General features: G+C 71.9%; 52 protein-coding genes and 1 tRNA gene. 27 read left to right on the forward strand and 26 right to left on the reverse strand.

The window, feature by feature from the left end:
* The 4 genes from G3I41_RS24645 to G3I41_RS24660 form a co-directional block, all read right to left on the reverse strand.
* On the reverse strand, positions 1–1,428 hold a 1,428-nt coding region (locus G3I41_RS24645), incomplete at its 3' end, for a GAF domain-containing protein (protein ID WP_164402561.1).
* Between the two features lie 21 nt (positions 1,429–1,449).
* A complete protein-coding gene (locus G3I41_RS24650; RefSeq protein ID WP_164402562.1) occupies positions 1,450–2,487 on the reverse strand; it encodes a rod shape-determining protein in 1,038 nt (345 codons plus the stop codon).
* Between the two features lie 332 nt (positions 2,488–2,819).
* Positions 2,820–3,395 (reverse strand): hypothetical protein, encoded by a 576-nt coding sequence (locus G3I41_RS24655; protein ID WP_164402563.1) that lies wholly within the window; start codon positions 3,393–3,395, stop codon positions 2,820–2,822.
* A gap of 25 nt (positions 3,396–3,420) precedes the next feature.
* The gene (locus G3I41_RS24660; protein WP_164402564.1) at positions 3,421–3,846 is read right to left on the reverse strand and encodes a MarR family transcriptional regulator; all 426 of its coding nucleotides are present in this window, start codon (positions 3,844–3,846) and stop codon (positions 3,421–3,423) included.
* A gap of 121 nt (positions 3,847–3,967) precedes the next feature.
* Here G3I41_RS24660 and G3I41_RS24665 point away from each other — a divergent pair, with 121 nt between their 5' ends.
* The 3 genes from G3I41_RS24665 to G3I41_RS24675 all read left to right on the forward strand — a co-directional run bounded on the left by G3I41_RS24665 (position 3,968) and on the right by G3I41_RS24675 (position 6,346).
* Positions 3,968–4,987 carry an NADP-dependent oxidoreductase gene (locus G3I41_RS24665; protein ID WP_164402565.1) on the forward strand — a complete coding sequence of 340 codons (1,020 nt, stop codon included), beginning with the start codon at positions 3,968–3,970 and terminating at the stop codon, positions 4,985–4,987.
* 89 nt (positions 4,988–5,076) lie between these two features.
* Positions 5,077–5,505, forward strand: coding sequence for an organic hydroperoxide resistance protein (locus tag G3I41_RS24670; RefSeq protein WP_164402566.1), 429 nt, complete (start codon positions 5,077–5,079; stop codon positions 5,503–5,505).
* 55 nt (positions 5,506–5,560) lie between these two features.
* On the forward strand, positions 5,561–6,346 hold the full coding sequence (locus tag G3I41_RS24675) for an EI24 domain-containing protein (RefSeq protein ID WP_164402567.1): 786 nt from the start codon (positions 5,561–5,563) through the stop codon (positions 6,344–6,346).
* A gap of 50 nt (positions 6,347–6,396) precedes the next feature.
* On the opposite strand, the gene G3I41_RS24680 is transcribed toward G3I41_RS24675, so the two are convergent.
* Both G3I41_RS24680 and G3I41_RS24685 read right to left on the reverse strand, forming a co-directional pair.
* On the reverse strand, positions 6,397–7,389 hold the full coding sequence (locus G3I41_RS24680) for an aldose epimerase family protein (RefSeq protein ID WP_164402568.1): 993 nt from the start codon (positions 7,387–7,389) through the stop codon (positions 6,397–6,399).
* A gap of 11 nt (positions 7,390–7,400) precedes the next feature.
* Complete coding sequence (locus G3I41_RS24685; RefSeq protein ID WP_164402569.1) at positions 7,401–8,315, reverse strand: SGNH/GDSL hydrolase family protein; 915 nt, start codon at positions 8,313–8,315, stop codon at positions 7,401–7,403.
* A gap of 278 nt (positions 8,316–8,593) precedes the next feature.
* Between G3I41_RS24685 and G3I41_RS24690 the strand changes: the two genes are divergently transcribed.
* Positions 8,594–9,088 (forward strand): DUF3145 domain-containing protein, encoded by a 495-nt coding sequence (locus tag G3I41_RS24690; RefSeq protein ID WP_164402570.1) that lies wholly within the window; start codon positions 8,594–8,596, stop codon positions 9,086–9,088.
* A gap of 95 nt (positions 9,089–9,183) precedes the next feature.
* Here G3I41_RS24690 and fabF read toward each other — a convergent pair whose 3' ends face one another.
* The 5 genes from fabF to G3I41_RS24715 all read right to left on the reverse strand — a co-directional run bounded on the left by fabF (position 9,184) and on the right by G3I41_RS24715 (position 14,083).
* Entirely contained in the window at positions 9,184–10,446 is a 1,263-nt protein-coding gene (gene fabF / locus G3I41_RS24695) for a beta-ketoacyl-ACP synthase II (protein ID WP_164402571.1), read from the reverse strand.
* A gap of 77 nt (positions 10,447–10,523) precedes the next feature.
* A complete protein-coding gene (locus G3I41_RS24700) occupies positions 10,524–10,772 on the reverse strand; it encodes an acyl carrier protein (protein WP_164402572.1) in 249 nt (82 codons plus the stop codon).
* Positions 10,773–10,834: 62 nt separating this feature from the next.
* On the reverse strand, positions 10,835–11,866 hold the full coding sequence (locus tag G3I41_RS24705; protein WP_164402573.1) for a ketoacyl-ACP synthase III: 1,032 nt from the start codon (positions 11,864–11,866) through the stop codon (positions 10,835–10,837).
* 13 nt (positions 11,867–11,879) lie between these two features.
* Positions 11,880–12,794: an ACP S-malonyltransferase gene (locus G3I41_RS24710; protein ID WP_164402608.1), complete on the reverse strand. Its 915-nt coding sequence runs from the start codon at positions 12,792–12,794 to the stop codon at positions 11,880–11,882.
* A gap of 89 nt (positions 12,795–12,883) precedes the next feature.
* A complete protein-coding gene (locus tag G3I41_RS24715; RefSeq protein WP_026171552.1) occupies positions 12,884–14,083 on the reverse strand; it encodes a helix-turn-helix domain-containing protein in 1,200 nt (399 codons plus the stop codon).
* Between the two features lie 89 nt (positions 14,084–14,172).
* Between G3I41_RS24715 and G3I41_RS24720 the strand changes: the two genes are divergently transcribed.
* Complete coding sequence (locus G3I41_RS24720; RefSeq protein ID WP_164402574.1) at positions 14,173–14,829, forward strand: pirin family protein; 657 nt, start codon at positions 14,173–14,175, stop codon at positions 14,827–14,829.
* Positions 14,830–14,854: 25 nt separating this feature from the next.
* On the opposite strand, the gene G3I41_RS24725 is transcribed toward G3I41_RS24720, so the two are convergent.
* Positions 14,855–15,043, reverse strand: coding sequence for a hypothetical protein (locus tag G3I41_RS24725; protein WP_164402575.1), 189 nt, complete (start codon positions 15,041–15,043; stop codon positions 14,855–14,857).
* A gap of 106 nt (positions 15,044–15,149) precedes the next feature.
* A complete protein-coding gene (locus G3I41_RS24730; protein WP_164402576.1) occupies positions 15,150–15,731 on the reverse strand; it encodes a GNAT family N-acetyltransferase in 582 nt (193 codons plus the stop codon).
* Between the two features lie 250 nt (positions 15,732–15,981).
* Here G3I41_RS24730 and G3I41_RS24735 point away from each other — a divergent pair, with 250 nt between their 5' ends.
* Positions 15,982–18,060 carry an alkaline phosphatase family protein gene (locus G3I41_RS24735; RefSeq protein ID WP_164402577.1) on the forward strand — a complete coding sequence of 693 codons (2,079 nt, stop codon included), beginning with the start codon at positions 15,982–15,984 and terminating at the stop codon, positions 18,058–18,060.
* Between the two features lie 27 nt (positions 18,061–18,087).
* Here the strand turns inward: G3I41_RS24735 and G3I41_RS24740 are convergent, their stop codons facing one another.
* On the reverse strand, positions 18,088–18,903 hold the full coding sequence (locus G3I41_RS24740) for a serine hydrolase domain-containing protein (RefSeq protein ID WP_164402578.1): 816 nt from the start codon (positions 18,901–18,903) through the stop codon (positions 18,088–18,090).
* A 91-nt stretch (positions 18,904–18,994) separates the two neighbouring features.
* Between G3I41_RS24740 and G3I41_RS24745 the strand changes: the two genes are divergently transcribed.
* Genes G3I41_RS24745 through G3I41_RS24755 form a run of 3 tightly spaced genes read left to right on the forward strand, consistent with a single transcriptional unit; the run spans position 18,995 to position 20,960 of the window.
* Positions 18,995–19,456 (forward strand): MerR family transcriptional regulator, encoded by a 462-nt coding sequence (locus G3I41_RS24745; protein WP_164402579.1) that lies wholly within the window; start codon positions 18,995–18,997, stop codon positions 19,454–19,456.
* On the forward strand, positions 19,456–20,472 hold the full coding sequence (locus G3I41_RS24750) for an aldo/keto reductase (RefSeq protein WP_164402580.1): 1,017 nt from the start codon (positions 19,456–19,458) through the stop codon (positions 20,470–20,472). The genes G3I41_RS24745 and G3I41_RS24750 overlap by 1 nt, the downstream gene beginning before the upstream one ends.
* Positions 20,473–20,519: 47 nt before the next feature.
* Positions 20,520–20,960 (forward strand): VOC family protein, encoded by a 441-nt coding sequence (locus G3I41_RS24755; RefSeq protein WP_164402581.1) that lies wholly within the window; start codon positions 20,520–20,522, stop codon positions 20,958–20,960.
* Here the strand turns inward: G3I41_RS24755 and G3I41_RS24760 are convergent.
* The 5 genes from G3I41_RS24760 to G3I41_RS24780 form a co-directional block, all read right to left on the reverse strand.
* Complete coding sequence (locus tag G3I41_RS24760) at positions 20,903–22,003, reverse strand: alpha/beta hydrolase (RefSeq protein ID WP_164402582.1); 1,101 nt, start codon at positions 22,001–22,003, stop codon at positions 20,903–20,905. The genes G3I41_RS24755 and G3I41_RS24760 overlap by 58 nt on opposite strands.
* Positions 22,004–22,153: 150 nt before the next feature.
* Positions 22,154–22,837, reverse strand: a complete 684-nt coding sequence (locus G3I41_RS24765) for a response regulator transcription factor (protein WP_164402583.1) — start codon at positions 22,835–22,837, stop codon at positions 22,154–22,156.
* Positions 22,838–22,850: 13 nt separating this feature from the next.
* Positions 22,851–24,080 carry a sensor histidine kinase gene (locus G3I41_RS24770; protein WP_164402584.1) on the reverse strand — a complete coding sequence of 410 codons (1,230 nt, stop codon included), beginning with the start codon at positions 24,078–24,080 and terminating at the stop codon, positions 22,851–22,853.
* 17 nt (positions 24,081–24,097) lie between these two features.
* Complete coding sequence (locus G3I41_RS24775; protein WP_164402585.1) at positions 24,098–25,036, reverse strand: DUF4429 domain-containing protein; 939 nt, start codon at positions 25,034–25,036, stop codon at positions 24,098–24,100.
* 87 nt (positions 25,037–25,123) lie between these two features.
* Positions 25,124–26,335 (reverse strand): alpha/beta hydrolase, encoded by a 1,212-nt coding sequence (locus G3I41_RS24780; RefSeq protein WP_164402586.1) that lies wholly within the window; start codon positions 26,333–26,335, stop codon positions 25,124–25,126.
* A 304-nt stretch (positions 26,336–26,639) separates the two neighbouring features.
* Here G3I41_RS24780 and G3I41_RS24785 point away from each other — a divergent pair, with 304 nt between their 5' ends.
* A complete protein-coding gene (locus G3I41_RS24785; protein WP_164402587.1) occupies positions 26,640–27,014 on the forward strand; it encodes a peptidase inhibitor family I36 protein in 375 nt (124 codons plus the stop codon).
* A gap of 80 nt (positions 27,015–27,094) precedes the next feature.
* On the opposite strand, the gene aceE is transcribed toward G3I41_RS24785, so the two are convergent.
* Positions 27,095–29,836: a pyruvate dehydrogenase (acetyl-transferring), homodimeric type gene (gene aceE, locus G3I41_RS24790; RefSeq protein ID WP_164402588.1), complete on the reverse strand. Its 2,742-nt coding sequence runs from the start codon at positions 29,834–29,836 to the stop codon at positions 27,095–27,097.
* A gap of 540 nt (positions 29,837–30,376) precedes the next feature.
* Here aceE and G3I41_RS24795 point away from each other — a divergent pair.
* The 6 genes from G3I41_RS24795 (at position 30,377) to G3I41_RS24820 (ending at position 35,033) form a co-directional block, all read left to right on the forward strand.
* Positions 30,377–30,814 (forward strand): DUF3052 domain-containing protein, encoded by a 438-nt coding sequence (locus G3I41_RS24795; RefSeq protein WP_018103344.1) that lies wholly within the window; start codon positions 30,377–30,379, stop codon positions 30,812–30,814.
* 214 nt (positions 30,815–31,028) lie between these two features.
* On the forward strand, positions 31,029–31,487 hold the full coding sequence (locus tag G3I41_RS24800; RefSeq protein ID WP_164402589.1) for a peroxiredoxin: 459 nt from the start codon (positions 31,029–31,031) through the stop codon (positions 31,485–31,487).
* A gap of 149 nt (positions 31,488–31,636) precedes the next feature.
* Complete coding sequence (locus G3I41_RS24805) at positions 31,637–32,212, forward strand: TerD family protein (RefSeq protein WP_164402590.1); 576 nt, start codon at positions 31,637–31,639, stop codon at positions 32,210–32,212.
* Positions 32,213–32,370: 158 nt separating this feature from the next.
* Positions 32,371–32,946 carry a TerD family protein gene (locus tag G3I41_RS24810; RefSeq protein WP_018103347.1) on the forward strand — a complete coding sequence of 192 codons (576 nt, stop codon included), beginning with the start codon at positions 32,371–32,373 and terminating at the stop codon, positions 32,944–32,946.
* Positions 32,947–33,016: 70 nt separating this feature from the next.
* Entirely contained in the window at positions 33,017–34,144 is a 1,128-nt protein-coding gene (locus G3I41_RS24815; RefSeq protein WP_164402591.1) for a DUF475 domain-containing protein, read from the forward strand.
* Positions 34,145–34,298: 154 nt separating this feature from the next.
* Positions 34,299–35,033, forward strand: coding sequence for a Tellurium resistance (locus G3I41_RS24820; RefSeq protein WP_164402592.1), 735 nt, complete (start codon positions 34,299–34,301; stop codon positions 35,031–35,033).
* A 52-nt stretch (positions 35,034–35,085) separates the two neighbouring features.
* Here the strand turns inward: G3I41_RS24820 and G3I41_RS24825 are convergent, their stop codons facing one another.
* Positions 35,086–35,904 carry a TerD family protein gene (locus tag G3I41_RS24825; RefSeq protein ID WP_164402593.1) on the reverse strand — a complete coding sequence of 273 codons (819 nt, stop codon included), beginning with the start codon at positions 35,902–35,904 and terminating at the stop codon, positions 35,086–35,088.
* 220 nt (positions 35,905–36,124) lie between these two features.
* Here G3I41_RS24825 and G3I41_RS24830 point away from each other — a divergent pair, with 220 nt between their 5' ends.
* The 4 genes from G3I41_RS24830 to G3I41_RS24845 all read left to right on the forward strand — a co-directional run bounded on the left by G3I41_RS24830 (position 36,125) and on the right by G3I41_RS24845 (position 41,343).
* Positions 36,125–37,288: an HpcH/HpaI aldolase/citrate lyase family protein gene (locus G3I41_RS24830; protein WP_164402594.1), complete on the forward strand. Its 1,164-nt coding sequence runs from the start codon at positions 36,125–36,127 to the stop codon at positions 37,286–37,288.
* Positions 37,289–37,395: 107 nt separating this feature from the next.
* Positions 37,396–39,831, forward strand: coding sequence for a phosphoribosyltransferase (locus G3I41_RS24835; RefSeq protein ID WP_164402595.1), 2,436 nt, complete (start codon positions 37,396–37,398; stop codon positions 39,829–39,831).
* Positions 39,828–40,646: an HAD family hydrolase gene (locus G3I41_RS24840; protein WP_164402596.1), complete on the forward strand. Its 819-nt coding sequence runs from the start codon at positions 39,828–39,830 to the stop codon at positions 40,644–40,646. The genes G3I41_RS24835 and G3I41_RS24840 overlap by 4 nt, the downstream gene beginning before the upstream one ends.
* Positions 40,647–40,683: 37 nt before the next feature.
* On the forward strand, positions 40,684–41,343 hold the full coding sequence (locus tag G3I41_RS24845) for an O-methyltransferase (protein ID WP_164402597.1): 660 nt from the start codon (positions 40,684–40,686) through the stop codon (positions 41,341–41,343).
* A gap of 131 nt (positions 41,344–41,474) precedes the next feature.
* On the opposite strand, the gene G3I41_RS24850 is transcribed toward G3I41_RS24845, so the two are convergent.
* The 3 genes from G3I41_RS24850 to G3I41_RS24860 all read right to left on the reverse strand — a co-directional run bounded on the left by G3I41_RS24850 (position 41,475) and on the right by G3I41_RS24860 (position 44,367).
* A complete protein-coding gene (locus G3I41_RS24850) occupies positions 41,475–41,696 on the reverse strand; it encodes a zinc ribbon domain-containing protein (RefSeq protein ID WP_164402598.1) in 222 nt (73 codons plus the stop codon).
* Between the two features lie 336 nt (positions 41,697–42,032).
* On the reverse strand, positions 42,033–43,493 hold the full coding sequence (locus G3I41_RS24855) for a hypothetical protein (protein ID WP_164402599.1): 1,461 nt from the start codon (positions 43,491–43,493) through the stop codon (positions 42,033–42,035).
* Between the two features lie 106 nt (positions 43,494–43,599).
* Complete coding sequence (locus G3I41_RS24860) at positions 43,600–44,367, reverse strand: DUF4097 family beta strand repeat-containing protein (protein ID WP_164402600.1); 768 nt, start codon at positions 44,365–44,367, stop codon at positions 43,600–43,602.
* 174 nt (positions 44,368–44,541) lie between these two features.
* Between G3I41_RS24860 and G3I41_RS24865 the strand changes: the two genes are divergently transcribed.
* A tRNA-Val gene (locus G3I41_RS24865) sits at positions 44,542–44,616 on the forward strand.
* A gap of 314 nt (positions 44,617–44,930) precedes the next feature.
* A complete protein-coding gene (locus G3I41_RS24870; RefSeq protein ID WP_164402601.1) occupies positions 44,931–45,803 on the forward strand; it encodes a DMT family transporter in 873 nt (290 codons plus the stop codon).
* A gap of 126 nt (positions 45,804–45,929) precedes the next feature.
* Here G3I41_RS24870 and G3I41_RS24875 read toward each other — a convergent pair whose 3' ends face one another.
* Together G3I41_RS24875 and G3I41_RS24880 are read right to left on the reverse strand one after the other, a co-directional pair.
* Positions 45,930–46,565: an HAD-IA family hydrolase gene (locus tag G3I41_RS24875; protein WP_164402602.1), complete on the reverse strand. Its 636-nt coding sequence runs from the start codon at positions 46,563–46,565 to the stop codon at positions 45,930–45,932.
* A 91-nt stretch (positions 46,566–46,656) separates the two neighbouring features.
* The gene (locus G3I41_RS24880) at positions 46,657–47,007 is read right to left on the reverse strand and encodes a MerR family transcriptional regulator (RefSeq protein ID WP_164402603.1); all 351 of its coding nucleotides are present in this window, start codon (positions 47,005–47,007) and stop codon (positions 46,657–46,659) included.
* Between the two features lie 73 nt (positions 47,008–47,080).
* Here G3I41_RS24880 and G3I41_RS24885 point away from each other — a divergent pair, with 73 nt between their 5' ends.
* From G3I41_RS24885 to G3I41_RS24905, 5 genes are all read left to right on the forward strand, one after another.
* Positions 47,081–47,440, forward strand: coding sequence for a putative quinol monooxygenase (locus G3I41_RS24885; protein WP_164402604.1), 360 nt, complete (start codon positions 47,081–47,083; stop codon positions 47,438–47,440).
* Complete coding sequence (locus G3I41_RS24890) at positions 47,437–47,625, forward strand: hypothetical protein (RefSeq protein ID WP_164402605.1); 189 nt, start codon at positions 47,437–47,439, stop codon at positions 47,623–47,625. The genes G3I41_RS24885 and G3I41_RS24890 overlap by 4 nt, the downstream gene beginning before the upstream one ends.
* Before the next feature lie 41 nt (positions 47,626–47,666).
* Complete coding sequence (locus G3I41_RS24895) at positions 47,667–48,563, forward strand: aminoglycoside 3'-phosphotransferase/choline kinase family protein (protein WP_164402606.1); 897 nt, start codon at positions 47,667–47,669, stop codon at positions 48,561–48,563.
* 109 nt (positions 48,564–48,672) lie between these two features.
* The gene (locus G3I41_RS24900; RefSeq protein ID WP_164402609.1) at positions 48,673–49,902 is read left to right on the forward strand and encodes an MFS transporter; all 1,230 of its coding nucleotides are present in this window, start codon (positions 48,673–48,675) and stop codon (positions 49,900–49,902) included.
* A gap of 83 nt (positions 49,903–49,985) precedes the next feature.
* Positions 49,986–50,759, forward strand: a complete 774-nt coding sequence (locus G3I41_RS24905; protein WP_164402607.1) for a class I SAM-dependent methyltransferase — start codon at positions 49,986–49,988, stop codon at positions 50,757–50,759.
* Positions 50,760–50,942: the final 183 nt, after the last annotated feature.

A 50,942-nucleotide genomic window follows, 5' to 3' on the forward strand; every position in this document is an offset into this window, starting at 1 on the left:
CGCCGCCGCCAGCGCGCCCCGCAGCGCCGCGAGCAGCCGCTTGCCGACCGGCTCCGCCACCAGCGCGTCCACCGCCCCGGCGAACCGCACCGACGGCTGGAAGCCCAGCACCGCCGCCGCGCCCCCGGTCTCCCGGAGCACCTGCCCCCGGAAGGTGGCGGGGGCCTCGGCGGGCGGCTGCTGGAGCGCGAAGATGGCCGTCCGCACCTCCTGGATCGTGGAGTCCAGCTCGTCCACGGCCGTCCCGAGCAGCTCGCCCGTCTCCCCGGTACCGGCCCTCCGGCGCGTCGACTCCAGCATCATCTCGGTGGCGAACAGCCGCTGGACGACCAGATCGTGCAGGTCCCGCGCGATCCGGTCGCGGTCCTCGTACACCGCCAGCCGTTCCCGGTCCTGCCGCGAGTCCGCCAGCACCAGGGCCAGCGCGGCCTGTGAGGCGAACTGGGCGGCCAGCAGCCGGTCCAGGGCGGTGTACGGACGGGCTCCGCGCCGCCGGGGCAGGGCGAGCGTCCCGATGAGCCGGCCCCCGCTCTGCAACGGCAGCATCATGCTCGGGCCGAACCGCGACCGTACCGGCGTCGTCATCCGGGGATCGGTCGCCGAGTCCTCGATGAACACGGGCTCGCCGCCGAGCAGCTGTTCCAGGACGGGGGAGCCGGGGGCGATCGCCGTGCCCACCAGACCGGCCGGATCCTCGTGCGTCGAGGCGGCCACGATCTCCATCCCGCCCGCGTCGGTGGGCTGGAGGATCACCCCGGCCGAGGCGTCACTCAGCAGCCGCGCCCGCTCCGCCACCGTCGTCAGCGCGTCGGACGGGATGGCGCCGGTGAGCAGGGTGTTGGTGACGGCCGCCGCGCCCTCGATCCAGCGGGCCCGCTGGCGGGCGCTCTCGTACAGCCGGGCGTTGCCGATCGCGATGCCCGCCTGCGCGGAGAGGACCTTCAGCAGCCCGGCGTCCGTCTCGGTGAAGCGCCCGGTGTGCTTCTCCGAGAGGTAGATGTTGCCGAAGACCTCGTGGTGCACCCGGATCGGGGCGCCGAGGAACGAGCGCATCGGGGGATGCCCGGGCGGAACGCCGGTGGCACGCGGATCGGCCGTCAGATCGTCGGAGCGCAGCGGACCCGGCGCGTCCACGAGCGCGCCGAGCATGCCGGTGTGCCCGTCCGGGAAGTCACCGATCGCCGCCTGCTCGTCCTCGCTCATCCCGCACACGTACAGCTCGCGGATCGTGCCGCGTACGGGGTCCAGTACGCCCAGCGCCCCGTACCGGGCGTCGGTCAGGGCGGTGGCGGTGTCGATGATCTGCTGGAGCGTGGCCCGGAGTTCGAGGTCCGAGCCGACACTCAGCACGGCTTCGAGCAGCCGGGGCAGCAGCGGCGACCTGGGCAGGCCCGGGTCCGGCAGCGCCCCGGACGGTCGGTCCGTCATCCGCCGCTCCCGCCGCCCGGGTCAGCTCGCCAGTGGGTCGAGGACCAGGGAACTGATCTCGCCCTCCATCATGGCGCCGAGACCGAGGATCGAGCAGGTGTCGGGCCGCTCCGCGATGTGCACCGGCACGCCGGTCGCGTCGCGCAGCATCCGGTCGAGGCCGGGCAGCAGGGCGCTCCCGCCGACCATCGTGATCCCGCAGTCCGCGAGGTCGGCGACGAGGTCGGGCGGGCAGTCCCGCAGCACCTTGCCCACACCGTCCAGGACGGCGGTGAGCGGGCGGTGGATCGCCTGCCGGATCGCGGCGGTGTCGACCTGGACGGACCGGGCCAGGCCGGTGGCGACGTCCCGGCCGTGGATCTCGGTGACCGAGGGGCCCTGCGCGGTCAGCCCGTTGCCGTGCAGGGCGAGCTGGAGGGGGCGCACGGACTGGCTGGGCAGCATCAGTTCGTGGTGCTGGCGCAGGTGCTGGATCACCGCGTGGTCGATCGCGTCGCCGCCGACCGGGAGGCGTACCGCCGTCACGATCGAGCCGAGCGAGAGCACCGCGATCTGCGTCGTCGCGGCCCCGCACACCATGATCATGGTCGCGGTCGGCTGCTCGACCGGAAGCCCGCAGCCGACGGCCGCCGCGATCAGGGTGTCGACCAGCTCCACCCGCCGGGCGCCGAGGCCGACCAGGGTCTCCACGGAGGCCCGCCGCGCGAGCGGGTCGCTGTCGTGCGGGGTGCAGGCGGCGGCGCGCAGCCAGGGCTTGCGGCGCAGCTGGCGCCGGAGCTTCTCGCCGAGGAGGTGGCGCAGCATGCGCTGGGCCATCTCGATGTCCACGACGGTCCCGCCGGACACGGGCCGGGCCACCCGGATGTAGTCCGGGGTGCGGCCCGTCATCTGCTCGGCGAGCGCGCCCACGGCGATGAGTGAGCCGGTACGGGTGTTGACGGCGGCGACACTCGGCTCGTCCACGACGAGCCCGGGCCCCTTGACGTACACCCGGGTGCGGGAGGCCCCCAGGTCGACGGCGACATGGCAACGGCGCAACTGCTCAAGGCTGACGGTCACGGCGGGTTCCTCCCGAGAGCGTTGAGGGCGACCGACGGACAGCCGGCTCTCCTGAAAGCCTGCGCCGTTCGGGGCTCCCACGCCCGCTGGACTGAGCCGGAGGGGGGACACTCTGACGGCGTGTCGAGCGCGTTGCGCGCCTGCGGAGCGTCCGCACGTACGAACGCCGCGCCGGCACCCGCCTCCAGCCGCTCCGGCGTTTGAGGGCCCCCGGCTACGCAGGCCCGACGACCACCCGGCGACGTCCGGCCCGTCCGGCGTTCGAGGACGCCCGGACCCGCGGGTCCGACGGCGCCCGGCGAAACCCGGCCCGTCCGGCGCTCGAGGCCCCCTCAACCCCCCGGCACCACCCGCTGCAGCAACCCCCACGTGAACTCCGCGACACACGTACGGGCCCCGGTCCCGATCCCCAGCGCCCACCGCGTCGGCGCGCTCCCCTCCATCGGCCGCGCCGGGGCGAAGGCCCGGGCGACCTCGTCCACCGTGCACGACCAGGGCACGAGGTCGTCCACCGTCCGGAGCGCCGGCACCGCCGCGCCCCGCGCCCGTACCAGCCACTCGTTCCACACCGCGCCGCCCGGCGCCACCATCACCTCGAACCGCAGCTCCGGCCAGAGCGGAACCGGCCACAGCAGCACGTCGAACTTCAGGTCACCCAGGACCCGGCGGCCCGTCGACTCCGGCTCGCCGAGCACCGACCGGTAACGCCGCAGCGTGCCCCGCCCGCGCGGTGCCCGGACCATCGCCTGCCACCGCCGGTTCGCCTCCCGCATCTCCGCGAGCGACGCGCCCAACTCGTGCCGGGCGTCCTCCACCAGACCCGGCTGGTGGTCCGCCATCCGGCGCAACAGGACGAGCTGGAACTCACGGGGCCCGAAGCGGGGCCCGGAAGGGGCGGCGGCGCTCATGGACCCCATCGTGCCCGCCCGCCGCTCAGACGCCCAGCATCCGCCGCAGCAGGTCCCGAAGCACCGTCCGGTCCGCCGCGGAAAGGCCCGCCAGCGGCTCCCGCGCGAAGTCCAGTGCGTCCCGAAGCTGCACGGCCGTCGCCGCGCCCCGCTCGGTCGGCGCGGCCAGCTTCACCCGCCGGTCGCCCGGATCCGGACGCCGCTCCACCAGGCCGCGCGCCTCCAGCCGGTCCACGATCCCGGTCACGTTGGACGGCTCGCACTTCAGCTTCTGGGCGATCCTGCGCATGGGAAGCGGCTCGACGGACAGCAGCCCCAGCACCCGGGCCTGCGCGCCCGTGAGGCTGTGCTCGGCGGCGGCCCGGTCGTACTCCTCGTAGTAACGCGCGACGACGCTGCCGATGAGCTCGATGACTTCGAGGGTCAGGGGGTCTGTGCGCGGGGTGGCCATGACACACAGGATAACCAGTTGCTTGACAACATGAAATATCCAGGAGCATGGTTGTTTCAGATGGTGAAGCTTTCCGGGCTTCCGTCGAACCGACACCCCACACCGAGGAGACCCCGAGCCCATGTCTGCAGCTCTTCCCGCGTCCGGCCGCGAATGGCACCTCACCGCCCGCCCGCACGGCTGGCCGAAGGCCGAGGACTTCGCGCTGCGTGAGGCCGAGGTCGCCGCCCCCGCCGAGGGCCGGGTCCTCGTCCGCAACCTGCACTTCTCCGTGGACCCCTACATGCGCGGTCGAATGAACGACGTGAAGTCGTACACCCCGCCGTTCAAGCTCGACCACCCCATGGACGGCGGCGCCGTCGGCGAGGTCGTCGCGTCGAACGCCGAGGGCTTCGAGGTGGGCGACCACGTCCTGCACGGCCTCGGCTGGCGCGAGTACGCGAGCGTCCCCGCCCAGCACGCGGTGAAGGTCGACGGCTCGATCGCCCCCCTCTCCGCCTACCTCGGCGTCCTCGGCATGACCGGGCTCACCGCCTACGCCGGCCTGTTCGACGTGGCGTCCTTCAAGGAGGGCGACGCGGTCTTCGTCTCCGGCGCCGCCGGCGCGGTCGGCAGCCAGGTCGGCCAGATGGCGAAGATCAGGGGCGCCTCCCGGGTCATCGGCTCCGCGGGCTCCGACGAGAAGGTCAAGCTCCTCACCGAGGAGTACGGCTTCGACGCCGCGTTCAACTACAAGAACGGCCCCGTCGCCGAGCAGCTGCGCGAGGCCGCCCCCGACGGCATCGACGTCTACTTCGACAACGTCGGCGGCGAGCACCTGGAGGCCGCGATCTCCTCGTTCAACGTGCACGGCCGCGCCACCATCTGCGGCATGATCGCCCAGTACAACGCCACCGAGCCCACCCCCGCCCCGCGCAACCTCGCGCTGGTCATCGGCAAGCGGCTGCGCCTCCAGGGCATGCTCGTCGCCGACCACCAGGACCTCCAGCAGCAGTTCGTCCAGGAGGTGGCCGGCTGGCTGAACTCCGGCGAGCTGAAGTACCGCGAGACGGTCGTCGAGGGCATCGAGAACGGCGTGGACGCCTTCCTCGGCCTGCTGCGCGGTGAGAACACCGGGAAGATGATCGTCTCCCTCGGCTGAACCGCCCTTCCCCGCACCCGTTAGGCTCAACTCACACCGTCGCGATCGTGGGCGCGAGTCGCGGCGCATCCGCAGGAGGAATCCTCAGCATGACCATTCAGGACATAACCGTCGCGTACACCGCCGTCGCCACCGCCGAGAACGGCCGTGACGGCCGCGTCGCCTCGGACGACGGCAAGCTCGACGTCGTCGTCAACCCGCCGAAGGAGATGGGCGGCAGCGGCGCCGGCACCAACCCGGAGCAGCTCTTCGCCGCTGGTTACAGCGCCTGCTTCCAGGGTGCGCTGGGCGTCGTCGCCCGCCAGGAGAAGGCCGACATCTCCGGGTCCACGGTGACCGCGGCGGTCTCCATCGGCAAGACCGAGGCCGGCGGCTTCGGTCTGGAGGTCGCCATCACCGCGACCATCCCGAACGTCGACAGGGCGACCGCGCAGGCGCTCATCGAGAAGGCCCACCAGGTCTGCCCGTACTCGAACGCCACGCGCGGCAACATCAAGGTGGAGCTCGCGGTCGCCTGACCGCTCCCCGCCCCACTGGACCGAGCCCCGTCCCGGGTCCCGCTAGGCTGACGCCATGCGTGATCTCGGGGCGGGGCTCGGTTTTCTGATCAAGGGCCAGCGCTGGGTGTTCGGCCACGGCAGATGGTTCGGCATAGGGCTGCTGCCCGGTCTGATCACCCTCGTGCTGTACGCCGGCGCCCTCGTCGGCCTCGGTTACGGCGCCGACGACCTGGTGGCGTGGGCGACGCCGTTCGCCGACGACTGGTCGTCGCCCTGGCTGGGCCTGCTGCGCAACACCCTGACCGTGCTGGTCTTCGTCCTCGGCCTGTTCCTGGCCGTGGTCACCTTCACCGCCGTGACCCTGCTGGTCGGGCAGCCCTTCTACGAGTCGCTGTCCGAGGAGGTCGAGCGCACCGAGGGCGGCACGGTCCCCGAATCCGGACTGCCGCTCTGGCGGGAGCTGTGGATCTCCGCCCGCGACAGCGTGCGCATCCTGGTGCGGGTCGGGCTGTACGCGATCCTGCTCTTCGCCCTCGGATTCGTGCCCGTCGCCGGGCAGACCGTCGTCCCCGTCCTCGGCTTCTGCGTCACCGGGTACTTCCTGGCCGAGGAGCTGACCGCCGTCGCGCTCCAGCGCCGGGGCATGGTGCTGAAGGACCGCCTCGCCCTGCTGCGCGGCAACCGCGTGCGCACCCTCGGTTTCGGCGTACCGCTGGGGCTGGCGTTCATGCTGCCGTTCGTCGCGGTGGTCCTGATGCCCGGGGCCGTCGCGGGGGCGACCCTGCTGGCGCGGGGCCTGGTCGGCGACGACGGGGCGGACGACGGGGGCAAGGGCGAGACGGCCACCGCCGAGGACTGAACGGCCGCCGCGCTCCCGCACGGCGAACCGCTCAGCGCACCGCGAACCGCTCAGCGCACCGAGAACGCGTACACCGTCGTGGACGCGAACTCCTCGCCCGGCCGCAGTACCGTGCTCGGGAACTCCGGCCGGTTCGGCGAGTCCGGGAAGTGCTGGGTCTCCAGGGCGATCCCCGCGCACGGGCCGAATGGCCGCCCGTCCATGTGGTCCGCCGTGTACAGCTGGAGCCCGGGCTCCGTCGTCGTCACCGTCAGCACGCGCCCGGACCCCTCGTCGTACAGCTCCGCCGCAGGGGCCGTGCCGTCGAGCACGAAGTTGTGGTCGTACCCCTTGCCCACCGGCAGGGGCTCGCGGAAGTCGAAGCGCGTGCCCTCCACCGGCAGGAACTCGCCGGTCGGCAGCGACTCCTCGTCCACCGGAGTGACCGCCCCGGCGGCGATCCGCAGCCGCTGACCGAGCGCGCTGCCGCTGTCGGCGCCCGCCAGGTTCCAGTAGGTGTGGTTCGTCAGGTTCAGCACGGTCGGCGCGTCCGTCACCGCCCGGTACGCGATGCGCAGCGCCCCGCCCGCGTCCAGCGTGTACGCCGCCGTCAGCTCGACGCGCCCGGGGAAGCCCTCCTCGCCGTCCGCCGAGACGAAGGACAGCTCCACCCCGTCCGGGATCGCCCGCGCGTCCCACACCCGCTTGTCGAAGCCACGCACCCCGCCGTGCAGCTGGTTGCGGCCCTCGTTGCGCGTCAGGTGGTGCGTACGGCCGTCCAGCTCGAAGGACGCCCCGCCGATCCGGTTCGCGTACCGGCCGACGAGCGCGCCGAAGTACGGCGCCGTGTACTCCTGGTACGAGGCCAGGTCGGGCAGCCCGAGGGCGATCCCGGCCCGTACGCCGTCCCGGTCCGGCGCCTCGGCCGACTGCACGATGCCGCCGTACGTCAGGACACGCACCCGCGTGCCGTCCCGCTCCAGCGTCCAGCGGTGCACCGCGGTGCCGTCCGCGAGGGTGCCGAAGTGCTCCGTACCGATCACCGTGCCCGAACCCGTTTCCATGATCAGCGACTCTACGCGGGCGGCCGCACCGCCGTGACGTTCCGGTAGGCGATCTCGGCGAGCCGCGCCTGTCCGTTGCGGCCGGGGTGGAACCAGTCCCACTGGCTGAGCTGCTTGCCGGTGAACCGGTAGTCGAACACCGCCCCGCCGTCGTAACGGCAGCGGCGGTCCTTCGCGCACACCTCGCGCAGCACCTCGTTGTACGCCACGACCCGCTCCTGCACCGCGGTGCGCCGGGCCACCGCCGCCGCGCCCATGTCGTCCGCGTCGGACAGCATCGACTTGCAGATGCCCAGCTTCCAGATCTGCTTGCCCAGCGGGTTGGCGCGCCCCTGCGACCACAGCCGCTTCAGGTCCGGCACGCTCGACACGTACACCTGCGCCTTCGGCGCCCCGGCGCGCAGCTCGCGCAACGACGTCTCGAACGACCTCCGGAAGTCCGCCACCGGAGTCATCGACCGCACCGAGTCCCGGCAGGCGTCGTTGGCGCCGATCATCACCGTCACCAGGTCGGGGTCCTCGTCCGCCGCCAGCGCCATCTGCTCCGGCAGCTGCGCCATCCGGGCGCCCGTCACCGCGTGGTTCCAGCTGTGGTCCGCCGCGCCGGACGCGCCCAGGAGCCGTACCGCCAGGCTGCGCACCGAGCTGTCCGTGCCGGTCGACCAGGAGGCCTCCGGGCAGTCGGCCAGCACCGAACACGCGTCGAAGCCGCGCGTGATGGAGTCCCCGACCGCAGCGATCGACTTCGGTCGCGGGTCCCAGACCGGGCCCGCCGCCGGGGACGGACGGTGCTCGGCCGCCGAGCCCTTCGTCGTCCCGTCGGACCCCGAGCCGCAGCCGGCCAGCGCCGCCGGGCCCAGGCAGGCCAGAGCGGCCAGCCCCGCCAGTGCGGTGCGTGAGCGGTGCCGTACGGACCGATCCGGCATTGCCTGGTCTCCTCCTGTTCGTGCCCCGCCGCTCCGCCGGGTGAAGACTGAGCGAAGAAGGGCCCCGGGACCGACGGTACGTCACACCTCCGACACCGGGGCGCGATAGCTTTTCCCCGTCGAACCAGTGGCTTTCGCGGCGCCCGGCTCCACTCGGGTGGCATCCGAACATCACACCGCGTCACATACTGTCGCTTTTCCGGAGAATATCTCCCGATGATGTTTACTGATGACAGGCCGCTGGGGAAGGCGAACCTCGTCCCACACTGGAGGTCCCGGTGACGACACGTGGAGTCCTGTACGTTCACTCCGCACCGCGCGCGCTCTGCCCACACGTCGAATGGGCGGTGGCGGGAGTCCTCGGCGGGCGGGTGCAGCTCGACTGGATCAGACAGCCGGCGGCGCCGGGCACCTGGCGCTCCGAATTCTCCTGGCAGGCACGGCCCGGCACGGCGTCCAAACTGGCGTCCGCGCTGCGCGGCTGGGACCTGCTGCGTTTCGAGGTGACGGCGGAGCCGTCGCCCACGGCGGAGGGCGAGCGCTACAGCTCGACGCCCACGCTGGGCATCTTCCACGCCGTCACCGGCATGCACGGCGACATCCTGGTCCCCGAGGACCGCCTCCGCGCCGCGCTGGCCCGCTCCGCGGGCGGCGAGACGGACCTGGCGGCGGAGATCGCCAAGCTCCTCGGCAAGCCCTGGGACGACGAACTGGAGTCGTTCCGCCATGCGGGCGAGGGCGCGCCCGTCCGCTGGCTGCACCAGGTCGTGTAACCCGGGGCCGATCCAACCCCTCCGAACAGCACGACGAAGCCCGCACCCTCACACGGATGGCACGGGCTTCGAAGCCGCGCGGACGCGCAAGCGCGTCAGACGCTGCGGAACGCCAGCACCACGTTGTGGCCGCCGAAGCCGAACGAGTTGTTGATCGCCGCGATCGGCCCCTCCGGCAGCGCCCGGGGCGCCTCCCGGACGATGTCCGCGTCGATCTCCTCGTCCAGGTGGTCCACGTTGATCGTCGGCGGAGCCATCCGGTGGTGCAGCGCCAGGACCGTCGCCACGGTCTCGATGCCGCCCGCACCGCCGAGCAGGTGGCCCGTCATCGACTTCGTCGCGGAGATCGCGACGTGGTCCAGGTCCTCGCCCAGCACCGCGCGCAGCGCCTTGACCTCCGCGAGGTCACCCTGCGGGGTGGACGTCGCGTGGGCGTTCAGGTGGGCGATCTCCGACGGCTTGAGGTCCGTCTGGTCCAGCAGGTTCCGCATCGCCGCGGCGATACCGCGACCCGTCGGCTCCGGCTGCGCGATGTGGTGGGCGTCGGCCGAGAGGCCCTGGCCCAGCACCTCGCAGTAGACCCGGGCGCCCCGCTTCGCCGCGTGCTCCGCGGACTCCAGGACGACGACACCGGCGCCCTCGCCGAGGACGAAGCCGTCGCGGCCCACGTCGTACGGGCGGGAAGCCTTCTCCGGCTCGTCGTTGCTCTTGGACATCGCCATCATGTTGGCGAAGGCGGCGATCGGCAGCGGGTGGATCGCCGCCTCGGTGCCGCCGGCGAGGACCACGTCGGCGCGGCCGGTGCGGATCATCTCGACGGCGTACCCGATCGCCTCGGCACCCGAGGCGCAGGCGGAGACCGGGGTGTGGACGCCCGCCTGGGCGTTCACCTCGATGCCCACATTCGCGGCCGGGCCGTTGGGCATGAGCATGGGCACGGTGTGCGGGGAGACGCGGCGTACGCCCTTCTCCTTCAGCACGTCGTACTGGTCGAGCAGGGTGATCACGCCGCCGATACCGGAGGCGATCACCGAACCCAGCCGCTCGGGCTGGATCGTTTCGTCCTCACCGGCCTTGCCGGTGAAACCCGCGTCCGCCCACGCCTCACGGGCCGCGATCAGCGCGAACTGCGCCGAGCGGTCCAGGCGGCGGGCGAGCGGACGGGGCAGGACGTCAGCGGGATCGACGGCCGCCAGGGCCGCGATCCGGACAGGCAGTTCGGCGAAACGTTCGCCCTCGAGAGGCTTGACGCCGGAACGCCCGGCCATCAGACCTTCCCAGGTCGATGCGGAATCGCCACCCAGCGGAGTGGTTGCGCCGATACCGGTGACGACCACGGTGCGATTGGTCGAGTTCACTGGAAAATCTTCTCCACGTGTAGGGGGTCGTGAATCAGCGGCGCCACCGCCGGGTGGCGACACACGAACCGGCTGGATCAGTCCTGGTGCTTGAGGATGTAGTCCGCGGCGTCGCCGACGGTCTTGAGGTTCTTGACGTCCTCGTCCGGGATCTTCACGTCGAAGCGCTCCTCGGCGGCGACGACGACCTCGACCATGGACAGCGAGTCGACGTCCAGGTCGTCCGTGAAGGACTTGTCGAGCTTGACGTCCTCGGTCGGGATACCGGCGATCTCGTTGACGATCTCGGCGAGACCCTCGACGATCTCTTCCTGCGTGGCGGCCATTTCGGCGCTCCTTCGATGTGTTTCTGCTGGGTTCGGGCGTCCGGGCGAAAAGCCCGGTGTGCCTAGGGGAGAGTAACGACCGTCGCGGCGTAGACGAGACCCGCCCCGAAGCCGATGACGAGCGCGGTGTCCCCGCTCTTGGCCTGGCCGGTCGCCAGGAGCCGCTCCATGGCGAGCGGGATCGAGGCGGCGGAGGTGTTGCCGGTGGTCTCCACGTCACGGGCGACCGTGACGCTCTCCGGCAGCTTCAGCGTCTTCACCATCGAGTCGATGATCCGCATGTTGGCCTGGTGCGGGATGAAGACGTCCAGGTCTTCCGGGGAGATCCCGGCCGCGTCCAGCGCCTGCTGGGCGACCTTCGCCATCTCGAAGACGGCCCAGCGGAACACCGCCTGGCCCTCCTGCGTGATGGCGGGGAACTTGACCTCGCCGCGGTCGTTGAGGGGCAGCTTCGTGACATCGCCGAGCTGGAAGTCGTTCCACGCCACGGTCTGCTTGATCGTCTCGGACTTGTCGCCCTCGGAGCCCCAGACCGTCGGGCCTATGGCGGGCACCTTGGAGGGGCCGACGATGACCGCCCCGGCGCCGTCGCCGAACAGGAAGGCCGTGGCCCGGTCCGTCAGGTCGGTGAGGTCGCTCAGCCGCTCGACGCCGATGACGAGCACGTACTCCGCCGAGCCCTCGACGATCATGCCCTTGGCCAGGGTCAACCCGTAGCCGAAGCCCGCGCAGCCGGCCGAGATGTCGAAGGCGGCGGGCTTGCCGGCGCCGACCTTGTGGGCGATCTCGGTCGCGATGGCCGGGGTCTGCTTGAAGTGCGAGACGGTGGAGACGATGACCGCGCCGATCTGCTCCGGGGCGATCCCGGCATCCGCGATGGCCTTGCCGGACGCCTCGACGGACATCGCGGCCACGGTCTCCTCCTCGGAGGCCCAGTGGCGGGTCGCGATGCCGGAGCGGGAACGGATCCACTCGTCGGACGAGTCGATCGTCTCCAGGATGACCTCGTTGGGCACCACCCGGGTCGGGCGGTAGCCGCCGACTCCCATGATCCGCGCGTACGGAGCGCCCTGGCTCGGCTTGATCTTCGACATGCTCTCGGGCTCCTTAGGCGCCCGCGTGCTCAGCGATGAGCGCGCGGGCCGCGTCGAGGTCGTCAGGGGTCTTGAGCGCGAGGGTCGGGACGCCGGGCAGCGCCCGCTTGGCCAGGCCGGTGAGCGTGCCGCCGGGGCAGACCTCGATGAGCGCGGTGACGCCCATCTCCTTGAAGGTCTCCATGCACAGGTCCCAGCGGACCGGGTTGGCGACCTGGCCGACGATCCGGGTGACGACCTCGTGGCCGGTGGCGACGGTCTTGCCGTCGGCGTTCGAGACGTACGTGACCGAGGGGTCGGAGACGTCCAGGTCCCCGGCCGCCGCGCGCAGCCGCTCGACGGCGGGCGCCATGTGGTGCGTGTGGAAGGCGCCGGCCACCTTCAGGGGCACCACGCGGCGCACACCCTCCGGCTTGTCCTCGGTCAGCGCGGCGATCTGCGCGGCGGTGCCCGCGGCGACGATCTGGCCGGCCCCGTTGACGTTCGCCGGGGTCAGCCCGAGCTTCTCCAGGTGCTCCACCGTGACCTCGGGGTCGCCGCCGAGCAGCGCCGCCATCCCGGTCTCGGTGACCGCGGCGGCCTCGGCCATGGCGAGCCCACGCGTGCGGACGAAGCGGAGCGCGGCCTCCTCGCCGATGACGCGGGCGAACGAGGCGGCGGTGATCTCACCGACGCTGTGGCCGGCGACGACGTCCGGCGTCGCGTCGAGCGCGGCGGCCGAGAGCAGGCCGGCGGCGACCAGCAGCGGCTGGGCCACCGCCGTGTCGCGGATCTCCTCCGCGTCGGCCTCGGTGCCGTAGCGGACGAGGTCGAGCCCGATGGCGTCGGACCAGGCCGCGATGCGGTCGGTGGCACCGGGGAGGTCGAGCCAGGGAGTCAGGAAGCCGGGCGTCTGAGCGCCTTGGCCGGGAGCGACGAGTACGAGCACCCTCACACTCTCTCTTGTGAACGGTCCGGAACACCCGTGGGGACAGGGACGAAGAACCGTAGGGGGAATTGTTGATGTCCGACAAAAGTCTAGGACTGCGTATCCCGGTCGGCCAGACGCCCCAGGATCAGGGCGATTCGCAGAGTGAACGCCGAGCGCACATCGGAAGGTGACCAACCGGTGACGTCTGTCACACGTCGAAGCCGGTAGCGCACGGTGTTGGGATGCACGAAGAGCATCCTGGCCGCGCCCTCCAGGCTGCTCGCCTGTTCCAGATACACACTCAGCGTCTCCAGGAGTGCGGAGCCCGCCTCTTCCAGCGGTCTGTAGATCTCCTCCACCAACTGCTCGCGCGCGGCAGGGTCGCCCGCCATCGCGCGCTCCGGCAGCAGATCGTCCGCGAGCACCGGCCTCGGCGCGTCCTGCCAGGCTCCGCAGGCCTTCAGCCCGGCGGCCGCGGCCTGTGCGGACCGGGTCGCGGCCAGCAGGTCCGCCACCACCGGTCCGGCCACCACGGGGCCCGCCGCGTACGGCCCGATCAGGGCCTTCGCGACCTGGAGCGGGTTGTCGCTGCCGCCCGCGATGACCACCAGGCGGTTGCCGAGCACCCCGGTGAGGACCTGGAGCTTGGCGTGCCGGGCGGCGCGCCGGATCGCCTCCACGGTCAGTTCGCTGTCCCCGTCCGGGGCGGTGCCGAGCAGCACGCAGACGTGCTCGGGGGAGTTCCAGCCGAGGGCGGCGGCCCGGGAGACGGCGCCCTCGTCGGCCTCGCCGGACAGCACCGCGTTCACCACGAGCGATTCGAGGCGGGCGTCCCAGGCGCCCCGGGCCTCGGCCGCCTGCGCGTACACCTGGGCGGTCGCGAACGCGATCTCGCGGGCGTACACGAGCAGCGCCTCCCGCAGCACCGACTCGTCGCCGGGCGCGGCGACCTCGTCGATCGCGGCCTCCATGACCTCGATCGTGGTCCGCACCATCTCGACGGTCTGCCGCAGCGTGATGGCCCGGGTCAGCTCGCGCGGGGCGGTCCCGAAGACGTCGGTCGAGATCGCCTGCGGGGTCTCCGGATGCCGGAACCACTCGGTGAACGCGGCGATACCGGCCTGGGCGACCAGGCCGATCCAGGACCGGTTCTCCGGGGGCATCGCCCGGTACCACGGCAGCGACTCGTCCATGCGGGCGATCGCGTTCGCGGCCAGCCGGCCGGAGGACTGCTCAAGCCGCTTCAGGGTCGCGGCATGGAGGTGGGCGTCGTTCGCAGCGGGCTGCTCAGGATCGGGTCGGGGCACGTGGACAAGACTGCCCTATCCGGCCGCGCGCCCGGATGGCCGGGGCCGGGGACGGCCGGGTCCGGGGGCCGGCGGGCTACCGTGGACGGGTGATTTCCGTACACCGCGCGGGCGACCGGTTCGAGGGCGGGGACGCGGAGGCCGGCATCGCGTCCCGGCACGCGTTCTCCTTCGGCACCTTCTACGACCCCGACAACCTCCGCTTCGGTCCGGTCCTCGCCTGCAACGAGGAGCGCCTCGCGCCCGGCGCGGGCTTCGAGGAGCACCCGCACAGCCATACGGAGATCGTCACCTGGGTCGTCGAGGGCGAGCTGACGCACCGCGACTCGGCCGGTCACGCCACGGTGGTCCGGGCCGGTGACGTCCAGCACCTCAGCGCCGCTTCCGGCGTCCGCCACGTCGAACGCAACGACGGCGAACGTCCGCTGACGTTCCTTCAGATGTGGCTCACGCCCCTGGAGCCCGGCGGTGAGCCCTCGTACACGACCGTGCCGGGCATCGCCGACTCCACCCCGTACGCCCTCCCCGAGGCGGGCGCCATGCTCCATGTGCGCCGCCTCCCGGAGGGCGGGCGCGCGGAGCTCCCCGACGCCCCCCGGGTCTACGTCCACGTGGTGCGCGGCACCGTGCGCGTCGGCGCGGAGGAGCTGACGGCGGGCGACGCGGCCCGCGTCACCGCTGAACGGGGCCTCGAACTGGTCGCGGCCGACGCGGCCGAGGTGCTGGTCTGGGAGCTGTGCGACTGACCGGCACCCCGGCCACCGGCCCGCGTCAGCGGGCGTGGTGCCGGTCGGCCTGCTGGCGCGGGATCTCGCTCAGCCGCGCCGCCGGACGCCGGCGGCTCCGGCCGCTGCTCCGGCCGGGGAACGCGTTGCGCCGCGCGGGCACCTTAGGGGCCAGGGCCACGAAGGCGAGCGGGGCGAGGACCGCGACGAGGATCAGCACGATGAGGGCGTTCATGTTCCTGCCTTCCGTCGGGTACTGACGGTCTGTCACTACGTGTCGTAACCGGAAACCGGCTCCGTAAACACGATGGGTGACGGAAAATCCCGGTGACGGGGGCGGGCTACCGCCGCCACATCGACCACATCGGCGGCCCCGAGCGGAACGTCATCTCCTCGCGGACCTCGAAGCCGTGGCGGCGGTAGAAGGTGAGGTTGCGGCTGTTGCTCGACTCCAGGAAGACCGGGCGGCCGTCCGCGTCCGCCCGTTCCAGCAGGCCGCCGAGGACCACCGAACCGCGTCCCGTACCGCGTGCGTCGGCGTGGGTGCCGAGGTACTCGACGTACCAGTGCGCGGGGCGGGCCGGGTGCCGGTGCTCCAGGGCGAGCAGGCGGCCGGCCGTGCGGGGGAGTTGTGCCCGGCTCGCCCGCAGCAGCGTGCCCGCGTTGCGCAGCAGGTAGCCCGCCGGGAGCTTCCAGGCGCCGGGTTCCGCCCAGACGGCCGCCACCGTGCGGTCCTCGTCCGTCCACACCCGGCCCGCCGGGATCTGCTGCGCCAGGTGCGCGGTGAACAGCAGCCGCAGCCGCCGGTAGCGGTCGCGGGGCATCAGCCAGGACCAGACCGGGTCCTCGGCGTACGCGCTGGCCAGCACGCCCGCGAGCGCGGGGACGTCGGACGCGGTGGCGCGGACTGTGTCGTCGGTCATGGGCGGGGAGCGTAGCGGCCGTCCGGGACCGGCGGCCAGCGTCCCGGCAAGACCGGCGGACCGGCCAATGGGGCGCGACTTTCGGCTATCACCGTGCGGGATCTCGACTGCATGTCGGGGCCATGTAAATCTGCCGGTGCCTCAGGAATACGTCCACGGTTCGCCCGCCGTTCGTACCGGCGGCCTAGCTTTCGCAGGCGCGCAGACGTCCCTCCCCCTTGTGAACCACTCTCCCCGCAGAGGTGCCCCGATGACCCTTCAGATCAGCGAGATCCCGTGTGCGGACACCCAAGCCGATGACACCGGCGAGCTCACCAACGAGATGCGCATCAGCCGCCGCAGGATGCTGCAGACGGCCGCCGTGTCGCTCGGCGCCCTCGCCGCCGGCCCGGTGGCCGAGGCGGTCGGCGGCGCGCAGGCAGAGGCGGCCGAATACCGCCTGCCCCAAGGATTCAAGGGCGATATCTCCGACCTGAGGCACGTGGTGATCCTCATGCAGGAGAACCGTTCCTTCGACCACTACCTCGGCCAGTTGAAGGGGGTGCGCGGCCACGACGACAAGCAGGTCCTGACGTTCCAGGACGGCACCACCGTCTTCCAGCAGCGCGACGCCGCGGGCGCCATCGTGACGCCCGCCGTCTCGACCGCCACCTGGAGCGACAAGCACAACTTCTACGGTGCCAACGGCGGGCGCTGGGACACCTGGGTGCAGGACAAGGGCGACCACTGCATGTGGTACTACACACCCGACTACATGCCGTGGATGTACTCGCTCGCCTCCCAGTACACCGTTTGCGACATGAACTTCTGCTCGCTGCACGGGCCCACGATCCCCAACCGCTACTACCTGATGAGCGGCACGGCCGGCGGCGAGACCAGCAACGCCGGGCAGAACGACTACACCCGCCGCTGGACCACCGTCCCCGAACAGCTCCAGCAGGCCGGCATCGACTGGCGGGTCTACTCCGACAACAGCGGCAACGGCGTCGGCAAGAGCCTGCAGAGCGGATACGTCGGCGAGTACGGCTGCAACGTCACCAACAGCTTCGCCGCCTTCGACCCCCGCACCGCCGACCCGGCCGAGCTCGAACCGGGCACCGGCAGGGTCTGGAAGGCCAACTCCTTCGTCTACGCGGGCGCCACCACGCCCAACGACGACTCCGAGGCCAACCTGGACGCCGTCCTGCGCGACCTGATCGCCGCCTGCGAACCGGGCGCCGAGCACCCGCTGCCCGAGGTGTCCTGGGTGGTCATGCCCGCCGCGTGGAGCGAGCACCCGGGCTTCGACACGGTGCACGGCGAGCGGTACATGAACAAGGTGCTGAAGACCCTCCAGAGCAACGAGGACATCTGGAACCACACCCTCGTGATCATCACGTACGACGAGAACGACGGGAAGTTCGACCACGTCCTGCCGCCCCGCCCGGAGGCCGGCACCCCCGGCGAGTACTCCGGCACCACCCCGTACGGATTCGGGCCCCGCGTCCCGATGCTGCTGGTCTCACCGTGGACGCGCGGCGGCCACGTCGCCTCGGAGGTCTTCGACCACACCTCGACCGTGAGGTTCCTGGAGACCTGGGCCGCGCATCTGGGCAAGCCGTTCACCTGCCCGAACATCACCCCGTGGCGCCGCTCCATCGCCGGCGACCTGACCAGCGCGATCGACTTCGCGCACCCGCGCCCCGGCCCGGTCGTCATCGCCGACCCGGTCACCGGCACCCCGCCGAGGCCGCCCCGCGACCGGATGGAGCCGCGCGGGCTCTCCTTCCACCCGCACGCCGTGCTCACCGAGGACCGGGCCGCCGGCACGGTGACCGCCGCCATGACGCTGACCGGCGGTCCGGAGGGCAAGGCGGTGAGCCTCCAGGTCTTCCCCGACCGGTACCTCCCGTTCGAGAACATCCCGCACACGGTGAGCGCGGCGTCCCCGCGCTCGTACACCTGGGACACGACCGCCACCGACGGCAGATACGCCTTCTCGGTGTACGGCCCCGACGGGTTCCTGCGCTCCTTCGCCGGGCAGCTGCTCCCCGAGGACGCGAGCACCCGCCGCATCGGCCTGCCGCGCGTCGAGGCGCGGCTGGTCCGGGGCAGGCGCCCGGTGGTCCGCCTGGGGCTGCACAACGACGGCCGCCACCCCGTCCGGTACACCCTGGAGGCCAACGACTACGCGGGCGGCACCCGTAAGGTCACCGTCCCCGGCGGCCACTCCGCGGTCGTGGAGTGGCCCACCGAGCACGGCTACTACGACGTGGTGCTCACCGCCGACACCGGCACCGGCTGGACCCAGCGGTACGCGGGCCGGGTGGCGACGGTGAACGACCGCTGACCGGGGCGGCGGGCCCCGTCGCATCGGTCAGCCCGCCAGCTCCGCCAGCACCGCGTCGGTGAACGGCGGCCACACCTCGACCGCCCACGGGCCGAAGGCCCGGTCGGTGAGCGCGACGCAGGCCGCGCCCGCCGCCGGGTCGACCCAGAGGAACGTACCCGACTGCCCGAAGTGGCCGAAGGTCGCGGGGGAGGAGGAGGCACCGGTCCAGTGCGGGGACTTGGAGTCGCGGATCTCGAAGCCGAGGCCCCAGTCGTTGGGGTTCTGGTGGCCGTAGCCGGGGAGGACGCCCTTCAGGCCCGGGTGGACGACGGTCTGCGCGGCGAGCACGGTGCGCGGGTCGAGGAGGCGGGGGGCCTGCACCTCGGCGGCGAAGCGCGCGAGGTCGGCGACCGTGGAGACGCCGTCCTTCGCGGGGGAGCCGTCCAGGGTGGTCGCCGTCATCCCGAGCGGTTCCAGGACCGCCTGGCGGACGTACTCCGGGAACGGGATCTCGGTGGCCTTCGCGATGTGGTCGCCCAGCACCTCGAAGCCCGCGTTGGAGTAGAGGCGCCGGTTACCGGGCGGGGCCATCACCCGGTGCTCGTCGAACGCGAGGCCGCTGGTGTGGGCGAGGAGGTGGCGCACGGTCGAGCCCTCGGGGCCCGCCGGTTCGTCCAGTTCCACGGCGCCCTCCTCGTACGCCACCAGCGCCGCGTACGCCGCGAGCGGTTTGGTGACGGAGGCGAGCGGGAAGCGGTGCGCGGTCGGGCCGTGCGTACCGGCGACCGTGCCGTCCGCTCGTACGACGGCCGCCGCGGCGGTGGGGACGGGCCAGTTCTCGATCATCGCCAGGCTCTGCATGCGTACGAGAGTAGATTCCGGACCCCCTCTGTCGGAAACCGCACCCAATGGTGCTTGCTTCGAGTGCACTCCAACGTCATAGCGTGGAGGCATGACGGTGATGGAGACCACTTCGACCCGGACCGATATCTGCGCCTCCGCCCCCTCGGCGCACCCGCGCCCCGACGGGCAGGACCGCTACACGATCAGCGAGGTCGCCGCGTTCACCGGGCTGACCGCCCACACCCTGCGCTGGTACGAACGGATCGGGCTGATGCCGCACGTCGACCGGTCCCACACCGGCCAGCGCCGCTTCAGCAACCGGGACCTCGACTGGCTCGCCTTCGTCACCAAGCTGCGGCTGACCGGGATGCCGGTCGCGCACATGGTCCGGTACGCCGAGCTCATACGCGAGGGCGACCACACCTTCGAGGAACGGCAGGAACTGCTGGAGGCGACCCGCCGCGACGTCAAGACGCGGATCGCGGAGCTCCAGGACACCCTGGCCGTACTGGACTACAAGATCGACTTCTATGCGGGCGCCCGCCGGGCGCCGGAAGGGCCCAGTGCCTGATGACCGACCACAAGATCGCCACCGTCGAACTCGGCCGAGGAGGCCCCCGCGTCGGGGTCCAGGGCCTCGGCTGCATGGGCATCAGCGAGTTCTACGGGGACACCGACGAGGTCTCGGCCCGCGAGACGCTGGAAACGGCGCTGGCGGCGGGTGTCACCCTCTTCGACACCGCCGACATCTACGGCAGCGGCGCCAACGAGACCTTCCTCGCGCCGTTCGTCGGGGCGCACCGCGACGAGATCACCCTCGCCACCAAGTTCGGCGTCGAGCGGCGCGTCGACGACCCGGACTACCGGGGCGTCAACAACAGCCCCGCGTACATCCGCAAGGCCGTAGAGGCGAGTTTGCGCCGCCTGGACACCGACGTCATCGACCTCTACTACATGCACCGCCGCGACACCGCGGTCCCGCTCGCGGAGTCCGTCGGTGCCATGGCCGAGCTGGTCCGGGAGGGCAAGGTGAAGCAGCTCGGGCTCAGCGAGGTCACCGGCGCCGAACTGCGCGAGGCTCACGCCGTGCACCCGATCGCCGCCCTCCAGTCCGAGTGGTCCCTCTTCAGCCGGGACGTGGAGCGCAGCGCGGTGGCCGCGGCCGCCGAACTGGGCGTCACGGTCGTGCCGTACTCGCCGCTGGGCCGCGGTTTCCTCACCGGGTCCTTCGCGGACGCGGGCAAGGAGCTCTCCCAGGGCGACTTCCGCGCCTCGCACCCCCGGATGACCGGCGAGAACGCCAAGACCAACGCGGCACTCCTGGAGCCCGTCCACAAGATCGCCGCCGCTCACGGGGCGAGTGCCGGGCAGGTCGCGCTCGCCTGGGTCCAGCAGCGCGCCCAGGTCCACGGCATCACCGTCGTCCCGATCCCGGGCACCCGCAGGAGCCACCGCCTCCTGGAGAACGTCGGCGCCACCCGCCTCACGCTCACCGACGACGAGCTGGCCCTCCTCGAACCGATCGCCGGGCAGGTCGCGGGCGACCGCTACCCGGACATGAGCCTGACCTCCCTCGTCCGCGAGTAGCGCGCGGGTAGCGTCCGTACGAGGGAACCGAGCGAGGAGGAACCGGCATGGCGATCAAGCGGATGGACAACGTCGGCATCGTGGTCGAGGACCTGGACGCGGCCATCGCGTTCTTCCGGGAGCTCGGCATGGAGCTGGAGGGCAAGGGCGAGGTCCAGGGCGGCTTCGCCGAGCAGTGCACCGGGCTCGACGGCACGCACTGCGAGATCGCCATGCTCCGCACCCCGGACGGGCACAGCCGCCTGGAGCTGGCGAAGTACCTCAGCCCCGCGCTGATCGACGCCCCGCGCGACCGGCCGCACAACGTTCTCGGCACGCACCGCGTGATGTTCGCCGTGGACGACGTCGAGGACACCGTCGCCCGGCTGCGTCCGCTCGGCGGCGAACTCGTCGGTTCCATCGCGCGGTTCGAGGACACCTACCTCCTCTGCTACCTGCGCGGCCCGGACGGCGTCATCGTCGGGCTGGCGGAGGAGCTGGGGCGGTAGCCGTACGCGCCTTGGGCGATGGACGTGAACGCGCTCAGCGACTCCGTTCCCGGGGCGAAGTAGCCGGTGTGCCCCTTCGCGTCGTCCGCGGGCACCCGGCGGGCGCCGAACCCCGGTGACGCGGGGTCGGCGCCGTGGCCGAGCCCGGCGAACTCGACGTGCGGGACCTTGCCGATCCAGTCGCCGGGGTCCTTCGCCGCCCACACCCGCGCCCCGGTGCGCAGACCGGCCACGTTGTCCGCGCGCATCCCGGGCGAGCCGAGGACCACCAGGTCGGCGACGCGCAGCCGGTGCGCGGCCAGGCCGCAGACGACCGAGCCGTAGCTGTGGCAGAACACCGTGGTGACGGGCGCCCCGGCGGCCCTCAGCCCGTCCGTGAACCGGACCAGCCGCACGGAGCCGGCCTCCGCCAGCGTCCCCCGGGCCGCGTCGAGCCCGAGGCCCACCGGTGTGGTGTACCCGGCCCAGGCGATCACGGCGGTGCCCGGCCCGGTACGGGCGTACAGCGACCTGCCCATGCCGGCCGGCGTGCCGTACACGTCGGTCGTACGGTCGAACGTGCCGGCGTCGATGTCGGACCCCGGTACCACCACGGACACCCGCCGAGCGGCCGCCAGGTCGCCGAAGACCTCCGCGACCTGGCCCCGGCCGCGCGGGTCGAACGCCAGGAAGCGGCGGGCCGGGTCCTCGGCGAGGCGGGCGTAGCGGGAGTCGTGGGACGCCTTCAGCGCACGGGCGTTGGCGCGGTAGCGCAGTGCCACGGGGGCGCCGTCGAGGTTGCCGACGACGAGCGGATGCCTCGCGGCCAGGGCCTGTCGCTGCGCCTCGCTCAACCCCGCGAAGAACGCCGCGACTTCGGCGGGCGAATCCTCCTCCGGGTCGGGCAGCTCGCGGCCCAGCGTGTGGTCGGCCCGCCAGGAGGCCGTGCCCGGCGGCGGACCCGTGACCGCCTGCTGGGCGTTGCCCGACACCCAGCCCGCCGTCCCCGACACCACGGTGACCGCCAGCGCGGCCGCGACCAGGGTCCTCGCGTAAGGCCTCATCCGCCCCGCCCTCCCTCTCCGGCCGAACCGGCCGGTCCCCGCACGCCGTTCGGCGCGACGGGAGGAAGGTAGGAACGCGGTGGGTGCGCGGGCGTCACACCGGGGGGCCAACTGCCGTGTGATACCCGGGTAGGGGGTGGGGCGGGCGCGTCAGGCGGAGCCGGGGACGACGAGCCCCGCCTCGTACGCGAAGATCACCGCCTGCGCCCGGTCGCGCAGGGACAGCTTCGCCAGGACGCGCCCGATGTGCGTCTTCACCGTCTGTTCGGCGAGCACCAGCTTCCCGGCGATCTCCTGGTTCGAGAGGCCGCGCGCGATGAGTTCCAGGACCTCCGTCTCGCGCGGCGTCAGCCCGTTGAGGCGCAGCGTCGCCCCGCCCCTGGACGCCGCCGAAGGCCCCTGCTTCGCGAAGTCGGCGATCAGACGGCGCGTCACGGAGGGCGCGAGCAGCGCGTCGCCCGCCGCCACCACCCGGACCGCCGCGATCAGGTCCGCCGGGGGCGCGTCCTTCAGCAGGAAGCCGGACGCCCCGGCCCGCAGCGCCTCGTACACGTAGTCGTCCACGTCGAACGTGGTCAGCATCAGCACCCGGGGCACATGGACCACGCCCGGCGGCGGGTCGAGGAGTGCGCGAGCCGCCGCGAGGCCGTCCATCTCGGGCATCCGCACGTCCATCAGGACCACGTCCGGGTGGACACGGCGGCTGACCTCGATGCCCTGGCGCCCGTCCGGCGCCTCACCGACCACGTCGATGTCCGCCTGCGCCGCCAGCAGGGCGGCGAAACCCGCCCGCACCATGGCCTGGTCGTCGACGATGATCACACGGATGGTCACGGTTCCTCCGGACTCAGGGGGCGTCGTCGGGCCCGGCCGGGGACAGCGGCAGCCGCGCGGCGACCCGGAACCCCCCGTCCGGCAGCGGCCCGGCGTCCAGTGAGCCGCCCGTCAACCGTACGCGCTCCCGCATCCCGACCAGACCGTGGCCCGTCCCCGCCGTCTCCAGCGGCGAAACCGGCCGTTTCGGCGGGCCGTTGACGACGAGCACCGTCAACTCCTCGCCGTCCGAGGTGACCGAGACCCGGGTCCGGGCACCGGGCGCGTGCCGGACCACGTTCGCCAGCGCCTCCTGCACGATCCGGTACGCGGACAGGTCAACAGCCGGCGGTATGTCACCCAGACCGGCGGCCAGCGACAGTTCGGCGGGAAGCCCCGCCCGCACCGTCGCCTCCACCAGCTGCTGCAAGCGGCCGATGCCCGGCTGCGGGGCCCGTTCGCCCTCCGCACCGTCACCGCGCAGCACCACGAGCAGCCGCCGCATCTCGGCCAGCGACTCCCGCGCGCTCGCCGCGATCGTCCCGAACTCCTCCCGCGCCTCGTCCGAAAGCTCCGGCAGCCGGTAGGGCGCGGAGTCCGCCTGGACGGTGATCACGGACATGTGGTGGGCGACGACGTCGTGCAGCTCCCGGGCGATCCTGGCCCGTTCCTCCAGCAGCGTCCGCCGGGCGCGCTCCGCCTCGCTGACGGTCTCCTGCTCGGCGAGCCGGCGCTGCGCGACGCGCCGTTCCCGTACCGCGGCGCCGATCACCAGCACCACGGCCGCGCACAGGGGCAGCAGCAGCGCGGTGCCGCCGCTGCGGTCCGCGCGGACCAGGTGGAGGATGAGGCTCGCCGCCCCGGTCGCCAGCCAGACGGCGACGAGAACCCGCCGGGACCTGCGCAGGGCCAGCGCGAGGAGCAGGAAGAGACAGGCGATGAGCGGTGCGGGCGGCCACGGCCACACGTCGTACTCGCGGGCCGGCTGCCCCAGGAGCACCAGCGCGCCCGCGACGTCCGCCGGGAAGACGATCCACCAGGCCCACAGAGGGCGGTGCGCCATCAGCAGCAGGGGCCCGGCCTGGGTGACGGCGAGGGTGGTGGCGACCGCGCCGCCGAGCCCGTACTGATCGAGGAGATTGGCCAGGGTGATGGGGAGGAAGAGCGCCGTCAGGACCACGGCGGCGGCCTGCGGCAGGAATCTCGTCCACCGCCGGGGACCAGTGGTGCGCGCGGGGGCGGACGCGGGTATCGGCTCGGCCATCTCGGGCGGCGGCCGGGCTACAGCTCGGCCAGGAGCTGAGCCTTCTTGGCGCTGAACTCCTCATCGGTCACCAGACCGGCCCGGTGCAGCTCCCCGAGGTGGTGGATGCGCTCCGCGATGTCGGCCGGATCACGCCGGGCGGCCGCGGTGAGGGCGCCGGCGGCCGGGGGCGCGGACTGCTTCCTGCGTACGGATTCGAGGACGGCCGCCGCGAAGGGCAGCGACTCGTGGACCGGGCCGTAGCCGAGCCCGAAGATCACCGCCGCGGGATCCTGGTCGGCCCGGGCGGGCCTGGGTATCACCGGCTGGAGGCCGGTGGCCGTCCCGTCCGCCGCGGGGGCGGTGAGCCCTCCGGACGCGGGGACCGCGGTGTCCGTGCCCCTCGGCAGCAGCCGCAGGTAGCCCTCCAGGCCCTCCGGCGAGCGCCACTCGACCCCGCACAGATCCGTGACCGGGAACGTCTGGTCGCCGGCCTTCCACTTCTCCGACGAGGCGCCGGTCCAGGACCAGCGGAAGGAGATCCGCTCACCGTCGAAGCCGGCCCGCCCGTCGTACGCCTTGAACTGCATCGGGGCCTCCGGGGCCGCGACGAGGAAACGGTCGGCGGGTTCGCCCGAGTCCGCGCCGAGGCAGGACCGCAGCTCGTCCGCGTAGTACTCGGCAAGGGTCTCGCGGGCGGCGGGGAGCACCAGCCGGTACGGGTCGCAGCCGTCCTTCAGCTGCCCTGCGGCGGCTTCCAGGAGCGGGTCGGCCCCGGGGCGCGGGACGGCACGCAGCACCACCGTGCCCCGCCTGCCCGGGGTCAGCGTCACCGACGACAGCGCCGCGTGCGGGACGCGGCGCTCACGGAGGCTCTGGAGGAGTCTCGGTGTGCGGATACCCCGTTCGTAGCGGATGAGCACGGAGTCGGCGTCGAACTCCCAGGTGGCATGAATTCCGGCCAGCACATCACCCATGCGCCTCATCGTATGCGGCACTTGCCCGCCCCGTCCCCTCTCGGCGTCGACCGCTTCCGGAGGCCGGAGGCGGTGTCTCTACGCGTGTCAGGCTGTCGCGTTGGCGTACACCCCGTCGTTGCAGGTGCTGTCGGCCGGTGCGCAGGTCACCGACGTGTATGCGCCAACTCCGATCGCGGCGAAGTTGTCCAGGCTCTCGGTGCCCGGTTCGAAGTAGCCGCTGTGGCCGAGCGCGCCGTCCGCCGAGACGACCCGGGCGCCGAAGTCGTGGTCCACCGGATCGGCGCCGTGCCCGAGGCCCCCGAACTCCAGGTTCGGCACGTCCTCGATCCAGTCGCCGCTGTCCCGCATCGCCCACACGCGCGCCCGGGTGTGCAGCTGTCCGGCGTTGTCCGCCCGCATGCCCGGGCTGCCGGCCACGGCGATGTCCTCGACCCGGCCGGGCAGCCTGCTCGCGGCGACCCCGCACAGAACGGAGCCGTAGCTGTGGCAGAACAGTGAGACGGGAGCCGGCCCCGGAAGCGCCCGGACGAGCGCGTCGAGCCGGACCGCCCCGCGTTCGGCGAGGTTGCCGAGGGCGGCGTCCATGCCGATGCCGACGGGCGTGGTGTAGTCGGCCCAGGCGATGACGGCGGTGCGCGCCTCGGGGCTCGCGGCGCGCTCGGCGGCGTACAGCGACTTGGCCATGCCGACGGGCGCGGCGTTGGTCTTGGCGCCGGTGCGTTCCAGGGTCAGCAGATTCGTGTCGACGCCGGGCACGACGAGCGAGATGCGCCGTGCCCGGTCCAGGTCGCCGAAGACCTCGGCGGCGAGCCCGCGCCCCGACGGGTCGAACGCCAGGAAGTGGCGGTCCCCGGCGAGCATCGAGCGGAATCGGTCCAGGCGGTGCTGGGCCTCGGCGCGGCCGGACGCGGAGAGTCTGGTGTCGTGGACGCGTTTGCGTTCGACCGCGCCGGCCTGCCCGATCGCCCGCCGGTTCGCGCGGTAACGCGTGGTGACCGGGGCGCCGTTGAGGTTCCCCACGACGAGCGGGTATCTGTCGGCGAGGTGCGCGCGCTGCCCCGGTGTCAGCGTGGCGAAGAAGTGCGCCAGCTTGTACGGCGCGGTGTCGGCGTCAGGCAGCGGCCGGCCCGCTATCGACCCTTTGGCCCAGGCGGCCAGCGCGAGCGCGCGGGAGTCGCCGGAGCGCTGGTGGTGCACGGCGGTCCAGCCGGTCGTCGCGAGCATCACGAAAACGACCGCGACGGCGAGCAGGGCGCGCCAGGCGGTGAGCGTGGGGGAGGAGTCGAAGGAAGTCACTCCGGACCACCCTAGGAGACGGGTGGAGCCCGTTCGGGAGCAGGGTGACCCAGATCACTCGACTGTGCGGAAGGACACCGCGATCGCCTCACCCTGCGTGCGGCCTTGCGGCACGCTCCGCGCCTTTCGCGTCAACCCTGTGGGGGTTGTCACCTTTCGGGGTGAACTCGGACTCCAACCCTTCCGATTACTCTCCGTAATCAAGCAGAGTGGGTTTCGGGAGATCCGCATCGGTGGACGCCCCGCATCAGCAGTCCGTCACGGCATGTCCATCACACGTCCATCACACGGGGGTTCCACTCACATGCGTACGACCGTAGCCGCAGCCGTCCTGGCCGTCACCGCCCTGTTCCTGTCCGCACCCGCCGGGGCCACCACACCCGCCGCGCCCGTCCGGCTCGGGGACTGCGGGAGCGGGCAGCTGTGCCTCTGGGCGAAGCCCGACTTCACCGGGGCCCGGCAGACCCACGAGCTGTCCACCATCGACATCGAGAGCTGTGTCCCGCTGCCACCCGGCACCACCGCCCAAGCCCTGGCCAACCGCACCGGCCGGCCGGTCACGACCTACCAGTCCGCCGAGTGTGCGGAGACCGGTGAGTTCGAGACGTACCCGGGCGGCGGCACCTGGCTGCCGCGTTCGCCCTACCAGGTGCGCGCCTTCAAGGTGTGGGAGAACTGACCGGCTCCGGACGCGCCGCGGGGCGGCGGCACCCTCCCCGGGTCCCACCGCCCCGCACCGGACCGGTCTCCGCGCCCGCGTTACGCGTCGCCGCCCGCGGCCCCCGGATCGGCCGAGGCCACGTCCAGCAGCTCGTAGCGGTCGACTGCCGTCTTCAGCGCCGACCGGTCCACCTTCCCGTCCTTCGCCAGCTCCGTGAGCACCGCGAGCACGATCGACTGCGCGTCGATGTGGAAGTACCGCCGCGCCGCGCCCCGTGTGTCCGCGAACCCGAACCCGTCCGCGCCCAGCGACTGGTACGCCCCCGGCACCCAGCGGGCGATCTGGTCCGGCACGGACCGCATCCAGTCCGACACCGCCACGAACGGCCCCTGGGCCCCGGACAGCTTGCGCGTCACGTACGGCACGCGCTGCTCCTCCTCGGGGTGCAGCAGGTTGTACCGCTCCACGTCCACGGCCTCGCGCCGCAGCTCGTTCCAGGAGGTCGCCGACCAGACGTCCGCCTTCACGTTCCACTCGTCGGCGAGGATGCGCTGCGCCTCGACCGCCCACGGCACCGCCACACCGGAAGCCAGGATCTGGGCCGGGATCTCGCCCTTCTCCCCGCCGCTGTAGCGGTAGACGCCCTTCAGGATGCCCTCGACGTCGACATCGGCGGGCTCCGCGGGGTGCTGGATCGGCTCGTTGTAGACGGTGAGGTAGTAGAAGACGTCCTCGTTCTCCTCGGGGGTCCCGCCGTACATCCGGCGCAGACCGTCCTGCACGATGTGCGCGATCTCGAACCCGAACGCGGGGTCGTAGGCCACACAGGCCGGGTTGGTCGACGCCAGCAGTTGCGAGTGCCCGTCGGCGTGCTGGAGCCCCTCGCCGGTCAGCGTCGTCCGGCCGGCGGTCGCGCCCAGCACGAAGCCGCGCGCCAGCTGGTCCGCCATCTGCCAGAACTGGTCGCCGGTGCGCTGGAAGCCGAACATCGAATAGAAGACGTACACCGGGATCAGCGGCTCGCCGTGCGTCGCGTAGGCGGAGCCCGCGGCGACCAGGGAGGCCGTGCAGCCCGCCTCCGAGATGCCGTCGTGCAGCATCTGCCCGGTCGGCGACTCCTTGTACGCGAGCAGCAGATCGCGGTCCACCGATTCGTACTGCTGCCCGAGCGGGTTGTAGATCTTAGCGCTCGGGAAGAAGGCGTCCATGCCGAACGTGCGGTACTCGTCGGGCGCGATCAGCACGAAGCGCTTGCCGATCTCCTTGTCCCGCATGAGGTCCTTCAGGATGCGGACGAACGCCATGGTGGTGGCGATCGACTGCTGACCCGACCCCTTCTTCGCCGCCGCGTACGTCTTGTCCTCGGGCAGCGGCAGGGGCTTCGCGCGCACCACCCGGGTCGGGACGTAGCCCCCCAGACCCTTGCGGCGGTCGTGCATGTACTGGATCTCCTCCGAGCCGCGGCCCGGGTGGTAGTACGGCGGGTTGCCGTCCTCCAGCTCCTTGTCGGCGATCGGGATGTGCAGCCGGTCCCGGAAGCGCTTCAGATCCTCGGCGGTGAGCTTCTTCATCTGGTGGGTCGCGTTGCGGCCCTCGAAGTTCGGCCCGAGGGTCCAGCCCTTGACCGTCTGCGCCAGGATCACCGTCGGCTGGCCCTTGTGGGCCTTGGCCGCCGCGTAGGCCGCGTACACCTTGCGGTGGTCGTGACCGCCGCGCCCGAGGTGCAGGATCTGCTGGTCGGTCATGTCCTTGACCATCTCGCGCAGCCTCGGGTCGTCCCCGAAGAAGTGCTCCCGGATGTACGCGCCGGTCTCCGTCGCGTACGTCTGGAACTGCCCGTCCGGGGTCGTGTTCAGCTTGTTGACCAGGATGCCGGTGCGGTCCTGCGCCAGCAGCGGGTCCCAGGAGCGGTCCCAGACCAGCTTGATCACGTTCCACCCGGCGCCCCGGAACTGGGATTCCAGCTCCTGGATGACCTTGCCGTTGCCGCGCACCGGGCCGTCGAGGCGCTGGAGGTTGCAGTTGACGACGAAGGTCAGGTTGTCCAGGCCCTCGCGCGCGGCGATGGACAGCTGGCCGAGCGACTCCGGCTCGTCCATCTCGCCGTCACCGAGGTACGCCCACACATGCGAGTTCGACGTGTCGGCGAGGCCGCGCGCCTCCATGTACCGGTTCATCCGCGCCTGGTAGATCGCGCCGAGCGGACCGAGGCCCATCGACACCGTCGGGAACTCCCAGAAGTCCGGCATCAGCCGCGGATGCGGATAGCTGGACAACCCGTTCGGCGCCTTCGACTTCTCCTGGCGGAACGCGTCGAGCTGCGCCTCGCTCAGCCGGTCCAGCAGGAAGGCGCGGGCGTAGATCCCGGGCGAGGCGTGCCCCTGGAAGAAGATCTGGTCGCCGCCCAGACCGTCGTCCTTGCCCCGGAAGAAGTGGTTGAAGCCGACGTCGTACAACGAGGCCGAGGAGGCGAACGTGGCGATGTGACCGCCCACGCCGATCCCCGGACGCTGGGCGCGCGAGACCATCACGGCCGCGTTCCAGCGGGTCGCGTTGAGGATCTTGCGCTCGATCTCCTCGTCACCGGGGAAGAACGGCTCGTCCTTCGTGGCGATCGTGTTGACGTAGTCCGTGCTGCGCATCTCCGGCACGGCGACGCGCTTCTCGCGCGCGCGCTCGATGAGCCGGAGCATGAGGTAGCGGGCCCGCTCACGGCCGCGCTCGTCGACGGCGGCGTCGAGGGAGTCGAGCCATTCCTGGGTCTCTTCGGGATCAAAATCCGGGACCTGGCTCGGAAGGCCGCCAATGATGATCGGGTTGCGATCGGATCCGGAAGCCACGCTGTTCCTTCGCTGTTCGGTGCTGCGCTTCGGGGCCTGTAACGGGAGTCCTGCCCCCGGACGAGAAGTACGTGTACGCCAACCCATCGTGTACCGCCGAATCGCGTACGTCATCTCTACCGAGAGGTAACCGCGAACGCGTCCCCCGCCCCGTTCCGCCGGGGCGGATGGACGGCCGTCGAGTGGGTATCGGTGCAGGCAGAAGGTCTCGGACAGGATGGGGCACGCGGGGTGAGAGGGGACGGAACGCAACCATACGCCCAAGGCGTGCAAGTGTTCCCAAAAGCTGCTCGGCTCCGAATGCCGGACCGAAACGGCATAAGCTGTCCAAGGACGTAGGACGCGACAGGAACGGAGGAGGACGCGAAGCCCTCGCAGGGAGCTGTCTGAAGGGCGGCGACGTGACAGGAAACGTCACCGTTTAGGCGGTCTCGCACGCTGGGTACTTGCGCGATCCGCCGCTCCCGTGTGGACTACGGCCAACGCCCCGCGCACGCGCGTGGCTGAAGCATTTTCCGAAACATGATCAGGAGGCAACCCGTGAGCGCGACCGCGGACCACGCGGAGGAGCGGACCAACCCGGCGGCACGCCTGGGGTTCGAGCCCGGACAGGTGGTCCAGGAGATCGGCTACGACGACGACGTCGAGCTGGAGCTCCGTGAGGGCATTGAGGCCATTACCGGCCAGGACCTTGTCGACGAGGACTACGACGACATCGCTGATGTCGTCCTGCTGTGGTTCCGCGACGAGGACGGCGACCTTACGGACGCGCTGGTGGATGCCATCGGTCTGCTCGAGGACGGCGGCGTGGTCTGGCTGATGACGCCCAAGACCGGCCGCGACGGATACGTCGAGCCGAGCGACATCAACGAGGCCGCCCAGACCGCCGGGCTCGCCCAGACCAAGAGCGTCAACGCGGGCAAGGACTGGTCGGGAAGCCGTCTCGTCACGCCCAAAGCGGCCAAGGCCAAGCGCTGACCCCACCAACCCCTGAAGGCCCCCGACAGGCATCACGCCGGCCGGGGGCCTTCGTACGTCCGGCTCGCACATCCGTGTCCCGGATACCCGCCGGCTTGATCCACGCGTACGCGGGAAGCTTTCCCGGGTGCCGTACGGGCGCCCGGGGGGTCTGCGTAGGGTGGGGGTCACCCGGACAGTCCAGCCCGGTGACGTAGCGAAGGGACGCGTTTTCATGGCGATCGAGGTCGGCACCCAGGCCCCGGATTTCGAGCTGAAGGACAACCACGGCCGGACCGTGAAGCTCTCCGATTTCCGTGGCGAGAAGAACGTGGTGCTGCTGTTCTACCCGTTCGCCTTCACCGGCGTCTGCACGGGCGAGCTGTGCGCGCTCCGTGACGAGCTGCCCACGTTCGAGAACGACGACACGCAGCTGCTGGCCGTGTCCAACGACTCGATCCACACCCTGCGCGTCTTCGCCGAGCAGGAGGGTCTGGAGTACCCGCTGCTCTCCGACTTCTGGCCGCACGGCGAGACCTCGCGGGCCTACGGCGTCTTCGACGAGGAGAAGGGCTGCGCGGTGCGCGGCACCTTCATCATCGACAAGGAGGGCGTGGTGCGCTGGACGGTCGTCAACGGTCTGCCCGACGCGCGCGACCTCAACGATTACGTCAAGGCGCTCGGCACCCTCTGATCCGGCTTCGGGCGGATCGCGGGCCGACCCGGGGCGGAAAGCCTGTTTCGGCCGGGAACCGGTCACTAGGATCCACTCGTTGATCGGATGTCAACACGACGTGGAGGCGCCGGCACCGGCCGGCCCCCAAGAAACCAATGGGAGGACTCGTGGGAGTCAGCCTCAGCAAGGGCGGCAACGTCTCGCTGACCAAGGCCGCGCCCAACCTGACCGCGGTCATCGTGGGTCTCGGCTGGGACGCCCGTACCACCACCGGCGGGGACTTCGACCTCGACGCCAGTGCTCTGCTGACGAACGCCGAGGGCAAGGTCGCCAACGACGGCAACTTCGTCTTCTTCAACAACCTCAAGAGCCCCGACGGCTCCGTCGAGCACACCGGTGACAACCTCACCGGTGAGGGCGAGGGCGACGACGAGGTCATCAACGTCAACCTGGCCACGGTCCCGGCCGACGTCGACAAGATCGTCTTCCCGGTCTCGATCTACGAGGCCGAGAGCCGCCAGCAGAGCTTCGGCCAGGTCCGCAACGCGTACATCCGCGTCGTCAACCAGGCCGACAACAGCGAGCTCGCGCGCTACGACCTGTCCGAGGACGCCTCGACCGAGACCGCCATGGTCTTCGGCGAGCTGTACCGCAACGGCGCGGAGTGGAAGTTCCGCGCCATCGGCCAGGGCTACGCCTCCGGTCTGCGCGGCATCGCGCAGGACTTCGGCGTCAACGTCTGACCTGCCCGGGGCCCCGGCCCCGGCACCAGCATTCCCGTCCGGCGCCGCACCACGTGCGGCGCCGGACGCGCTCGACGGACAGTTCTTCCGGCCGCAGGGGTTCGGCCGGCGGCTCCGTCCGGTACAAAGACGGTTCATAGACTCGGGGAGGACACACCATGGGCGTCACGCTCGCCAAGGGAGGCAATGTCTCCCTCTCCAAGGCCGCACCCAATCTCACCCAGGTGCTGGTCGGGCTCGGCTGGGACGCACGATCCACGACGGGGGCCGACTTCGACCTGGACGCCAGCGCGCTGCTGTGCCAGTCGGGCCGGGTCCTCGGCGACGAGTGGTTCGTGTTCTACAACAACCTCACGAGCCCCGACGGCTCCGTCGAGCACACCGGTGACAACCTCACGGGCGAGGGCGAGGGCGACGACGAGTCGATCATCGTGAACCTCACGCAGGTCCCGGCCCATTGCGACAAGATCGTCTTTCCGGTCTCCATTCACGAGGCCGACAATCGCGGTCAGACTTTCGGCCAGGTCAGCAACGCTTTCATCCGCGTCGTCAATCAGGCCGACGGCCAGGAACTCGCGCGGTACGACCTCACCGAGGACGCCTCCACGGAGACCGCGATGATCTTCGGCGAGCTCTACCGCTACAACGGAGAGTGGAAGTTCCGTGCGGTTGGTCAGGGGTACGCATCGGGGCTGCGAGGCATCGCTCTAGACTTCGGGGTCAACGTTTCGTAAAGCCGCGCACGGCGCGGGGGAGCCCCGTGCACATCGGGGGAGACCCGTTACATACATGATGGGGTAGCCAGTGCTTCTGAAAACCTTCGGGTGGTCGTTCGCGATCACCGTGATCGGCCTGGTGGCCGCGTTCTTCTACGGGGGGTGGGAGGCGTTCGGCGTTGTGGCGATCCTTTCCGTCCTGGAGATCTCGCTCTCGTTCGACAACGCGGTGGTCAACGCCGGGATCCTGAAGAAGATGTCCGCCTTCTGGCAGAAGATCTTCCTCACGGTCGGCGTGCTGATCGCGGTCTTCGGTATGCGGCTGGTCTTCCCTGTCGTGATCGTGGCCATCACGGCGAGCCTGAATCCGATCGACGCCATCGATCTCTCGTTCAACGACCCGGACCGCTACAAGGAACTGGTCACGGACGCCCACCCGGCGATCGCCGCCTTTGGTGGCATGTTCCTGCTCATGATCTTCCTCGACTTCATTTTCGAGGACCGTGACATCCAGTGGCTCCGCTGGCTGGAGCGCCCGCTGGCCAAGCTGGGCAAGGTCGACATGCTGTCGGTCTGCATCGCGCTCATCGTCCTGCTGATCTCCGCGATGACCGTCGCCACCCACGCCCACCAGCACGGCGGCGGACACGTGGACAAGGCGGAGACGGTCCTGCTCTCCGGTATCGCGGGTCTGATCACGTATCTCATCGTCGGCGGGCTCTCCGGCTACTTCGAGGACAAACTCGAAGAGGAGGAGGAACGCGAGCACGAGCAGGAGGAAGAGGCCAAGCGGAGCGGCAAGAAGATGTCCGCGGTCGCCCTCTCCGGCAAGGCCGCCTTCTTCATGTTCCTCTACCTGGAAGTCCTCGACGCGTCCTTCTCGTTCGACGGCGTGATCGGCGCCTTCGCCATCACCAACGAGATCGTGCTCATGGCGCTCGGCCTCGGCATCGGCGCCATGTACGTCCGTTCGCTCACGGTCTACCTGGTCCGCCAGGGCACCCTGGACGACTACGTCTACCTGGAGCATGGCGCGCACTACGCGATCGGCGCGCTGGCCGTGATCCTGCTCGTCACCATCCAGTACGAGATCAACGAGATCATCACCGGTCTCGTCGGCGTCGTCCTGATCGCCTGGTCCTTCTGGTCCTCCGTCCGCCGCAACAAGGCGCTGGAGGCCGAAGAGGGCAACAGTGAAGTGAGCGCCGGGGTGTGACCCGGTAGGAATTGAGGGAACGCTCTCTGCGGGGCGGCTCGTACGGCAACGGTTCCGGGACACACCCGGAGGCGGCCCGGAGCCGCCCCGCAGTGGTGCGTGCGTCGGATGCGCCGCGTGCGACGGGTGAGGGACCGAGAGGGCGGGGTCGGGGATGGCGTTCTGGAACAACCTGTGGCCGGGGCGGGAAACACAGTTCGAGTCGGGCAGCGCGGCCACCAACTCCATCGTGCTCACCCGGCGGCACGCCACGGTCTCGCTGACCAAGCAGGGCGCGCTGAGCGGCAACCTCCGCGTCAACCTCTCCTGGCGCATGCGCACCTCGGACATCGGGGGCCGCTCCCGGCAGAGCGGCCGGCTGCTGCGCCCCTTCAAGCTCTTCCAGCCGGAGGCCGTCCAGGCGCACACCCAGGGGATGGTCAACGTCGACCTGGACCTCGGCTGCATGTACGAGCTGGCGGACGGCACCCGGGGCGTGGTGCAGCCGCTGGGCAATCTGCTCGGCGATCTGAACGGGCCGCCCTACATCAGGCTCAGCGGCGACGACCGGTTCGGCGCCCCCTCCGGCGAGACGCTCTACGTCAACCTCGACCAGCGCGAGCACATCAAGCGGCTGCTGTTCTTCGTCTACATCTACGACCAGACGCCCGCCTTCGACCGCACGCACGCCAAGGTGACGCTCTATCCGGGCAACGGGCCGCGCATCGAGATCGAACTGGACGAGCGCGCCCCGCAGGCCCGCTCCTGCGCGGTGTTCACGGTGGAGAACATCAAGGACGAGCTGATCGTGCGCCGCGAGGTGAAGTTCGTCTACGGCTTCCAGTCCGAGCTGGACCGGATGTACGGCTTCGGCATGCAGTGGGGGCGCGGCTACAAGAGCCGCGCCTGAGGGCCGCCCGTGCGCCCGCCGGCGATCACGGGACAGCCCTTGGGCCGTGTCCTCAGGGCCGTATGAACTGGGGGCCCTGCGGAGGCAGCACGAAATTCGGGTCGGGAGCGGGCGCCGCCGCCGCAGCGGGCTGCGGGTAGCCGTAGGCGGGCTGCGCGGAGGTCGGCTGGGGATAGCCGTACGCGGGCTGCGGCGCCGGGGCGGCGGTGGGCTGCGGGTAGCCGTAGGAGGGCTGCTGGTGCAGCACGGTCGCCTGCGAGTCCGGTGCGGGGGCCGGGGCGGGCGGGACCGAGGGCGGCGCCGGGGTGGGCTGCCGGGGTTCGGGTTCCGCCTCGTCGACCGAGATGCCGAACGCGGTCGCGAGGCCGATGAGCCCCGTCGGATACCCCTGCCCGACCGCCCGGAACTTCCAGCCGTCCCCGCGCCGGTACAGCTCGCCGCAGATGATCGCGGTCTCCTCGCCGGTCTCCGCGCGCACGTCGAACACGGCGAGCGGTTCGCCACCGGCCGCCGCCGCGTCGTGGATCATGATGCGCAGATCGCGCACGGCGCCGAAGGCGGCCCCGTCCGAGGACGCGGCGATGACCACCTGGTCGACTGACGGGTCGAGCGCGTTCAGGTCGGCCTCGATGGTGTCCGTCAGGCCCTCCGGCAGGCTGCGCTTGGGCAGCCTGCGCACCAGGCCCGAGGGATGGCGCGGCTGGTTGTAGAAGACGAAGTCCTCGTCCGAGCGCACGCGCCCGCCGGCGCCGAGCAGCAGGGCCGAGGCGTCCACATCGGGCACCCCGGCACCCGGCGTCCAGCGCAGCACGGCCCGTACGGCCATGGCGTCGAGGGGGACGTTCGAGCCCTTCACCATCGCGTGCGTCATGCCGGTCATCCTGCCTGCTGGCCGCCCGTGCGGACAACGCGGGGGCGGGGTCCGTCTCCCGGCGGCCGGACGGATTCACCCGGTCCGCCGCTTTTGAAATTCGTACGAAACGGTCATGACACCCGGAATTCACCCCGCATGGGAACTGCCGACACCCGTTCGTACGTACTATTACCGGCCACACGTTGTCCGGTCTGTCAGAGAGTACGGGGGGAATTGCATGCGTCATTTCGGGCATATTGCAGCTGCTGCGAAGGACGGGCTCTTCTTCCAGGAACCCTGTGCGTTCGACGCCGACTCGCCGGCCCCCCTCCTCTCCGCCGCCCTCGGCGCCACGCTCTACAGCCCCGCCACCCGTCCCCGGCTCGCCGACGACATCGTCAAGCTGGCCGGGCGCGGAGTCGTCTCGATGGTGCTGTGCCTGGAGGACTCGATCGACGACTCCGAGGTTCCCGGGGCCGAGGAGAACCTGGTCAGGCAGTTCGCCGACCTCGACGCGCGCGCCATCGAGGTGCCGCTGCTGTTCATCCGGGTCCGCGAACCGGAACAGATCACCGACCTGGTGCGCCGCCTCGGCGCTTCCGGCCGGCTGCTGTCCGGTTTCGTGCTCCCCAAGTTCACGCGCGCCCGCGGCATGCCGTTCATGGAGGCCCTGACCAAGGCCGAGGCCACCGCGGGCCGCCGGCTCTTCGCCATGCCGGTGCTCGAATCGCCCGAGCTCCTCCACCTGGAGACCCGCCGCGAAACCCTCCGCGGCATCGCCGAGACCGTCACCGCGTACCGCGACCGGGTCCTCGCGCTCCGCCTCGGCGTCACCGACTTCTGCTCCGCCTACGGACTGCGGCGCTCCCCGGACATGACGGCGTACGACGTCCGGATCGTCGCCCATGTCATCGCGGACGTCGTCAACGTGCTCGGCCGGGCCGACGGGACGGGCTTCACGGTCACCGGCCCCGTCTGGGAGTACTTCCCCCGCCAGGAGCGCATGTTCAAGCCGCAGCTGCGGAGCAGCCCCTTCTTGGAGAACCGGGCCGAGGCGCTGCGCACCGCGCTCATCGCCCACGACCTGGACGGTCTGCTGCGCGAGATCGACCTGGACCGGGCCAACGGGCTGCTCGGCAAGACCTGCATCCACCCCTCGCACGTCGCACCCGTGCACGCGCTGTCCGTGGTCAGCCACGAGGAGTTCAGCGACGCCCAGGACATCCTGCGGCCCGAGCGCGACGGCGGCGGGGTGCTGCGTTCCGCGTACACGAACAAGATGAACGAGGTGAAGCCGCACCGGGCCTGGGCCGAGCGCACCCTGCTGCGCGCCAAGGTCTTCGGCGTGGCCCGGGAGGACGTCGGCTTCGTGGACCTGTTGGCGGCCTGCCTCGCGGAGTGAGCGGCATCGGCGGGACGATCGGAGAGGGACCCGGCGCCGGGCACGGCACCGGATCCGGCAGACGAGTGGAAAGAGGGACGACGGACGTGGTGTGGTCGGGTAGCTGGGTGGCGGAGCGACTGGGCGTCGGGCTGGTGGGCGACGGGGAGCTGCGCGAGCTGCTGGGCCTCGCCCTGCGGCGCAACCCCAAGCGGGCACACCTGCTCGTGTCCAACGTGCTCGGCAAGCACGTGCCGCAGCGCCCCTCCGTGGTGTACGGAGCCGGCGTCGAGCTGGGCCGCCGGGTGCGGGCGCTCCTCGGCGAGGACGGAGCGCGGCGGGCGGTCGTCCTCGGCTACGCGGAGACGGCCACCGGCCTCGGCCACTCGGTCGCCGACGGCCTCGGCGCGGCGCCCTACCTCCACTCGACCCGCAGGCCCGTCCCCGGAGTGGCCCGGGCGGGCGGCTTCGAGGAAGCCCACTCGCACGCCACCTCGCACCTGCTGCTCCCCGAGGACCCGGAGCTGCTGGCGTCGGCCGGGCCCGGCTCGGCGCTGGTCCTGGTGGACGACGAGTTCTCCACCGGCAACACCGTCCTCAACACCATCCGCGCCCTCCACGAGCGCTACCCCCGCGACCATTACGTCATCGTCGCCCTGGTCGACATGCGCTCACCGGCCGACCGGGGCCGCCTGACCGAGTTCGCGGCGGAGATCGGCGCCCGCGTCGACCTGGTGGCCCGCAACACCGGCACGGTCACCCTCCCGGACGGCGTCCTGGAGAAGGGCCAGGCCCTGGTCGCCGAGCGCGAGGCCGACGAGGAGGGCCCCCAGGACGGCCCCCCGCACCCCCGCCCCCACACCCGCCTCGACCTCCCCTGGCCCGCCGGCGTCCCCGACGGCGGACGCCACGGCTTCACCGGCGCCCACCGCGCCCTCCTGGAGCCCGCGCTGCCCGCCCTCGCCGACCACATCGCCCGGGCCCTCGGCGACCGGCCCCGCCGCGTCCTCGTCCTCGGCTTCGAGGAGCTGATGTACGCGCCGCTGCGCCTGGCCACCGCCCTGGAGGAGCGCACCGACGCCGAGGTCCGCTACTCCACGACCACCCGCTCCCCGGTCCTCGCCGTGGACGACCCCGGCTACGCGATACGCACCCGGCTGGTCTTCCCGGCCCACGACGACCCGGCCGACGGCCCCGGCGAGCGCTACGCCTACAACGTGGCCGGCGCCGGCTTCGACGCCGTCGTCCTCGTGGTCGACTCCGCCGCCGACACCCCGGCCCTGCACGCCCCCGGCGGCCTGCTCGACCGCCTCGCCCCGCACACCGCGCAGGTCCTGCTCGTGGTGATCCCCTCTTACGTACCGGGGGCGATCGCCTCCGAACGCCAGGAAGAAGCCCCCATGCAGCTGCCCGAGCCCCTCCGCGGCCCCGCGTTCTCCTCGTACGCGCCGGACGAGGTCGGCTGGCTGCTCCAGGACCTCTCGGACACCCGCCTCGAAGCGCCCACGGAGGAGCGCGAGGAGGCGATACAGAGCGGGGGCGCGCACTACGCGGAATCGCTCCCCGTCGAGTACCAGCCGTCCGCCGAGTACCAGGAACTGTTCAGGAGCGCCCTCACGCTGTCGGCCGCCCGGATCGCCCGCGCCGTGGGCACGGTCACCGAGACCGTCCTCGCCGAGCGCGGCCCGCGCCCGGTCCTCGTCTCGCTCGCCCGGGCCGGTACGCCGGTCGGCGTGCTGATGCGCCGCTGGGCCCGGGCGCGGCGCGGCCTCGACCTGCCGCACTACGCCGTCTCCATCGTGCGCGGACGCGGCATCGACGCCAACGCGCTGCGCTGGCTCGCCGAGCACCACGACCCGGCCGACGTCGTGTTCGTGGACGGCTGGACCGGCAAGGGCGCGATCACCCGCGAACTGACCGCCGCCGTCGCCGAGTTCGAGAAGGCCGGGGGAGTGGCGGGCTTCGACCCGGAGATCGCGGTGCTCGCCGACCCGGGCGGCTGCGTGCGGACGTACGGCACCCGCGAGGACTTCCTCATCCCCTCCGCCTGCCTCAACTCCACGGTGTCCGGCCTCATCTCCCGTACGGTCCTGCGCGCCGACCTGGTCGGCCCCGACGACTTCCACGGCGCGAAGTTCTACCGCGAGCTGGCCGGCGCCGATGTCTCCGGCCTCTTCCTCGACACGGTCGCCGCACGCTTCGACGAGGTCGCGGACGCCGTGGACGCCGAGGTGAAGGAGCTCCTGGCCGCGGACCGGGCCCCCACCTGGGAGGGCTGGGCGGCCGTGGAGCGCATCAGCGAGGAGTACGGCATCCACGACGTCAATCTCGTGAAGCCCGGCGTCGGCGAGACCACCCGGGTCCTGCTGCGCCGCGTCCCCTGGAAGATCCTCGCCCGGCGCGGCGCCGGCCCGGACCTGGACCACATCAGGCTCCTGGCCGAGCAGCGCGGCGTACCCGTCGAGGAGGTCGACGCGCTCCCGTACACCTGCGTCGGGCTCATCCACCCCAAGTACACCCGCGGGGCGACCGGTGCCGACGGCAAGGCGGTGGAGTCCGCGTGACGGCCTCCCCGGTCACCCTCGTCGCCAGCGACCTCGACCGCACCCTCATATACTCCTCGGCCGCGCTCCAGCTCACCATGGCGGACGAACGGGCGCCCCGGCTGCTGTGCGTCGAGGTCTACGACCACAAGCCCCTCTCGTACGTCACCGAGACCGCCGCCGGGCTGCTCACCGACCTGACCTCCGCCGCCTCCACGGTGTTCGTCCCGACGACCACCCGCACCCGCGAGCAGTACCAGCGCATCCGGCTCCCGGGCGCCCCGGCCGAGTTCGCGATCTGCGCCAACGGCGGCCACATCCTGGTGAACGGCGTGTCCGACCCGGACTGGCAGCGGACCGTCGCCGGCCGGCTCGCCGACGAGTGCGCCCCCCTCGCCGAGGTCCGCGCCCACCTCGTCGCCACCGCCGACCCCGCGTGGCTGCTCAAGGAGCGCGTCGCCGAGGACCTGTTCGCCTACCTCGTCGTCGACCGCGCCGAACTGCCCCCGGACTGGACGAAGGAGCTCGCCGCCTGGGCGGAGCCGCGCGGCTGGACCGTATCGCTCCAGGGCCGCAAGATCTACGCCGTGCCGCGCCCGCTCACGAAGAGCGCCGCCATGCGCGAGGTCGCCCGCCGCACCGGCGCCACGCGCACCCTCGCCGCCGGCGACTCCCTCCTGGACGCGGACCTCCTCCTCGCCGCCGACCGGGGCTGGCGCCCCGGCCACGGCGAACTCGCCGACGCGGGCTGGAACGCCGCGCACATCGAGGCCACCGCCGAACGGGGCGTGGCGGCGGGCGAGGAGATCCTGCGCCGCTTCCTGCGGGCCTCGTAAGCCCGGTAAATCATGCCGGTGACCGTAGAGTTGTGCGATGACCAAGGGAAACTCCACCAAGATCACCGATGAGCTGTACGCGTACATGCTGGCGCACAACCCGCCGCTGGACGCCGTACAGCGCGAGCTTGTCGAGACGACCTACGCGCGGCTGCCCGAGCACGCGGGCATGCAGTCGGCCGAGGAACAGGGCCCGTTGCTCGCCTTCCTCGTCCGCCTGACCGGCGCCCGGCACATCGTGGAGGTGGGCACGTTCACCGGCTTCTCCGCCCTGGCGATGGCCCAGGCCCTCCCGGCGGACGGACGGTTGATCGCCTGCGACGTCTCGGAGGAGTGGACGGCGTACGGCCGCGAGGCGTGGGAGAAGGCGGGCGTCGCCGACCGCATCGACCTGCGTATCGCCCCAGCCCTGGACACCCTGCGCGCGATGCCGGAGGAACCCCACATCGACTTCGCCTACCTGGACGCGGACAAGGGCAACTACATCGCGTACTGGGAGGAACTGGTGCCGAGGCTGCGCCCGGGCGGGGTCATCACCACGGACAACGTGCTGTTCCACGGCCGCGTGACGGACCCGGACGCGACGGGCTCGGCGAAGGCCATCCAGGAGTTCAACGACCATGTGTCGGCGGACGCCCGGATGGACAGCGTGCTGCTGACGGTGTCGGACGGGCTGACGCTGTCGCGCAAGCGGTAGCCGCTCGGGGGCGGCGGGGCTCCCGGGCTTCGGTGCGTCCGGCGGGGCGGTGATCCGAAGGGCCGGGCCGCGGTGCCGTGGTCCCGAGTAGCCGGGCCGCGGTGCGGGCGGTGCCCCGGGTGCCGCCCGGGTCAGCCGCAGCAGCCTCCACCGCAGCAGCCGCCCCCGCCACCGGCGGAGGGCGCGGGCCGGGAGCCGCCGCCCGCCGTACCGCCGACGGCGACGGTGGAGAGCAGCTTCACGGTGTCCTCGTGCCCGGCGGGGCAGGAGGCGGGAACGGAGGACTCGGCCATGGGGCGGCTGAGCTCGAAGGTGTCTCCGCAGGAGCGGCAGCGGTACTCGTAACGAGGCATGCCGCCAGGTTATCGGCGACGGGCCCCTGGCTGTCCAGGGCGAGGCGAGCGGGGCAAGGGGGCGCGGGGCACCGCACCCGCGCCGAAGCACGCCGGAGTCACGCCCGGCGCACGCCGGAGTTACGCGCGGCGCGAGCGGGAAGCGCGGCCGGCGCACGTCCCGACACGCGTCGGAATCACACGTCCCGACACGCGTCGGAATCACACGTCCCGGCACGCGTCGGAGTCACACGTCCCGGCACACGCGGGAAGCGCGCCCGGCGCACGCCCCATACGCCTGCTGCCGGAAGCTCACCCCCGACGCGCGCCGAAGCACACAGCCGACGCCGCACGGCATCAGTGGCTGCCCGCGCCGCGTTCCTCGCGGATGTCGGCGACGACATCCGCGGCGATCCGGCGCAGGCCCTCCGTCACGGTGAGGAAGTGCCAGTAGTCGGGGTGGCGGTTCTCCAGGGCCGTGATCGCCTGGTCCAGCCGGGCCACCGCGTCGTCCAGGGGCCGGGCGTGCCGCGGCTCGGGGGTATGGCGCCCGGCCATGGCGAGACGCTGGGCGTCGCGGATGGCGAACCGGGTGCGCTCGATCTCCTGCTGCGGGTCCTTGGCGACGTCGTCGAGCCGGCGCAGGCGGTCACCGGCGGCGGACACCGCCTCGTCGGTGGCGTTGAGCAGGGCCCGCACGGTGCTCAGCCGGGACGTGGCGTCGGCCCAGCGCTGCTCGTCACGGGCCTGGGCTGCCTCCTTCAGCTTCTCCTCGGCCCGGCGCACATTGACCGCGGCCTGTTCCGGGACCGGCTGGAGGTCCTGCCAGCAGGCGGCGGAGAACCGGCGCCGCAGCTCGCTGAGGACGGGCTCGACGGAGGCGGACCGGGTGGTCAGCGCCTGGGCGCGGGTCCGCAGGGTCACCAGTCGGCGGTCGATCTCGGCGGCGCGCTCGGGCAGCTTCTCGGCCTCGGCCCGGACGGCCTCGGCGTCGCGCAGCACGCGGTCGGCGCGCTGCAGGGTCTCGGGCACGCCGTGGCGCCCGGCGCCCTGGTTGAGCTTGGTCAGCTCGGGGGCGAGGGCGGCGAGCCGGGCGGCGAGATCGTCCGCCCGCAACCCGGACGCCCGCACTGAATCGAGAGCATTGCTCGCGCCAAGGAGCGCCTGTCGCGCACGCTCGACGGCGGGGGCGAGCCGGGCGAGCTGTGTCTCGGCGCTCCCGAGGAGCGGCCCGAGCCCGGCACCGAACCGGTCGAGCTCTCCCTTGACCCGTGTCAGCTGCTCCTTGGCGGAGGCCAGCTCGGACCGGGCCCGGGACGCGACCGACGGTTCGAGATCGTCGCGGTCGAGGTCGTGGGCGTCGACGGCGGTGATGTACGCGTGACTCGCCTCGTCGATGCGCCGGCCGAGTGCGGCGAAGTCGTCCACGGCCTTGCGGGCGGCCGGTGAACTGTCGACCGCGGTGATCGTCTCGATGGAGATCTTGAGGTCGCGCTGGGCGGTGTCCAGCTCGTAGAACGCCTCGGCGGCGGCGTCCTTCGCCGCCTGCGCCTCGGCCCGCTGTCCCTCACCGCGCCCGCCGAACCACCGCCGCGTGCCGCCGCCGGTGACGGCCAGGGGAAGGGCGACAGTGAGGAGGGGGAGAGGGGCGAGAACGAGAACACACAGGTCACGCAGGCCCGAGGCGCGCCGGGCCCGCCGGTCTGACGGGCCGGGAACGTACCGGCCACGCGGATCCGCCCCGCCCACGCGACGCCGACTCCGCTCCCGTACCGCTCCGGCGACTCCCGCCTGCGGCTGCGCGTCTGTCGCCGTCACATGCCTCTCCCGTGCCTGTTCGCCCTACCGGATACATTCTCCCACCAGTAAGGACGAACACACGTGCCGGTTAGTTCACGCCGGGGCCGGTGATCGTGCTCCTGTCTCAGCCGGCGTGCCGGACGGCGACCCCGCCGTTGTCGCTGTGGGCCTTCACCACGTGCCGGCTGCTGTCACTGCGGGGCACCTTCACATCGACGTGCCCGTTGTCGGCGGACGCGGTCACGGCGTACGAGGTCTTGCCGGCGGGCAGGGCGATGGCGATGCGCCCGTTGTCGCTGACGGTGTCCACGAGATCCGGGACGCGGTCGAGGTCGAGGTCCACGGACCCGTTGTCCGACCGCGCCACCACGGACCGTGCGGAGATCCGCTCGCCCCGGACGGACCCGTTGTCGCTCTTCAGCTCCAGGGGCCCGCTGACGTCCCGGACGACGACGCCGCCGTTGTCGGAATAGAGCTTGAGCGGCGTGGTGAACTCGGACGCGGTGACCTTCCCGTTGTCCGCGTCCACGGTCAGCGCGATTCCACGGGGCACCTTCACCTCGTGTCGTGCCTCGCAATCACTGATCATCGCTTTGCACTTCACGCGGAGGGTGAGCGTGTCTCCCTCCAGCTTCCACACGGGGTCCGGCCCGCTCCCGAGGACGACCCACCCGTCGACCCGCCGGGTCACCTGGACCTCCTCCACGTCGGCCGGAACGACGTCCACCACGGAGTTCTCCGCATCGATGGTGAGCGCCTTCCCCCCGAACGCGAACGACTTGTGCTCGACGGGTGCGTCGTCCACGTCCGTGCTCCCGCACCCGGTGAGCGCCGCGACGAGCAGAACGGTGCCCCCGACGGCCACGAGCGCGCTGCGATTACGGATGGTCATGGTGATCAGGTCCCCCTGGGCCGACGCTGCGATGTGCCCCTACGGTAGGCAGCACCGCCCACCCCGGACGATCCGGACGGCTACCGTCTCCGGGGTGGGGCTATCCCCCGTAACCCCACCCCGGACCGATTGTCGGCATGCCCGGCGAGCCATGTAACCTGTTCCTTCATCCGCGGGTGCGTAGCTCAGGGGTAGAGCGCTGCTCTTACAAAGCAGATGTCGGCGGTTCGAAACCGTCCGCGCCCACCAGTGCGAAGAGGAACCCCAGGTCCGGAACTCCCTGGCCTGGGGTTTCTTCATGCCTGCGGCCATGCGGCCCCGGACGGGAACGCATGGCCGCCACCGGCCCCCTACCGTCGCCGCCGCCGGGGCTGGAAGGCAGGCCCGCCGCCGAAGTGGCCACGTAGGGTTCCCCCATGCGTTTCGTGATCCTGCCGCCGCCCGTCCGCTAGCGGGCGGCCCGCAGACCAGTTCCGACCCCGGCAGCACGGCTGCCGGGGCGATGGATGCCGCCCGCTCGCCAAGCGGACCCCCTCCGGCCATCCATCGTGGAGACCCACCACATGATCACGCATGCCTTCACGCCGCTTCGGCGTGGTCTGCTCTCCGTTTCCGCCGCCGCCATTGCCTGGGGCGCCGGCGGAGCGGCAGCAGCGGAACTGTTCCGCATCAGCGGGCTCGGCCCCGTCGCCGTGTCGTTCTGGCGCTTTGCCGTCGCGGCAGCCGTCCTGACCGCCCAACGCCCTCGCCGACCTGCCGACCTCCGGCCCAGCCCGTGCCGACGCACTGCCGTACTCACGGGCGTCGTGCTGGCGGCCTATCAGACGGCCTACTTCGGCGCCGTCCAGGACGCCGGGCTCGCCCTCGGCACCATGATGACGCTCGGCGCGAGCCCGGTCCTGGTCAGCATCGGAGCGCATGTCGTTCTGGGAGAACGGCTCACCAAGCGAGGCGCGGCCGCGATGGGGATCGCGCTGCTCGGCCTGATTCTCCTGGTCGCGGGCCCGGTCTCCGGGCCCCGCCCCGCGGTGGGCATCGCGCTGGCCCTGCTCTCCGCCGTCGGTTACAGCGCCGTCACCCTGCACGCCCGGCGCACCGGGGGAGCCACCGCGGACGCGGCCACGTGGAGTGCGGGCGCGCTGTGTCTGGCGCCCTTCGCGCTGGCTCAAGGAGTCTGGCCCCGCGCGGAGCACATCGTCGCGTCCGGGAGTTGGCTCCTCTTCCTCGGTGTCGTCCCGACTCTGCTCGCCTACCGCTGGTACTTCGCCGGACTGAGCACGGTCCGCAGTACCACCGCGGCCGTGCTCGTGCTCCTCGAACCCGCCACCGCCGCCTTCCTGGCCGTGCTGCTCGGCGAGCGGATCAGTACGTTCCTGGCACTCGGGTCGGTCCTGCTGCTGGCCGCCATCGCCGTCCTGGCACGCGACACCTCGTGAGCTCGTCCTCGTCGGTGCTCACCAGCAGCTCCGGGAGGCCCGGGCCCGCGGCAGTCGTGGCCGAGTCCGCCGGGCTGCCTGGGTGTCACCAGTGCGGAGGCCCCGGCCGACCAGGGCCGGGGCCCTTCACCTGGGCTGCTTGTCCGGCGTGGTGTGGAGGAGCGGCGCGAGGGCGTCGAGGAGGTCTTCGGGCTGTCGGTAGTGGACGGCGGTCATTCCGGCGTCACGGGCCGCGGTGACGTTGGCGGCCGTGTCATCGATGAACAGACAGCGGTGGACGGGGGCACCGGCCCGCTCGGCGGCCAGGGCGTAGAGGCGTGGATCAGGCTTCACGACGCCTGTGCGGGCGGTGTTCACGACGGCGTCGGCGACCTCGTCGAGTCCTTGCCGGGCCAGGTCCCGTTCCAGCCGGGTGGTCGCGTTGGAGACCAGCACGACGGTGGCGACCGCGCGGGCCTGCGCGAGGAGGGACACCACCTTGTGGTCGACGCGTGGCACCGCTTCGGACCAGGCGGCGACCGCGGCCTGGGCGCGGTCGGGCGAGCCGTGGATCTCGGCGAGGTCAGCAGCCACCGCGGAGCGCCACTGTTCGTCGGTGATCTCTCCCGTGATCGCGGGGTGCAGGCGGGCCGGGGCGAAGGCCGTCGCCGCGAATGCGCCTGGCGGGAGGCCGTGGCTGCTCTCCATGTCGCTGAAGGGGGGCCAGTGTCGGAGTACACCGTCGATGTCGCAGAGCACGGCGTCGTAGGGGCGTGTGGTCATGAGTGGGACTCCTCGGGGGCGTTCCAGCGCGCGCGCCGAGGGGTTCGACAGCGGGCCCGTCCAGTGCGCTCTCCGCCGCGGGCGGCGCCCCTCACGCCCTCTCCGCCCGGGCCGCCGTGACCAGGTGCGCCAAGGACGTGCGGGTTTCGCGCAGTGCGGAGATGCGGTCGTCCAGGCCCCGCAGGTGCTGTTCCAGGGTGTCCAGCTTGCAGAGGGCCACCGTGCCGTCCTGGCGTACGCACGGGAGCAGGTCGCGGATGGTGCGGGTGGGCAGGCCCGCGTCCAGCAGTGAGCGGATGCGGCGGACCACGGCGGGGGCGTCGGTGTCGTAGCGGCGGTGACCGCCGGCGAGGCGGTGGGAGGCGAGGAGGCCCTGTTCCTCGTAATACCGCAGCAGTCGGACCGAGGTGTCGGTCTCCGCGGCCAGATCACCGATCTTCATGTGGCGCACCTCACATGCTCTGGGCCTCGCGGCTCTTGAACCTCACATCGGTGTCAGATTCTAGCCTGGGGGCATGACGAATCGGATCGCGAACTCCCTTGCACCCCTTGCCCTTTACGGGTTCCTGCGGCCCCGCGCGAAATACGCCGACGAGGTCCGGCGCGCGCTGTCCGACCTGGTGGAGCCCACCCGGAGCGAACCCGGCAATCTGGCGTACCACCTCCACGAGCAGGAGGACGGGCGGTTCTTCCTCTACGAGGTCTGGCGCTCGCGGGAGGACCTGGACCGGCACAACGCCCTGCCCGCGCTGCGCGCCTTCCTCGGCAATCTGCCGGCCTTCCTGGAAGGTCCGCCCGAGGTGTACGCCGACACCATGATCAGTCCGTACGCGGACTCCGCGGAGAGCGCTCCACTCGGTACAGTCCCCGTGTGACCAGCGAGCCCGAACCGTCGATTCCCGAGATCACCCGCACCGACTGCGCGCGGTGCGGCACCGAGGTGCACGGCCTGGCCGGGCGGTACGCCTGTGCGCTCTGCGGATGGGTCAACCACTACTCGGAGGGGCACGAGGAACTGCCCGGCCTGGACGCGGACCCCGACCACGGGCGCGGCCGGTAACGCGTTGCCCCGGGTCCGCGCCGTGCCCTAGCGTCCCGGTCATGTCACCTGACCAGGAGGCCGGCCGGGCCGTGTCCCGCGCCGCCGTCGAGGAGTTGTGCCGGCGTATCGGCGTCGGCGGTGTACCGGTCGTCCGGTTCTCCGAGGGCTCCGTACCCGTCTACGCGGTCGGTGACGCGCACGTGCTCAAGCTGTTCCCGGAGGCCGACGGGCGGCACGCGCGCGTCGAGGAGCGGGTCCTCGCCCACGTACAGGGGCGGTTGCCCGTGCCGACCCCCCGGCTGTGCGGGGCCGGCCCGGGCGGCGACGGGTGGCGGTTCGTGCTGATGTCCCGGCTGCACGGCGAGGACCTGGCGCCCGCCTGGGGCCGGGTGCCGCGCCGGCACCGGGAACGGATCGTCACCGAGGCGGGCGAGATGCTGGGGGCGCTGCACGCCCTCGATCCGGAACCTCTCGCGGACGTCCTCGGGCCGGCGGACTGGGGCGGGTTCCTGGACCGGCAGACCGCCGGCGTGGTCGAGCGGCAGCGGGAGCGCGGGCTGGCCGACGCCCGGCTGGAGCAGATCCCGGACTTCCTCGCTTCGGTCCGGCTGCCGCGCGCCCCGCGTCCGGTCCTGCTGCACACCGAGGTGATGCGTCAGCACCTGCTGGCCGATGCGGACGGCTGGCGGCTGACCGGCCTCATCGACTTCGAGCCCGCCATGATCGGGGATCCGGCGTACGACTTCGTGGCCGTCGGGCTGTTCGTCACCGGCGGGGACCCGCGCCTGCTGGGGCGGCTGAGCAAGGCGTACGGCCGGACCTTCGACCCGTCCGTGCTGCTGGCGTACACCCTGTTGCACGTGTACAGCGATCTCCCGTGGTACCTCCGGGAGATGCCCGCGCCCGCCGGGGAGACGCTTCCCGCACTCGCCGAGGCGTGGTTCGGGGTGGCCTGACCGGAGCGGGTGCGGGGCGGGGCGTGCGTCGGGCGCCCCCGTGACCCGGGTGCGGTTCCGGCTGTACCGCCCCTACCCTGCCGCCATGGGAGACGGGCGCGAAGGGCTGATGGCTGTCGGTGACCAGGAGAGGGAAGCGCCTCCCCCGCTGCGTTCGCCCGCCTTCCGGCGGTTCCTGCTCGCCCAGTTGGTCTCCGCGACCGGGTCCGCGATGGCCCCGGTCGCGCTGGCGTTCGCCGTGATCGAGCAGGGCGGGGGAGCGCGGTCGCTCGGGATCGTGCTGACCGCCAACACCGTGCCGGCCCTGGTCTTCCTGCTCGTCGGCGGGGTGCTGGCGGACCGGTTCTCGCGCAGTCGGATCCTCTTCCTCGGCAACCTCGGTGCGGGCGTCGCGCAGGCGGCGGTGGCCGTCCTCGTGGCGACCGGTACGGCGACCACCGCCGCGATGAGCCTGTGTGCGTGCGCCTCGGGGGCGGCGGCCGCGTTCACCGCCCCGGCGGCCCAGGGGGTGGTGCCCCGGCTCGTGGAGCCGGAGCGGCTCCAGGAGGCCAACGCGCTGGTCCGGGTGCCCCGCAACGCGGTCAGGGTCGTCGGTCCGGTCGTCGGCGGGTTCGTCGTCGCCCTGACCGGGCCGGCCTGGGCGCTCGGGTGGGACGCCGTGACCTTCGTCCTGGCCGCGCTGCTGCTGGCGGGGCTGCGGCTCGCGGGAACCGTGTCCGCCGGGGGGCCGGGCGCGGGGCTGGTGGCCGATCTGCGCGTCGGGTGGACCGGGTTCAGGTCCCGGGTCTGGCTGTGGAGCTACACCCTCTCCGGTACCGCGGTCGTGGCCGCCTGGCTGGCCGGGTACCAGCTGCTGGGTCCCCTCGTGGCGGACCGCAGCTACGCGGGCGCCGGCTCCTGGGGGCTGGTGCAGGGTGCGTTCGCGGCCGGGTTGCTGGCGGGGACGTTCGTCTGCCTGCTGTGGAAGCCGCAACGGCTCGTGCTGGTCTGTGTGGTGACCAGCTCCGCGCTCTTCCTTCCGTTGGCCGCGATGGGGCTCGGGCTGCCACTGCTCTGGGTGCTGGGGGCGGCCGTCGTCGCCGGGGCGGGGGTGGACGTGGCCGTCGTGGCCTGGTCCACCGTGATGCAACAGCAGGTTCCCGACGAGGAGTTGGGACGTCTCAACGCCTTCAACTCGCTGGGGGAGCAGATCGCCATCCCGCTCGGCTACCTCGCCGTCGCGATCGCGTCCGCGTACTGGTCCAGCGGCACCATCCTCCTGGTGTGCTCGGCCGTCATCCTCGCCGCCGGGGCGGCCAACGCCTGCGTACGCGATGTGCGCCGGATCAGGCGGAGGTGAGAGTGCCGAGCCCGGGGCTTCGAGAGGCCGGGACCCAAGGGTCGGTGGTTTGTATATGTCGTTCACCGACCTATAGTGGCGCCATGGCATCCAAGAAGAACCTCGTCGCCAACCGTGAGTCCCTCGCCCACAAGGTCCGTTACGCCGCGAGCCGCCCGGACCGCATCGCGCCGTATCTGAAGCGGGCGGCCCGCGACCGGTGGCTGGCGTTCAAGCACCCGGACCACGTGAACTACTACCGGGCCGTGATGGCCTCGGACACCCGGCGCAACCCGGAGGCCGCCGTCGGCAGTCAGACGCACGAACGGTGGCTGGCCCTGGGGCAGATGCAGTTCGACTACCTCATGGAGCACGGGCTCGCCCCCGGCGCCCGGATGCTCGACATCGGGTGCGGGAACCTCCGGGCGGGCTGGCGGTTCATCGATCATCTGGAGGCCGGGCACTACTACGGCATCGACATCTCGCCCGACATCCTGATCGCCGCCAAGCGGACCCTGACCGCGCAGGGGCTCCAGGCCAAGGTGCCGCACCTGACCCTCACCAAGGACCTGACGCTGGACTTCCTGCCGGACGCGTACTTCGACGTCGTCCACGCCCACAGCGTCTTCTCGCACTCGCCGATCGGGATCATCGAGGAGTGCCTGGCCCATGTGGGGCGCGTCCTGGCGCCCGGCGGGCACTTCGACTTCACCTTCGACCGCACCACCGGTGCCGAACACCAGGTGCTGCGCGAGGACTTCTACTACCGGACCGAGACCCTGACCGCCCTCGCCGCCAAGTACGGGCTGCGGGCGCGGTTCATGGAGGACTGGGAGGAACTGGGGCACGGGCAGTCGAAGATCCGCGTGACCGCGTGACCGCGTGACCGCACCCCCGCGCGCAGTCAGCCGGTGCTCGCCCCGCCCCGCAGCCGCCACAGGCGCAGCGCCGCCCCCGCCGCCGCCACGACGGCCAGGGCCGGGATCGCGGTGTCCCGGTCCACCACCCCCGCGCAGTACCCCATCGCGAGGAACGGCGCCCCGGCCAGCGCGAACCGGCCC

Origin of the sequence: Streptomyces sp. SID9727 (assembly GCF_010550605.1) — a bacterium.
In the GTDB taxonomy this organism is placed as follows: domain Bacteria; phylum Actinomycetota; class Actinomycetes; order Streptomycetales; family Streptomycetaceae; genus Streptomyces.

What these genes read in the sequence shown, in the direction of transcription:
- G3I41_RS24775 (WP_164402585.1), bottom strand. Translation starts at nt 25,036, where the DNA reads ATGGGTGATGTGCTGGCCGGAATTCATGCCACCTGGGAGTTCGACGCC.
- G3I41_RS24680 (WP_164402568.1), bottom strand. Translation starts at nt 7,389, where the DNA reads ATGGAAACGGGTTCGGGCACGGTGATCGGTACGGAGCACTTCGGCACC.
- G3I41_RS24730 (WP_164402576.1), bottom strand. Translation starts at nt 15,731, where the DNA reads ATGACCGACGACACAGTCCGCGCCACCGCGTCCGACGTCCCCGCGCTC.
- G3I41_RS24770 (WP_164402584.1), bottom strand. Translation starts at nt 24,080, where the DNA reads ATGGCCGAGCCGATACCCGCGTCCGCCCCCGCGCGCACCACTGGTCCC.
- G3I41_RS24745 (WP_164402579.1), top strand. Translation starts at nt 18,995, where the DNA reads ATGACGGTGATGGAGACCACTTCGACCCGGACCGATATCTGCGCCTCC.
- G3I41_RS24675 (WP_164402567.1), top strand. Translation starts at nt 5,561, where the DNA reads ATGCGTGATCTCGGGGCGGGGCTCGGTTTTCTGATCAAGGGCCAGCGC.
- G3I41_RS24705 (WP_164402573.1), bottom strand. Translation starts at nt 11,866, where the DNA reads ATGTCGAAGATCAAGCCGAGCCAGGGCGCTCCGTACGCGCGGATCATG.
- G3I41_RS24810 (WP_018103347.1), top strand. Translation starts at nt 32,371, where the DNA reads ATGGGCGTCACGCTCGCCAAGGGAGGCAATGTCTCCCTCTCCAAGGCC.
- G3I41_RS24860 (WP_164402600.1), bottom strand. Translation starts at nt 44,367, where the DNA reads ATGACCATCCGTAATCGCAGCGCGCTCGTGGCCGTCGGGGGCACCGTT.
- G3I41_RS24700 (WP_164402572.1), bottom strand. Translation starts at nt 10,772, where the DNA reads ATGGCCGCCACGCAGGAAGAGATCGTCGAGGGTCTCGCCGAGATCGTC.
- G3I41_RS24670 (WP_164402566.1), top strand. Translation starts at nt 5,077, where the DNA reads ATGACCATTCAGGACATAACCGTCGCGTACACCGCCGTCGCCACCGCC.
- G3I41_RS24870 (WP_164402601.1), top strand. Translation starts at nt 44,931, where the DNA reads ATGATCACGCATGCCTTCACGCCGCTTCGGCGTGGTCTGCTCTCCGTT.
- G3I41_RS24880 (WP_164402603.1), bottom strand. Translation starts at nt 47,007, where the DNA reads ATGAAGATCGGTGATCTGGCCGCGGAGACCGACACCTCGGTCCGACTG.
- G3I41_RS24685 (WP_164402569.1), bottom strand. Translation starts at nt 8,315, where the DNA reads ATGCCGGATCGGTCCGTACGGCACCGCTCACGCACCGCACTGGCGGGG.
- G3I41_RS24885 (WP_164402604.1), top strand. Translation starts at nt 47,081, where the DNA reads ATGACGAATCGGATCGCGAACTCCCTTGCACCCCTTGCCCTTTACGGG.
- G3I41_RS24845 (WP_164402597.1), top strand. Translation starts at nt 40,684, where the DNA reads ATGACCAAGGGAAACTCCACCAAGATCACCGATGAGCTGTACGCGTAC.
- G3I41_RS24800 (WP_164402589.1), top strand. Translation starts at nt 31,029, where the DNA reads ATGGCGATCGAGGTCGGCACCCAGGCCCCGGATTTCGAGCTGAAGGAC.
- G3I41_RS24895 (WP_164402606.1), top strand. Translation starts at nt 47,667, where the DNA reads ATGTCACCTGACCAGGAGGCCGGCCGGGCCGTGTCCCGCGCCGCCGTC.
- G3I41_RS24725 (WP_164402575.1), bottom strand. Translation starts at nt 15,043, where the DNA reads ATGAACGCCCTCATCGTGCTGATCCTCGTCGCGGTCCTCGCCCCGCTC.
- G3I41_RS24735 (WP_164402577.1), top strand. Translation starts at nt 15,982, where the DNA reads ATGACCCTTCAGATCAGCGAGATCCCGTGTGCGGACACCCAAGCCGAT.
- G3I41_RS24900 (WP_164402609.1), top strand. Translation starts at nt 48,673, where the DNA reads ATGGCTGTCGGTGACCAGGAGAGGGAAGCGCCTCCCCCGCTGCGTTCG.
- G3I41_RS24820 (WP_164402592.1), top strand. Translation starts at nt 34,299, where the DNA reads ATGGCGTTCTGGAACAACCTGTGGCCGGGGCGGGAAACACAGTTCGAG.
- G3I41_RS24905 (WP_164402607.1), top strand. Translation starts at nt 49,986, where the DNA reads ATGGCATCCAAGAAGAACCTCGTCGCCAACCGTGAGTCCCTCGCCCAC.
- G3I41_RS24755 (WP_164402581.1), top strand. Translation starts at nt 20,520, where the DNA reads ATGGCGATCAAGCGGATGGACAACGTCGGCATCGTGGTCGAGGACCTG.
- G3I41_RS24785 (WP_164402587.1), top strand. Translation starts at nt 26,640, where the DNA reads ATGCGTACGACCGTAGCCGCAGCCGTCCTGGCCGTCACCGCCCTGTTC.
- G3I41_RS24760 (WP_164402582.1), bottom strand. Translation starts at nt 22,003, where the DNA reads ATGAGGCCTTACGCGAGGACCCTGGTCGCGGCCGCGCTGGCGGTCACC.
- G3I41_RS24750 (WP_164402580.1), top strand. Translation starts at nt 19,456, where the DNA reads ATGACCGACCACAAGATCGCCACCGTCGAACTCGGCCGAGGAGGCCCC.
- G3I41_RS24740 (WP_164402578.1), bottom strand. Translation starts at nt 18,903, where the DNA reads ATGCAGAGCCTGGCGATGATCGAGAACTGGCCCGTCCCCACCGCCGCG.
- G3I41_RS24660 (WP_164402564.1), bottom strand. Translation starts at nt 3,846, where the DNA reads ATGGCCACCCCGCGCACAGACCCCCTGACCCTCGAAGTCATCGAGCTC.
- G3I41_RS24850 (WP_164402598.1), bottom strand. Translation starts at nt 41,696, where the DNA reads ATGCCTCGTTACGAGTACCGCTGCCGCTCCTGCGGAGACACCTTCGAG.
- G3I41_RS24875 (WP_164402602.1), bottom strand. Translation starts at nt 46,565, where the DNA reads ATGACCACACGCCCCTACGACGCCGTGCTCTGCGACATCGACGGTGTA.
- G3I41_RS24665 (WP_164402565.1), top strand. Translation starts at nt 3,968, where the DNA reads ATGTCTGCAGCTCTTCCCGCGTCCGGCCGCGAATGGCACCTCACCGCC.
- G3I41_RS24655 (WP_164402563.1), bottom strand. Translation starts at nt 3,395, where the DNA reads ATGAGCGCCGCCGCCCCTTCCGGGCCCCGCTTCGGGCCCCGTGAGTTC.
- G3I41_RS24825 (WP_164402593.1), bottom strand. Translation starts at nt 35,904, where the DNA reads ATGACGCACGCGATGGTGAAGGGCTCGAACGTCCCCCTCGACGCCATG.
- G3I41_RS24830 (WP_164402594.1), top strand. Translation starts at nt 36,125, where the DNA reads ATGCGTCATTTCGGGCATATTGCAGCTGCTGCGAAGGACGGGCTCTTC.